This window comes from Mycoplasma sp. AC1221 (assembly GCF_054353815.1).
Genome location: NZ_JBTHHH010000005.1, coordinates 1 through 55,379 on the forward strand (window position 1 = coordinate 1; position 55,379 = coordinate 55,379).

Consider the following 55,379-nt stretch of genomic DNA (forward strand, 5'->3'; position numbering starts at 1 on the left):
CTTTTTTATCAAAAAAATCGCCGGGGTGGTACCACCCCGGCGTCCTACTTTAAACACAAGCAATTGTGTTTTTTTTATTTTGCTTTAATGATTTTTTTGGTATACTACTTTCTATGAAAAAAGGAACACAACAAATTATTATGACATATATTAATAGACGTTGCAATATTATTAACGTTTAATTTTGTCATAATCTGTTGTTGTTAGTTTAACAGATTACGACATAGTAGTAATCTGTGAGCTAAACTATAGAGGAGCTTTTAACAAGAGTAATTAACCTTGCAGGCATGCTAAAAAGTTAATGAAAGGGTATAAAAGCCGAAACCTAACTTATGGCAGTAAGTTAAGTTGGTAGAAAAGCATAAAAGATTTCTACTCTTTGGTTGAACCATTGGTGCTATAGATTTACATTTCTTATTTTAGATAGTATGATATTAAATACTGATTAAAAAGTCTTGTAAATTTATAAGTTACAAGACTTTTTTCATAACAATAGGAGCAATATGAAAGCAAAGCAATTTAAAAATCATAAGGATATTCCGAGTGAATATACCTGAGATTTAGATGATATTCTTAGTGGTAGCAGCATAGAAGAACTAATTTCAGAGTATAAAAAGGTATATAAAAGCAGAATTTTAAATAAAGATAGCAAATATGATAGCATCGAATCTTATTTAGCTGATGTGATGTTATCGGAGCAACAAACCAAATTAGCATTTAAAATTGATAATTATATTTCAAATAATTTAAATACCGATTTAGTTAATGCGAAATTTAAACAATTAGAATCAGAATTTCAATTTTTATCACACACACTCAATACCGAGTTTGGTTCTGAATCAAATCGTTTTTATGCTAATATGGAAAAAATGAAGGTATGAAAAGACGATCCTCGCTTAGCATCGTATCGTCGCAGTATTTGTGATCAAATCCAAGAATATGAGCATAAATTAGATGATAAAGTTGAAGAATACTTAGTTAATTCAGCATTCGGGCAACCAAATCCACATAATATCTTTAGTATTCTTTCAAATAGTGAGTTATATTATGGAACAGTTAAAACTAAAAAAGGTAAGAAAATTAAACTTAATCCCACTATTTATCAAAAACTTCTTAAATCCGATGATGCTAATGTGCGTAAGCAAGCATATTTAAATTATTGAAAAGCATTTACTAACCACAAAGATACATTTGCCGAATTATTATTCCAACATTTCAAAGCATTGACTACTGAAGCAAAATTACGTAAATATGATTCTACTGTAGCAATGCTAACAGCTTCAGATAAGGTATCAAATCAAATCTTGACGAAACTTTTTAAAAAAGTTGCTTTAAGTAAAACAATATTAAAAAAATATAAGCAATGAAGTGATAAGTTCTATTATCTTAAATTTCATAGCAAACGTCAAAAATGAGATTACTCTCGCGATTTAGTTAATGTTAAAACTTCTTATACAGTTTCCGAAATGAATGAACTTGCTAAAGCAGCATTAAAACCTTTTGGAGATGAGTATTATCAGCAAGTTTGCAAAGCAATCGATGAGCGATGAGTTGATTATATGAGCACCGATACCAAACGAGGTGGTGCTTATAGCATCGGTGGAACCTATGGAATTGACAAAAAATACATTTTAATGAACTTCGAAGGGACACTGCGTAGTGTTGAAACACTTGTACATGAGTTAGGACATTCAATGCATTCGTATTTTTCAGATACTCGGCAAAACTTACCTAATTCAATGTATCCCATCTTCTTAGCTGAAATAGCCTCAATATACAATGAATTTATGTTAGCAGATTATATGTTAACTAATTCAAAAAACGACAAATTAAAATTTCAAATTCTCGATTCAATGATCGCAGGATTTGTCGGTACTGTTTTAAAGCAAACCAATTGAGCTAACTACGAATATGATCTTTACCAAGCGATTTCACAAGGGAAAGTATCTGGTAGTTATGATTCAATTAGTAAGCTCTATTATGTAAATAATTTAAAATACACTCTAACTAAGCAACCATATTCAGTTGCTAATACCATCCAATCTATTTATGTCCCACATTATTACTATGGATTTTATGTATATAAATATGCTATAGGACATCTAGTTGCTACCTACTTTTTTAGACAATATAAAAAGTCAGGTAAAGTTGCTTTAGATAACTACATAAACAACTTTTTATCAGCAGGTGGTAGTGATTATCCAATTGAGATTTTAAAAAAAGTGGGTGTAGATTTAATGAATGATAACTTTTATGATGATGGATTGCAATTTCTTTCAGAAATAGTAGACCAATGAATTAATTTAGGTAAGAAAATTTTTAAAGTAGACAAAAAAGGAAAATAATATGAAAAAAAAGAAATTTTTATGATTAGGATTGTCAGCAAGTTCTCTGGTATTACCAGTTGCTGTTGCTTGTGGTGGTGGTTCGACCACATCAGTAGGTAATCAAGAAATAACCCCAGGCAATGAAACCGGTTTACCGAAACCACCTGCAGATGATAAATATAACACAGCTTTTGCATATCCTAGCAAGCAAATTGATACACAAAAATATCAATCGACTGATACTTTATTAGGAATTATTAATCCACCTGCAAAAACAATTAATCTTGATGGGAAAACCTCTTTTTCACAACAAGCATCAAGCGGATTATATACAGTTAAATACGATTCTACCCATTCTGATTCAAGAAATTTTTACGACCTTTCATTTACCACAGGTGGATTAACCGAATCTACATATGATTCAGAAATTCCAAGATTAGTTGAATTAAACTTTTATGGTCGTCCAGAAGTCACAGAAACTAGTGTGCAAGATACAAACACATTAGAAACAATTAAGACTCGCACAATTCATAAACCATCGGTTTCTAGATATTCATTAGAATTAGCAGATGTAGTTATTTTGACAGTGAAACAAGATGATGGAACAACAAAAGATATGGTTTTTGATCAAGATGATGCTCCATTACTACCAAAACCCGATAAACCAGATGGTAGTTATTCATTGAGTTTAGTTGAATTGCAAAGTGATAATCCTAGATCAATTAACTCCGATACATTTAGACATGCTTTAAAGAAAGCAACTAAGATGTCATTTAGAATCCGAAAAAATCAAAAATGAATTAATTCTAAAGGTGAAGTAACAAAATATCCAATTAAAGCAGAAGATTTTTGAATGGGAGTATTACGTACCTATGCTGGACAGGATTCACTATTTCGTTTAAATAATGGAGGAACCGAAGAAATTGAAAAATTAGCACGTGAAAAATATGTTGTAAATGGAGATTTATACTTTAGAGCTCAAGGAAACAGTTGAACTAATAAATACTTATATGAACTTTATAACATTGATGTAAATAAAATTTTAGATAAAACACAATCAGTACATGTTGAAGGAACAGGCGATGACCAACGTGAATTCTTTGTTTTACAAGAATTAGATCCAAAAAAAGAATCTAAATTTGATTTAGCATATGATAAGTTTTTCTTTAACAGTTATGATTTAATTCCTGCTCCATCACAATATATCGAAGAAACTGTGGCAAGTAAACAACTACCAAACTTCTATAAAAGTGGTGATATAAGTGATTCAGATAAAACAGACATCAAAAACAAAATCAACAATTTACAAGATGGTTTAGCTAAAGAATCTGGGATATACTGATATGGAATGTCAATGGATTCAGCTTTATATGCTGGTAAATATTACTATGCTGGTTATGATGGAACCTCTTTGACTGATACCTTTAAGTTAAATACAAACTATTGAAATCAAAAGTTTGTTAATAATCCAAGACGTGTAAAACTTTTTCAAAATACCTACACTACAACTCCGTTAGGAGATGGTTTTGCAAAATTTAATTATGAGCAATTCAAAGCAGGTTTAACAGCAAGTGCAAATTATAGTAATTTAAAGGCATACCACGAAGAAATTTCAGCAAACCCTGTGCAATGAGGTTTAATAGATGTTCAATCTAGAAATACAAGTCATTCAAATAATGGATTTACACCTACATGAATTCCGCAAAATCAACAAGAATCAACAACTGCTTCATTTATGAATGATGCATATACAAAATTAGTTTATGGAGCTTCATTGACTGATATCAAAGCCGGAACTGCAACTAATACATTAAAAGCAGCTACCACAGGTTTAGGAGCAGAATTTATGAATATTCTAACTGCTTCAATCAACTGAGCATATGTTGCACAAGAGTTATTAACACCTAATCTTACAATTCCGTGAATTTCGGGTTTTGCACAAGATGTAACCATCCGTAATAACGACTCAGATACATCATTGCAATATAATACATTACGTCCATATTGAGACCAATTATCAACTGTGTTTGTAGTAGATTCAAAAACAGGACAAAAAGTTAATCTTGGTGAAAAAATCGGAACCGAATTATCACCATCTGAAAATTCGATAGTTGGTAAAACTGCTGATGATCAATTTAGTTCAAGTGCATTAGATATATTGAAAACAAAGATGAAAGAAGTATTGGATGAATTTTATAAACAACATCCTGATCTTGATAAAGTAGAGGATACAAAGAAAGTAAGATTCACAGTTCGTGCTCGATTTACAAATATTAATTCAGTTCATGAAAATGTTTATAAAGGAATGCAAAAAGTTCTTAATAGTTTATATCCTGATCGTTTTGAAGTTAAATTTGAAAAAAATAATAATAGAAAAGACTTTGATGAATTTTTTAATTTTGGATCAACTCCATACACAGTAACTGGTTGAGGATATGATTATAATTTAGTCGGATCAGGTTTTGATGGATATATGTTTCAAGGTAACTTAATTCAATTATTTACTTGAATTAACACTGATGCAGATTATAAAGCTAAACTTCAAGTAAATTATCCAAACCTTGTTAAAGCAGCTGAATACTGAAAGAAATTTATCGAAGATCCTAAAAACAATGTTAAATTCTCAATTCCACTTGAAAAATTAATTAAGTTGGGAAATAAATACACAAACGATATTTCCACTTATTTAAATCAATATCAACTTAAAACAGTTGACGGAAAAGAACAATTAGTTCCTTTAAGCAAAGAAGACGTGGCAAAATACTTACCACCACTTACAATTTCAGCAAACTTCTGATTATGATTAAATACATCAGATGAAACAAAAGATGTATTTAATAAAAAAGCATTATTAAATATGGTTGCTGAATTCCGTAATTTAACAGGAATGAATATGACTATAACAACTGGAACATTAAAAGATTCATTTGTAAAAGGATTGAGCAATCCAAACTTTATTATACCTGCAACACTTGATAATGCTACTAACTATGGTTCATACGAAGTTGCAACCAAATAATATCCAGACAATTAACGCAAGTTAATTGTCTTTGCATTATTAAATAAGGAGATAAATGACTAAGTATATTTTACAACGGATAGGCTTTGCATTATTAACATTGATTATCATCATCTTTGTTGTTTATACACTTACAGCACAGTTTGCTGACAATCCATTTGTACAAACTGCAAATTCAAAAAACGGTGCTGAAGGTCAAGGTCAGGTAGCATTACAGAATATATCTAGAGAAAGTTTTAAAAAAAGTATTGATTATCATTTTCTACCAAGTGATTGACGTGGAAAGTATGACCAATATCAAAATGTTTGAAAAACCTATAAACTTAATCCAATAATTCGTTTTGGTTATTGGGTAAATGATTTATTTACTAATAAAGCGAATCCATTTGGTTTACCATTTGATGATAAATTATTTGCAAGTTTAGGGGTAAATAGCATCCCACAATTATTCTTTTCGCGCTTAAAATACTCAATTATTATCACTTTACCAGCATTTGTTATTAGTGCATTTTTAGGGATATTGTTTGGAATTTTTGCTGGTTATAAACGTGGTACATGAGTTGATGCAGTGGTAAATTTCTTTTCATTAATTTTTATTGCATTACCTTCATTTATAGTAGCACCAATTTTAATTACTATTTTAGCCTCATCTGGTGTTTCACCAACTGTTGCGATACCTGGAACAGCAGAAGCGGCAGCACAGACTCAAAGTCAAGTTGTTATTTCGTGATTACCACCAATTGTGATTATTGTTTTAGGTTCATTATCGGGTTATATCAGTTACACTCGAAATCAAGTTATTACTGTGCTAACATCAAATTATGTTTTAATAGCAAAATCAAAAGGACTAAGTAGAGTTGAAATATTCTTTAAATATGTATTACGTAATATTTCAATTCCACTTGCTGCAATTATCATTCCATCATATATTGGATTGTTAACAGGTGGAATAGTAATCGAAAGATATTGAAAAGTTCCTGGGACATCACAAATTATTGCTAACGCATTTCCGAATGGTGAAATTAATATTATTATGTTTAATACCTTCTTTTTCACATTACTCGGGGTATTTACATCCGTTTTAGTTGATGTTTCATATACCATTTTAGATCCACGCATTAAATATGGAACAAAAGGTTCTAACTTATGAAAACTGTTCTTAGTTACCAGAAAAAGAAACGAAGAATTTGCTAGAATGAAAGCGAAAGGAATATAGATGACTGCAAAAGAATTTAATAAAAAATATAAATTATCTTTTAATGGTATACAAACTCCTTTTGCACTAGCAAATAACCAAAAAACATTTTCTAATATAGCTGGAAAACCAAAAAAATTACTTTTAGAAATTCTCAAAAGATTCTTTAAAAGTTGACCATCCGTATTATTTTTAATTGTCTTTATAATCGTGCTTTTAATTTCGATTATTGTAACTATTAGTTCTAAATATTCAGCAAATGAATCGATTTCAGACACAATTAGTTTAAATTTAATTGCAGATCAACAAGGTAAAACTATTTTTGGGCCTCCTTCAATAAAATCTTTACCAGCTTCGTATCAACCTTATATAACACTAAAAAGCGCTGGTTTTGAACAAGATATTCCGAAATACAAAGCAGCTTTTCACGAAAATTATGGAGGCTTTTTTGATAAGTTTTTAGATATTTCAAAAGATGCAACTGTCGCTTCGGTTTTAAAAACAAGAGAATATACAGTGCAAGGTATTAATGGACCGACAAAGCAATCTGAAATATTAATTGATATGTATCGTTGATACCGAGTATACAGTGCATATTTGATTTTTGATAAATCAAATATTGCACAAAATTTAAATCAAAACGAATATCAAAGTTTATATGATCAAGCACTTGCTTTAAATCCACAAACAAAATTAGATACTTTTTTAGGAACAACCGCAAAAGGTATCGATATTTGAACTCGATCATGAGTTGGAACTTGAAAAGCACTACGTTTAGCATTTATCGTAGCATCAATTCAAACTATTATTGGTGTTATTATAGGAGCATATTTAGGATTCCATGTTGGTTCTAAAATAGATACCATTATGATGCGACTTATTGATATTTTTTCAGCACCACCAACCCTTATTTGATTGTTAATTGCAGTTACCTTATTCGGTACATCTGATTTAGCCTTAGGAATTGCATTGGTTGTAGTAGGGTGAGTTGGATCAGTAGGGGGAACTCGTTTATTTATAATCACTGTTAAAGATTCTGAGTTTATAACTGCATCCAAATCAGTAGGTGCTTCAAAAATTCGTTTGATTTATAAACATGCATTACCAGGAATAATTGGTAAAATTGCTACTAATTATGTAACTCAAATTCCATCAATTATTCTTTCAGTTTCATCACTTGCTTTCTTAGGATTTTTTAGTAGTGACACTGATGTAAACTTAGGAGAAATAATCTTTTCAGCATCATCTGAAGCAGCACAAAACTTTTGATCATTATTACTACCTGCCTTAATTTTACTTTCAATTTCAGTATCATTATACTTTATCGCATTAGGTGTTCATGATGCTCTTGATCCAAAAGTAATCAAAACTAAATAGGAGATTTTATGCAAGAAAAATTATTAGTTGTCAAAGATCTTAAAGTTAGTTTTAAAACCGGTTATAACAAATTCATCAGCATAGTGCGAGGAGTTGATATTACTATCAACTGTGGAGAAATAGTTGGTTTAGTCGGTGAATCAGGATCTGGTAAGTCAGTTACATCAAAAGCATTTTTAAATATTAATGATAATTCAGTTGTTTCTGCTGAAATTATGCAAATTGATGGAATTAGCTTAATTGATTCAAAAAAAGAAAGTTACTGACAAAAGATTCGTGGACACAAAATTGGTTACATCCCACAGGACCCACTTACATCATTAAATCCAACCCGTAAGGTAGGAAAACAACTTTTAGATGCTTTAAATAAAAATCCAGAATGAAAAAGTAAGCCATATAGTGAAAAAAGAAAATACTTAGTAGGTTTACTTGATAAATTTGGAATCCGTAATTGTGAAAGTGTCTTTGATATGTATCCACATACTTTGTCGGGTGGGATGAAGCAAAGAGTTGTAATTACGATGGTGGTGGCATTAAAGCCAAGCATAATAATCGCAGATGAACCAACAACAGCACTTGATCCAACAGTACAAGCATCGGTGTTAGCTTTATTTGATGAAATCCGTACTTCAATGAATATTGCTATTATCTTAATTAGTCATAATATTTCAGTTGTAGCTAAATTTTGTGATTATATTTATGTTATGTATGCTGGAAAAATAGTTGAAAAAGGAAGCAAAAAAGATATTTTTACCGATCCAAAACATCCATATACATGAGCGTTGATTTCTGCGATCCCAGAAAACAAAGAAGATCGCTTATATTCAATTAAAGGAACACCACCTGATATGAATAATTTACCACTTGGCGATGCTTTTGCTCCGAGAAATGATTATGCATTAGAAATTGATTTTATTAAAGAACCTCCATTATTTGAAGTTTCTTCCACCCATGCAGCTGCAACATGACTGCTGCATCCTGATGCACCCAAAGTTTCGTTAAGTCCCGAATTAACATCACGATTAAAAAGTTTTAAAGAGGTATTTAAAGATGAGTAAAATACTTGAAGTTACAAATTTAAAAAAGTTCTTTATTAATAAAAATCATATTAATAAAGCAGTCGACAATGTTAGTTTTGATGTTTCTGAAGGTGAAATCCTTGGTTTAATTGGTGAATCTGGTTCTGGTAAAACAACCGTAGGACGTTCATTGCTTCGTTTATATGATGATTATAACGGTTTTGTTCGAATTAATGGTAAATTAGTATCAGGGAAGCGAATCTCGCGTAAGACAAATCGCTTTATGCGTAAAAATATTCAAATGATTTTCCAAGACCCTATGGCTTCATTAAATGGACAAAATAATATCTTTAGTATTCTAAAAGAACCCTTAGTGGTAAACCGTGTTATAAAAAATAAAATTTCTGATATTAAAAAGGATTGAGAATCGGTTCAATACAACTTTCATTATTCTTTTTTAGAAGAAGCGCTGAAATTAAAATTGGAGAATTTAAAAATAGCAAACTCATTAAACCAACCTTTTTATAATAAATGAAGTGGATATTTTAATAATTTCGACTTAGATGCAGTTGAAGGAAGTTTTGAAGATAAATTTAATGCATATTTTGCATATTTAGAAGAAAAAAGTAAAAATAACTCACTGATTATTGATAGTTTATACAAGAACACTGAAAAATTAATTAGTTTATATGATCAGAAGAAACAGCAATTTCGAAATGAACAAATTGATTTAGATGAGGTTGAACTAAAACAAGCAAGGGCTGAATATAAAAAACAAAAACAACTGCTTTGACACACATATGAGTATTTTGAATCTAAACAAAATACTTTTAATGCTGCTAGCGAACTAAAAAAATCTTTATTTTCTTGAAGAGAAAAGTATTTGGATTCAAAAAACTCATTAAATAACTTTATTTCAGAGTTAAAAAATGAATCAAAATTACTTTTTAATGAAGCATATGGAAGTCCATATATTGATTATTTTGCTTATAAGGTAAAAATATATCATCTAAATAATCATATTAAAAAGATATTTATAAAGCATAAATCTAAACTTAGATACTTAGATTTTGACGAGTTGCAACAGTTAATTAATCATTTGCAAGACAAATCAAGTGAGTTTTTTAAACATCAACTTAATGCCAATCCATTTGATTTTAATAAACTTTCTGAATTTTCAAAAACTATTAAAAATATTGTGGTTTCAAATTTCAACTTTGATTTATCGGATTATTTAAAGCAATCTAAATATATCCAGGATCAATATCGAAGCGATGCTAAAAGTAAGTGAAAAACCTTTGTAAAAAGCTTAAAAACAACCATTAAAGGATTTTTTGTTAAACCAAAAATAAATAAAGATGCTTTTAACCAAGCAAAACAAAGATTGCAACAAACACAAGAAAACTTCGATAAAGAACTTCAAACTTATATGGATTCATATAAATTAAGAGTTTTAGAACTTAAAAAGCAAGTTCAAGAGCAAGAAGATATTAGTAAATCATTTATTGCTATTGATAAAGGATTGATAGGTAAATTCAACCAAATCCATAAACAATTTTTATCATACTTTAAAGCAAATTATATTGATAAAACTAAACAGCAACTTATTAACAAAAAAGATGATTTGCATTTACATAATAAACTTAAAGCAACATTAAAGCAATATAAAGTTGATTATAAAGTTTTTATTTCAAATGTATATGATAAGTTAAATGGAATTAAATCTTTTGAAATTGAAAGTAGGTATTTAAATAAAGACTTAAAAGCTATTTATTTATTTTTAGGTATATCCAATTATGATATTTTCCTGCAAAATAAATTTTATAAAAAAACAATTAATTTCATCACTAAATTTTGACGGATTCATAAGATATCAAGTCTTTTAACACGTAATACAATATACAAAAGTTTAGAAGATGTTGGTTTGTTAAAACAATTTGCCTATCGTTATCCACATGAATTTTCAGGTGGTCAACGTCAAAGAATTGTGATAGCTCGTGCTTTAATCACAGAACCAAAAATCATTGTTGCTGATGAACCAATTGCTTCTTTGGATATCTCGATTCAAGCACAAATTGTTAACTTGCTTAAGGATTTATGTAAACAAAAGAACATTGGAATGATTTTTATTGCACACGATTTATCAATGATTGAATATATTGCAGATCGGGTATTAATAATGCATTTAGGTAAAATTGTTGAATCAGGGCATACTAATGCAATTTATCAAAACCCAATTCATCCATATACAATTAATTTATTTAAAGCAATTCCTAAAATTTCAAATGCAAATGAGAAATTTAAGGATGTAAAATTTGAACTTTCATATATGGATGAGCAAAAATATCCAAATCTACCTAAAAATCAAGATATTAGCGAAAATGAGCAAACTCATTATGTTTATGCAACAGATGAGCAAATCCGAAAATGAAGCAAATAATGTGAGCAAAATTTACTAATTTAATTAAATCACAGTTTAAAAGCAAACGATTTTATTACATTTTATTAGCATACTTTCTTATCTTCTGGCTTATTTTTGCTATTTCAGCAGGAATAAACCATAAAAAAGATGTAAATTGAATTATTAATGCTTTTACTGCTTCTGCCTTAATAACATTAGCATTTGTATTACTTATTTTAGTGTTTAAATGAGGATTTATGGAACGAACATTTGAAAGATTTCGTGAAAATAAGTCTATTTCATCGCGATATAAAGAAGAAAAAAAGATGTTAAGAATGACTCATGCTGAAAAAGTTGCATACTTAGAGCAAAAAAAACAAAAACAGCAACCCAAAATCAAAAAATCTAATTTTCCGTTTTATTTTAACTTAATAATTTATTTTATTGCAAGTTTAATAGTTGTAATCATCGCTTATGTATAAAACACACTCAGTTGTGTTTTTATTTTTAAAAAAATGCAAAAACATATTAAAAAAATGATTTTTTTACACTTTTTATTATTATTTTGTTTATAATATATGTATATATTTAAAAATAAAGGAGAAATATGAAACACTATGATGTCGTAGTATTAGGTGCTGGACCTGGTGGGTACGCTTTGGCTGGTATTCTATCAAGCAACGGGCTTAAAGTAGCCTTAGTTGAAAAAGAAGATTTAGGTGGAACCTGTGTTAACAAAGGTTGCATCTCTACTAAAACTTTAATTAAGTCAGCAAAAGTTTTAGACACAATCCAAAATTCTGAAAAATATGGAGTTTTCAACAAATACCTTGGATATAGTTTCCAAGTAATGCAAAACCGTCGTAAAGCAAATAAAGAGCTTTTGAACGGTGCTATTAGCAACTTTTTAGCAGGCGCTCATGTTGATGTATTCAAAGGAATGGGTACTGTTGTAGATGAACACAGTTTAACAGTTAATGAAGAAACATTACACTTTGATAAATTAGTTGTAGCAACTGGTTCATCAAATCGTGCATTAAGCATCGAAGGTGCCATGGAAGCATATGAATCAGGATACTTAATCGATTCTGAACAAGCAATGAAATTAGATGCTGCACCAAAAACACTAGTAATTATTGGAGCAGGACCTATTGCATTAGAATTTGCTTATTTTTATAGCACATTAGGAACTAAAGTTACTATTTTATGTAACACTAAATTCTTAGCACATCTTGATCCACACGCTGCTAAGGCGGCTCGTGCTACCTTAGAAGCAAAAGGTGTTATAATTGTTGATGAAATGAACTTAGAATCAGTTTCTAATGGATTTGTAAGTTATCAATGAAAAGAGCAAAAACACTCATTGGCTTCACAAAAAACATTAGTAGCAATTGGTAGAGTAGCAAACCTATCTGGTCTAGATGCACTTAAATTAAAATTGAATGCTCGTGGATTTGTTGAAGTAAACGAATCGATGAAAACTAGTTTAGATCATGTTTATGCTTTAGGTGATGTAACTGGATTATTTATGCTTTCTACTGTTGCTTACAAAACAGCAGATGTGATTGCTAAAGATATTTTAGGATTACAACCTGAAAAATTAAACTTAAACAATGTTCCATGAGCAATTTATTTAAACCCTGAATTAGCCGGTGTTGGTAAAACAGCCGCTCAATTAGAAAAAGAGGGTGTTGAATTTAATGAAGTAATGGTTCCTGGTATGGCATTACCAAGAATGCATGCTGATGGTTTAGCAAATGAATTAGTTTTCGTTAAATTCTTTGTTTCTAAATCAACCGGAGAAATTCTAGGAAGTTTTATGTTCTTAGAAGGCGGACACATTTTAATCAACCAAGTTGCATTCGCAATGCAACAAAAAGTTACCTTTAAACAACTACAAGAATCTATTTACACACACCCAACTATTGCTGAAGCACTTTATTATTCATCACGTACTGTGGCTTTAAAGAAAAATGCTTAAGTTCAAGCAACAAGTTCTTAAACATCGTGACGTAATAGAGAAATGTTATATTGTAATTAACATAGTAGTGTTGGTATATGTTTCACTTTATAATTTTGATTATAAAGTGTGAGCATGACAAAACCCGAACCGTTCGGTTGCAATTATCAATGTTTTAGTTTCATTTTCTGGTATCTTTGGTATTTTAGCTAATTATTTCTTTTCAAAGCATTATAAAATCGCTTATTTGCTAAGCTTGATAAATATTATCTTCTTTATCTGCTTTGCTTTCTATAACTATTTAATTATCGATGGGTTAATTAATTTATTCATATATATACCAATTTTAATTTTTAACTTCCATAAAACATATATTCGTAAAAAGATTGTCTTTGAATACTTTGTTTCGGGTGTTCATACATGAACTTTTTTTGGAATGATTTTTATTATTTTATCAATTGCTTTTTACTTCTTAAATCCACAAGTTACTTATTTATACAACATCACTTTTGGATTCGATCCTGTGCAAAATGCTTTTGGGACCTTTTATAAATATAAACTTGATGGAAACATACTATTATCAATGATTAATTCACTTTCAGTTGTAGCATTGATGATGCTTTCATTAGGTTTTCGAGAAAACTGATATGTATGAATTGTTAAAAACATCATTTCATTCGTCTTCTTTGGTGGAGTTGGTTTCTTTAGCATCGTTGTAATTTTATTAAATGCAGTGTATATGAATATGTCATTATTCTACTTTTATGTAACTTCAAGAAAACAAGAAGTTAGAGTTAAACTACAAACAGAAGCAAATTCGGTTCTCTCAGCACATATGGCTGCTTCGTTAAAAGAAAACGGATATGTAATCTATGATAAAATTGAAGTTGCTAATAAGCTCTCATATGCAGATGCTAAAAAGTTATTAAAAGAATCAATTTATCAATTTAAACCTACCTATGGAAATATGAAGAATATTATTTTATGAGATATGAAGTCCTTACTTCATACCATCGAATCGCGCATTGTGTTGGATAGTAAAATATCTAAGTTAAAATGAGCATTTAGAAAGAAAATTTATCAACTTTCAATTCTCCTTAGACCAAAAATGGATTATACAACTAACATTGAAAAATTACCACATTTATTAACTTCTTTTGATCACAGTTATACATATAACTAGGATTTTATAAAACACATAAAAATTTTATGTGTTTTATTTTTTTGATAAATATAGCAAAAAATAAGCAAATAGTTTATAATTAAAATATGAATATAGCAAAATTAATCAGAAATGTTCCCGACTTTCCAAAACCAGGGATAATGTTTAAAGATATATCACCTTTATTAGCAGACGGAGAGGCTTTAAATTATACAATTTCAAAGATTGCTGATGAGTGCAAAGATGTTGATATCATTGTAGGCCCAGATGCGCGAGGATTCTTATTCGGTACACCCGCTGCTGCTTTTTTAAAAAAACCATTCATAATGGTTCGTAAGCCTAATAAACTACCAGGTGAAGTTATTGCGATGAAATATGATTTGGAATATGGAAGCAATAGTTTAGAATTACAAAAAGGGTTTGTTAAACAAGGCCAAACAGCTGCAATTGTAGATGATGTGCTTGCAACTGGTGGGACTACCAAAGCAATTATTAAGTTACTTGAATCACAAGGAGTTGAAGTTAAAAAAGTAATTGTTTTATTAGAATTACAAGAATTGCATGGAAGAAAATTATTAGGTGAACATACCGAAGTAGTTTCATTAATTAAGGTATAAAAATCACAAATTAGGCATCTAATTTGTGATATTTTTTTTAACTTAACACAAAAGTTTGTGAGTATTCTTTATTGTCGTCATCAATATGGTATTTAAATGTTAATGTGTTTGTATTAGGATCTCAAGTTGAATCGGTGAATTTTTTAACATCTGATTTTTTTGATGTAATTCTATTTGCATATGACGCATCTGCAAAAGCAAATAATTTATTTTCATTTTGCCGTCCCATACCTGATATACCAACATATTCATTTCCTTTGGTTCCGTATTTTTGTAAACCAGGAAATTTTTGATTTTGACTTTTATTTTTCTTTGGCTTCGTTTTCTTTTCGAGTGTTTTTTTTATTTGTTCTTTGACTTTTTCTTTTGTAACACCATCATATAATTTTAATGGAGCAGTTTTAATAGTGTCTTCACTTTGTTTTGGACTTTCTTCTTCATTTTCATTGTCAACATTTTTTGATTCATTACCATCTACAACTTTTGTATTATCAGATGTTTCTTCACTAGTTAGATTATTTTTTGGTGTATTTTCAGTTTTTAATTTTTGTTGTTCTTGCGGGTTTTCGGTTCCGTTAAATGGAGTTCCTGTTTGTGTTGAATCACTTGGTTGGTTTTGTTCATGTTGCTGTTCGTGATTTTCGTTTGGATTAGGTTGGTTATTTTGGCTTGCTACAACTCTAGGTTGTGATTCAGAAGATTTTAATGTAGGTTCTTCTGAATGGGTATCTTTCTGATTATTTTCTTTTGTTGGTGTTTTTGCACTTTGATCATTTGTATTATCATTAGATGTTGGTTCTGAGTTTTCTGGTTGATTTTTAGAAGTTTCACTTGATGTTGTTTGTGCATTTGCATTAGGTTTTTCAGCTTTTAATGCTGCTGGAGCAGGAGGTGTTTCATGGACTGTTTCACCTGAACCAGATTGTATATTTTGTTCATTGTTATTTTTTTGTCCAGAATCAGAATTACCTGTGGGTTGAGTAGAGTTTTTTGGTGAATCACTTTCTGTTTTTGGATTTGTTGTATCCGATGAATTAGGTTTTCCTTGTGAAGTTTTTGTAGAATCTGTGGTTTTTGTTTCATTGTCAGTTTTAGAATTTTCATCATTAGGTGATTCTTCTCTTGAAGAATCTTGATGTTCCGTATTTTGTTGGTTTGTCCCAGTAGAACTAACCCTTTCTTCATTTCTACTTGTTGAGTTTGTTTTTTGATTACCCTTATCAGATGGAGTATTATTTGTTTGTGATGTATTAGGATTTTTTGGATCTTGTTCTTGTGTTGTTATATTAAGTTTGATTTTTTGCTCGTATGTTTTATTTTCACCATCAACTATATATCTAAATGTTAATGTTTTGTCTTCTTCATTTCAAATTGAACTCTCAAATACATTATTGTTATGTTTATTACGTCCCTTCTTTCTAGTTTTCTTAGTTTCAGAGGTTTGTGTTTTTGGGATATCTTTTAATTTTAGTGGATCAAGTCCATCTTTTGTTTTAAAGAGTTTATTATCATCACTTGTACCACCAGTTGCTATTCCAAAAAAGTAAGTGCTATTTTCTGATTTTCCAGCTTTAGTCTCTTTATATCTTTGTAACCCAGGGAATACATTTTTCTTTGTTGACAATCTTTCTTTAATCTTATTATAAATTTTTTCATCTGTAACATTAGGTAATTTTTCTAATGCATTTTCATATGAAAGAGGTTCAGTATTTTCAGATTTGTTTGTTTTTTTGTCTTCATCTGTTTCAGATGTAATTGGAGTTTTTGGAGGGGTACTACTTCTCGCTCCAGATGTTGGTTTTTGTTCAGAACTTTGAGTTTCTTGTTTTGTTTTATCTAAATCAGGTTTTGGAGCAGATGTTCCATTTTTGTTAGTAGGTTGACCATTATCTTTTGTAGAAGGTTCTGTTATATTATTTAATTTAATAATTTGTGTGTATTCTGTTTTGCCACCAATTACCATATATTTAAATGTAATTGTCTTAGTAGCAGGATCTCAGGTTGAATTTAGAAATTTGCGATTATCTTTGGTTTCAGGATTACCATCTGATGTAAGTTTAGTAATATCCAATCCATCTCTAACATCAAATAATTGATTATCAGTTCCGTTTCCTCCACCAGCTATCCCTATAAAATCAGGATCTTTATATCTTTGTAATCCTTTAAAAGGTTTTTTTAATATCTTATCATAAATCATTTGATCACTTATATTTGGTTTTTTAACTAAAGCATTTGAATAATCTATGTTTGTTTCTGTTTGGTTATTCGGATTTTGTTCGGATGTTTTTTCAACTATATTTGTTAAAGTTATGGTTTGTGAATATTGCATTGTATAACCAATTACCATATATTTAAATGTAATAGTTTTAGTTTTAGGATCTCATGTAGATTTATCGAACACTCTATTGCTTTTAGTTTCCTCTTTTCCATCTGATGTAAGTTTACTAATATCCAATCCATCTCTAACTGAAAATAATTGGTTATCAGTTGCATTACCTCCACCAGCTATCCCTATAAAATCAGGATCTTTATATTTTTGTAATCCTTTAAAAGGTTTTTCTAATATTTTATTATAAATTACTTGATCACTTATATTTGGTTTTTTAACTAAAGCATTTGAATAATCTACTTTATCAGGTTTATTTTTTTCATCACTTGGATTAGGATTGTTTTTGATAGGTAGATTTTGAGATTGTGGGTTATTAGGTTTAGGTTTTTCAATAGGATGTGTTGGTGTAGTTTTTGTAACCTGCATTTTTGGAGAATTTAAATCAACTGGTTTTGCTTCTTCTTTTATTTTTGGTGAGCAGCTTACAGCAATAACAATAGGAGTTATAGTTAAAGATGCAATTGATAAGAATAATTTTGATAACTTGTGCTTTTTCATAATTTCCCTTAAATTCCTTATAGAAATATTTTATAATTTATATGTATATAATTAATTATATATATAAAAAGTATGTAATTTTATATAAAATAAATATTTTCATAATTTCCATAAAAAGATATCGTTATTTAACGATTATAGAGTAATAATATCTCATATTGCTTTCTTATATCATATGTTATAAATATAAGAATATATATATAAAAGTATTTCCACATTTTACAAGATAGAAATTAATAAAAATATTTATGTATTAAAATTATAAAAAATCTATAAAAATATTTTGTTTTTTGTTGTTTTTCGCTATAATAATTTAGCAATTTATAGGCACTATAGCCAAATGGCCAAGGCATGGGTCTGCAAAACCTTGAGTGCGGGTTCGAATCCCGTTAGTGCCTCCATAATTAAATGCGCCCGTAGCTCAACTGGACAGAGTGTTAGGTTACGGCCCTAAAGGTTGCGGGTTCGACTCCTGCCGGGCGCGCCATATATTTAATACCATATAAGCCCCGTTTTGGGGTATTTTAATACACTTTTATATAAATTTGGATGCATTGTTGGTATTAGTTTGTAATATATTCAAAACAAAAAAAGTAAACCAGTTTTGATAAAAACATGAAATGAATTTCATATTTTTTCTAAAAAATTCAACAACTTATATAGATAAGAGTATAATACTATCAAATAGTTATTTAAAATAAAGGAGAAATTATTATGAAAATGAAAGCAATTACATTTAATAAAGAAGGAAAAGTACAGTTAGTTGACTTTGACAAACCTAGAGTTATTAAACCTACCGATGCAGTTGTTCGGATTTTGAAAACTACTATTTGTGGAACAGATTTACACATTTTAGGTGGAGATGTTCCTGAAACACAACCTGGTAAAATCTTAGGACACGAAGGAATTGGTATAGTTGAGGAAGCAGGTTCAGCAGTATCTAACTTTAAAGTAGGTGATAAAGTTATTGTTTCATGTATTACATCATGTAATAAATGCTACTACTGTAAACGTGGTCTTCCCGCACACTGTGAAACAGGTGGATGAATTTTAGGACATAATATTAATGGAACACAAGCAGAATTTGTACACATTCCACATGCTGATGGTTCATTATATCATGCACCTAAAACAGTATCTGATGATGCTTTAGTAATGTTATCTGACATCTTCCCTACCTCATTTGAAATCGGGGTACAAAGTTCTCATATTAAACCAGGAGATACTGTTGCAATTATTGGAGCAGGACCAATTGGTTTAGCTGCTTTACTGACAGCACAATTTTACTCACCATCAAAGATTATTATGGTTGATTTATCAGAATCAAGACTAGAATTTGCAAAAAAATTCGGTGCAACACATACTATTAAATCAGGTAATTTAGAAGAAATTAAAGCAAAAGTTTCGGAAATTACTAATGGACGTGGAGTAAATGTGGCAATGGAATGTGTTGGTTATCCAGCAACATTTGATGTAGCACAAAATATAGTTGCTATCGGTGGACACATAGCTAATGTTGGAGTACATGGTAAACCAGTAAGTTTTGAATTGCAAAAACTATGAATTAAGAACATTACTTTTTCAACAGGTTTAGTAAATGCAACAACTACACAAATGCTTTTAGATGTCTTAGAATCTGGAAAAATTGATGCAAGCAAAATGGTAACACACCACTTTAAGCTTTCAGAAATGGAAACTGCATATAACATCTTTAAGCATGCCGGAGACAATAGAGCACTCAAAGTTATTATTGAAAATGATTTAACTAAATAACAAAATCCAAGGATTATCCTTGGATTTTGTTTCTAGTCCTAAAAAGAAAAAAAAGTATAAGTGAGAACTTATACTTTTATTTTGTTTATTTTTTTAGTTTGTTTAATTGATGTACTGCATTACGTGCAGCTTCTCATAATACTTCTGAGAAAGTTGGATGTGGGTGTATAGCAGAAGCTATTTCATAGATAGTTGATTCTAAATCCATAGCTAAAACAACCTCTGAGATTAAGTCTGTTGCTGTTCCACCAATAATGTGACATCCAAGAATTTCACCAAATTCTTTTCCAATAATAAATTTAGCAAAACCTTTTTCTTCGTGTGCTGCTAATGCTTTACCAATGAATGTGAATTGGTGTTTAGCTACTATAAAATCTTTACCTTGCTCTTTTGCTTGTTCTTCAGTTAATCCGACAGTTGCAATTTCTGGATGGGTGTAAACGCAAGCAGGAACGGTTTTTGAAGAGTATTTAACTTCTTTTTTAAGAATGTTAGATACAGCAACAATTGCATGTCTGTAAGCAACATGTGCTAACATTGATTGACCTACAACATCACCGATACCATAAACACCATCAACATTGGTTTTACAGAATTCATCTACTAAAAGTTGCTTACGATCTCCAAGTTTGATTCCGACTTCTTCTAAACCAAGTGATTCTGGAACTCTACCAACAGAAACTAAAACTAATTCTGATTCAATTGATTCTTCCTTACCATTTACAGTATAGAAAATTTTGTTGTTTTCAAATTTTGTTGTATTTGCATTAGCAATAACTGTAACACCTGCTTCTTTTAAATCAGCAGTAACTTGTTTGATAATATCTTTATCAAGCATTGCTAAAACAGTTGGAAGGTTTTGTAAAATAGTTACTTTTGTTCCAGCAGCAGAAAATACTTGGGCAAATTCAACCCCGATTACACCTCCACCAACGATAGTTAATGATTGTGGTTTGTTTTTAAGGTTAATTGCTTCCTTTGAAGTAATTAACTTACCTGATTTATAACCTTCTTCAAATCCAGGAAGTGGTATTTTACGATCAGATGAACCGGTTGCAATGATAATATTTTTCCCACGGTAAACTTTTGAATCAACTTCAACTTCATGGGCTCCAACAAATTTTGCTGTTCCAAGGATAGTTTTAACCTTGTTCATACGCATTAGAGCTTGTACACCATTAGTAAGTTGTTTTACCACACCGGCTTTTCTGGCATGCATTTTTTCTCAGTTTACACTAACATCAATTATTCCATCAATTCCAAAATCGTGTGCATGTTTAATATTTGATAAAACTTCAGTAGTTTTTAATAATGCTTTTGTAGGGATACATCCAACATTTAAGCAGACTCCACCTCAAAATTCTTTTTCGATGATTAAAGTTTTTAATCCAGCACCACCTGCTTCTTCAGCGGCTAAATATCCACCAGGCCCAGAACCAATAACAATTAAGTCAAATTCTTCTTCAACTTTACCTGTATATGCTTTTCCTGTGTTCTTTGCCTCAACTGCAGGTGCAGCAGATGTTGAGGCAGGTGCAACTGGTGCAGGTTTGGTAGCGGTTGCTGGTCTTTTGAATGAAGAAAGGTCAAAAAGTTGATTTGAAACCTTAACTTCACCTACAACTGAAGCTCCCCCACCTTCTTCAGCAGGTTCTTCTTTAGTTGGTGCAGGTGGTGCAGGAGCAGCGACAGGGGCTGCTTCTTCAACATCTCCACTTCCATCATCGATATAATATATTTCTTGGCCAACATGGATAACATCCCCGACAGCCATTAAAACCTTCACAATTTTACCAGTTGCAGGTGAAGGGATATCTGAAGTAACTTTATCGGTTTCAACAGAAAAAAGCGAATCACCTTCTTTTACTTCATCACCTTCTTTTTTGTAAATTTCAGCAACTGTTCCCTCATGTAATCCTTCTCCTATATCAGCAAATTTAAATTTATGCATACTATAAAACTCCTAAAATTTCTGGTTTTTCAAGTAATTCTTTAACTCTAGCAGCGAATCTACCGGCAGCAGCACCATCAATTCATCTGTGGTCTGCAGCGACGGTAAAGTTCATTACTTTACCAGGTACAATTTGTCCATTTTTAACAACTGGTTTATCGAGAATAGCTCCGACACCAGCGATTGATATTTCAGGCCAGTTAATAACAGGTGTTCCAAATAAAGCACCTACTGAACCATAGTTAGTAATGGTAAATGATCCACCAGACATTTCATTAGGTTTAATTTTTTTATCTCTAGCAGCAAGTGCTAAACGGATAATTTCTTTACCTAAATCCACGATTGTAAGGTTTTGGGCATCTTTTACTACAGGAACCATTAACCCAGCTGCTGTATCAACAGCAATTCCTAAATTAATAGTTGTAGGATAAACGATTTCGTTAGCTGCTTCATCATATTTAGCAGCAAAAATAGGGAATTCTTTTAAAGCAGTAATAATTGCTTTTGCAATGTAAGGTAAGAATGTTAATTTTACCCCAGTAGCTTTTTGCACATCCTCTACGATTGATTTTCTTAAATCTCAAAGACGAGTTACATCGATTTCATTTACTAATGAAAAGTATGCAACAGATGCTTGTGAAGTTTTCATTGCACGAGCAATAGCATTACGGATTGGAGTAATTTTTTCTCTTCTTCCGTCTAAGGTAACTGGTGCAGGTTTGCTCACTACATCAACATGTGCTGCAGGAGCAGCAGAAGTAGCAGCAGGTGCAGTGGTAGCAGGGGCAGCAGGTTTTGCAGCAGGTGCTGCAGCAAATGCACGAACATCTGCTTCAGTAACTCTACCTTGTGGCCCTGTTCCAGTTACTAAATTAATATCAATTCCCAATTTGTTCGCTATAGCACGAGCAATAGGAGTTGCGATTTTTCTTTCCATAAATTTCCTTTCTAGTAGTTAATTATAACCTAAAAAGTAACAACCTCTTTAATTTTAGCAACAATTTTATCACTATCAATTGCGTGATATTTTTCTCCACGTGCTAAAGGAACTGTGATGTCGTATCCGGTTAAACGTGCTAAAGGAGCTTGTAAGTATTCAAATGCTCTTTCGTTTACTCTAGCAATAATTTCTGCTGAAACTGAAAATGATCTAACGGCTTCATGAACCACAAGTAATCTTCCGGTTTTCTTAACTGAATTTACAATAGTTTCAGTGTCAATTGGTTTAATAGTTCTTAAGTCAATTAATTCTACACTGATTTCTGGATTAGATGCTTGAAGTTTTTTAAGTGCTTCAAGTGATTCGTGAACTTGTGCTCCGTATGTTACAAGAGTTAAGTCGTTTCCTTCAACTAAAACATTTGCTTTTCCAATTGGAACTTCATAAATTTCAGCTGGAATTTCTTGTTTAAATGAACGGTAAATTTTCTTTGGTTCTAAAAATACAACTGGATCTGGGTCATTTATAGCTGCTATCATTAATCCTTTTGTATCATAAGGAGTTGATGGCATAACAACTTTTAATCCAGGAATGTGTGAATAAAGTGCTTCAATCGCTTCTGAGTGGTGTTCGAGAGCTCTAACTCCACCTGCCATAGGCATTCTTAATACCATTGGAACTGTTACTCTTCCACGAGTTCTGTTTCTATATCTAGCTGCATGCACAAAAAGTTGTTGAAATGCAGGGAAAGAGAATCCTTGGAATTGAATTTCAACAATAGGTTTTAGTCCATAAATTGCTGCTCCAACTCCAACACCACACATTGATGCTTCAGCAATAGGTGAATCTCAAGCTCTGGTAAGCCCGTATTTCTTTTGTAATCCTTCGGTTGCTCTGAAAACTCCACCTTCATACCCTGCATCTTGTCCTCAAAGAACAACTGTTGGATCTTTTTCCATCATTAAATCAATAGCATTAGTTAAAGCACCAATGTTATTTAATGTAACTGTTTTATCCATTATTTACTCTCCTTTAAGTTTGCATAGTAAGCTAAAGCCTCTTGTTTTTGTTCTTCTAATTCAGGTGTAAGTGTGTGATAGGTGTAGTCAAATACTTCGTTGATGTCTACATCTAATTCTTCTAATGATTCGTTGTATGCTTTCTTAACTTCTTCCATTGCAGATTCTCACATTTGATCTCTTTCTGCTTCGGTTAAGTATTTTTTATCGTATAGATATTTTTCAATACGGTGCATAGGTTCTCATTTTTCGTGTTCTTTTTCTTCTTCAGCAGTACGATATACTCTAGGGTTATCTGATGTAGTATGCGGTCCTTGTCTTCAAGTAATGAATTCTACTAAAACAGGTCCATTTCCTTCACGAGCAAATTCAACTGCTTCTTTCATTACTACATAAGAAGCTAGTAAGTCATTTCCGTCAACACGAACTCCCGGCATTCCGGCAGCAGCAGCTTTAGCAGCAACTGTTTCTGAACCAGTTTCAAATTTTTCAGGTGTTGAAATACTTCATTGGTTATTGTTTACGCAGAAAACTGATGGTCATTTTCAAATTGAAGAAATATTAATTGCTTCATAGAATTCACCTTCAGCTGTCCCCCCGTTTCCAACAAAAGAAACTGATACAGTTTTTTTACCTAGTTGTTTTGCTGCATAAGCAATTCCTGCAGCATGTGAACATTGTGTTGCGATAGGAACATTAACAGGAAGTAAATTAATTCCTTCTGGAACTACACTTCCACGTTCATTTCCGTTTCAGTATAATAATTGATTTTTAATAGGCATTCCCATATAAAGCATAGTTGCATTTGAACGGAATGCTGGAACAAATCAGTCGTCTTTAGTTAACACCATAGCAGATGCTACTTGTAATGCTTCTTCACCAAAGTTAGGTGCAAAAGTAAGCATTCTCCCTTGTCTTTGAAGTTGTGTCATATATTCATCTTGTCTTCTTGAAAGAACCATAAATCTATATGCTTTTAACAATTCTTCTTTTGATAATTTAGGGTCGTGTTTTTTACCTTCGGCTGTTAAATTTCCATCAATGTCTAAAAAACGAACAATTTCTTCTTTTTTAGACATTACTAATCCAGGTTTTACAAATTTAAAAGTCATAACATCCTTTCTGATTTAATGTTTGATTTAAAGGAAAATTTCCTTATTTTTTGTTGTAATTTAGATTTAAAGCATTTAAAATGGTTTGGATTACAAAGTTAAATGGTTTGTTAAAGTGTGGCAAGAAGTAAAAGTCCATTAATGCAATTTGTGGTAAGGTTAATCTTTCTTGAATTGCTAATGATAGCATATAAATTACCTCGGTGTGGTTTGCTTCTTTACCTACTGAACCAATTTGTGCTCCTAAAAGTCTAAGTGTGTTTTTGTCATATGTAATTTTCATTCATACTTTATAGTGTTTACGCATAAATTCAGGACGATCATTGTCTTCAAAGTATTCTACAGCATAAGAATCTTTGAATTTTGGATGTCTAGATGCTGCTACTTCTGAAAGTCCTGTTGATGAATAGTTGAAATCGAACACACTAATAGCGTTAGTTCCTGAGTATCCAGGAAATGGAATAGTTTCGTTTCCTGCTAAGTGGAAAGCAGCAACAATACCAGTTTTAACAGCATTTGTTGCTAAAGCGATGTTTACATATTCATCTGAAACATTGCTAATCATTGAAGCTGCATCACCGATAGCATAAACATCTTGATCTGATAATGATCTTTGGAATTTGTCAACTTTAATTGCACCATTAGGTAGTTTGTCAACACCTTGAATTAATTCGGTTTTTGGTCTAAATCCGATAGCTAAGATTACTAAATCAGCATCGTATGTTCCTTTGTCTGTAACAACAGCAGAAACACATTTTCCGTCTTTAGTTGTAAATCTTTGAACTTTTTCATTAAGTTGTAATTGAATTCCGTTTTTTACCATAGCTGCTTCAACTTTGTCAGTAAATTCTTTGTCAAAGTAGTTTGGTATAATGCGGTCTTGCATATCAATTAAGGTAACATGTTTTCCATATTTATGGAATGCTTCGACAATTTCCACACCAATGTATCCAGCACCAATAACAACAACATTTCTCACATCTTTTGATTCTGCCTTAGCCTTAATTTCTTTTGCATGTGCAAAGATTTTAGAAACTAAAATGTTGTCTAAGTGAATGTTTTCAAAAGGTGGAATAATTGGTCAAGTTCCTCCAGCATATACAAGTTTGTCATAGTAGTCTTTAAAAACTTGTCCAGTTCTTAAGTCTTTAACTACAACATATTTTTCTTCACGATTTACTTCTATAACATCATGAGCGTCTTTGATGTCTACTCCAAGTGATTTAAGTTGTTCAATACTTGAGTAGAATAATCCATCTGGATTAGAAAATTCCCCACCAACTCATAGAGCAATACCACATCCTAAAAAAGAAATGTCAGTATTTTTGTCATATGCCACTAAATGTGAGTCTGGAGCAATTTTCTTCATTGTTCTTAAAAATGAAGTCCCAGCATGGTTTGCTCCTATTGATATAATTTTCATTAAATAACCTCCGTTTTATTTAATATGAATAATTATAAACTTTTTTATTCTTTATCAGAATAACAAAAAGCATTCATATTATTTATAAGATTGTAATGCAGTAATTAAAACTGTATTATAAACATCTTCTGTGGTTGATCCTCTTGATAGATCGTTTACAGGTTCAGCAATCCCTGTAATAACTGGTCCAATTGCACCGAATCCCCCAAAACGTTGTGCAATCTTATATCCGATGTTACCTGCATCTAAATTAGGGAACACAAAAACATTTGTAACTCCTGTATATGCAGGTTTTTTGTATTTTGCTTGTCTTACTTTTTCATCAAATGCTGCATCAAATTGGATTTCTCCTATTGCCTTAGTATCTGAAAGTTCATTAAATTTTGCTGTTGCTTCAGCAGATAATTTTGACTCATCGCTAACTGCTGAACCATCTGTTGAAAAAGACAAGAAAGCTACTTTTGGATCAAAACCAAGGCTTTTAGCAAATTCGGTGGCATTTAATCCGATTTCTGCTAATTGATCTGCATTAGGTTTGATGTTGACTGAAATATCTGAAAATAGGTATTTTTGATCATCTTTATGCATAATCATAGCAGATGAAATAGTTTTGATGTTTTTCTTAGGTCCGATTACTTTAAAAGCAGCACGTAAAATATCAGCTGTTGTGTAATTTAATCCACCAACAACTCCATCAACTTCTTTGTTTTTAAGCATCATTATTGCATAAAAAGGTGCTTGTTCAAGGTTTTTAACTGATGCTTCTAAAGTTTCCTTTCCTTTTCTTAATTCAAAATATTGCTTTGCATATTCTGATTTTTTCTCATCTGAGATAACTTCCTGCTTGATATTAGGTGTAAGTGAGCAGTTGTGTTGTGAAACTAATAACACAATATTTACTAAATCACTTTCAGCAACTTTAGCTGCTGCCTTAATCGATCTTTGATCTTCACCATCAATAAGCAAAATAGTCTTCTTACTCTTTAATTGAGTATTTTTTTGATAAATTGTATTTTCTAATTGTTTTTGGAAATTCATCCTTCTCCTTAAATATTAAATACGATTATATTATAATATATTCTAAATAAAAATCCTTAATATAGCAGTATTTTTGCAAAATCTGCTTTAAATATGAAAATGTATGCAATAAATTTGCTCAATTTGTCATTAAAAGTTTATTTTATAATCAAAAACACTGCTTTTTATTAACTTTTTCATTTGTATTTATATAGTGATATAATTAAAAAATGAAGAAGCAATTTCAAACAGTAACAAGCAAAGAATTAAATTTATCTTTTGATTTTGAGATTCTAAATCATCAAAATCGTATTTTGGATATAAAAATTAATGGATTACTTCGTAATTTAAAGTATTCTGATGAATATTTTGACTGATTCATCGAAGATTTATTATTTTTGCTTGATAAAAATCGATACCAAAAACGCTGAGATTATGGACAAATCAATATTTTTGGTGTTACAAATTTAAATCTTAAGGAAAATGAAACAAAATTTGTTAAACTTTTTAAAAGTATAACAAATTTTGATTTAGTAAATAAGGAGTAAAAAATGAAAATATATGTATGTAAGGAAACTACACCATTTTACACACTTCCTCTTGAAGAAATAATGGCTAAAGATGAAGATAATCATGAAGATATTATTTATCTTTATCAACATGCTAATGATGTGATTATTGGACGTAATCAAAATGCATATAAGGAAGTTAAATTCGATGTTTTAGAGCGTGATAAAATAGGTTTATATCGTCGTTTATCAGGTGGTGGAGCTGTTTATCATGACCTTGGTAATTTAAATTTCTCATTTATTACTAATGATAAAACAGAGCATAGTTATCAAAAGTTTTTAGAACCGGTTCTTAATTTCTTAAAATCACTTGGTTTAGATGCACAATTTAAAGGAAGAAATGATTTAGTAGTAAATGGTGCAAAATTTTCAGGTAATGCACAATTTATTTATAAAAATAAAATTGTACATCACGGAACTATATTATTTAATGTTGATTTAACAAGACTTTCAACTGTTTTAAATCCAAGTAAATTGAAAATGGAATCAAAAGGAATAAATAGTGCAAGACAAAGAGTGACAAACATTTTAGATGAATTACCAGTAAAAATGAGTATTGAAGAATTTAAAAATAAATTCATTGAATATTTGATGCATAAATATGATGCAAAATTGCTTGATATACCTGAAAAATATACTACCTTAGTTCCACAATTGCGCAAAATTAGATCATCAAATGAGTGAGTTTTAGATAAGAATCCGGAATTTTCCTTTTATAGCGAAAAGAAAACAAATGGTGGAATTTTACAAATAAGTGCTAATGTAAAAGAAAACAAGATAGTTGAAATTAAATTTGAAGGTGATTTTCTTACCTTACTTGGAACCGAAAGCATCGAAAGTGCATTAGTTGGGCTTGATTTTGAGAAAAATAAAATATTAGAATTTTTAAAATCAGTACCTAATTTAGATAACTATTTTGGAAGCATTAGTCCACAAGAAATAGTTGATATTATGTTTGGTGAATAATGGAAAGTAAATATATAGAGATTTTAAACGAAAGAATACATTATATAGAAGAAAACACCGGTAAACCAAAAGTTTTATTTTTACACGGATTTAATTCCTCTGCTGCTTTTGCAAACCAAGTTTACTTACAGAAAAATCGTAATTATGATGTAGTTGCTATCGATTTTCCCGGTTGTGGTTTAAGTAGTGCTAAAGAAGCAATAACAATTGAGTTATATCAGCAGGTTGCATTGGAATTTGTAAAGCAATATAATTATGATTTTAAACTTGTTATTGGGCATTCACTTGGAGGAGCAAGTGCTTTGTATTTATTAAATAATAATTTAGTTAAAAAAGCACTACTAGCAGCACCGATAAATTATGAAATTTTGGATAATAAATTAGGTGAAAGTGTTGAAGCAGCAATCAAAAGAATGAAAAGTTGACTCATACCTGAAAATTATGATTCAGCTTATGAAAGTTCAGATAATTTGATTTATAATGATAAACTGGATTATCGTAAAAACTTATCAAAAGTTGCTACGATGTTTTTGAAATTAATGGATAGAAAGCGACCTATGTTTTTAAATATGGTTACATCACAGATTTTAAATCCCAATTACCTAAAAACAAGCATTAAAAGTTTATATCAAGCAAATAATGACTATGAATTTATTACTGGTATTAATGATAAATTTGTTCCTTACTTTACTATAAAAAATATTGCAAATAAGATGCAAAAAAATGTAACACTTTTGCAAAATTGTGGACATGCCTTATTTTTTGAGCAACCTGAAGCAATAAATAAAAAAATTAATCAACTTGTTGAGTATTTATATATAAAAGGTTAATAACCTTTTATTTTCTTATTCTGGAGTCTTATGTTATATATTGATTTTGGTAATACATTAATTAAAATTGGTTATTTTTTGAATTCAAACTTAATAATTGAAAAATTAGAGGTGAAATTATTAAGTTTTGATTCATTGAAAGAAAAAATTGTTCAAATAAAAAACAAAATAAATATTAAAAGTATTATTATTTCTTCTGTTAAACCAGAAAAAAATATCATTTTATCGCAAGTATTTGATTTTTTAAAAATAAAATATAAATTTATTTCATATTTGGATTTCAATGAAAATGATTTAACATTCAATAAAAAAATAGCAAAAGAAGAAGTGGGAAATGATATATTACTGGCTGCATATTATATTGGGCATAAATATGAAAGTGGTTATGTAGTTTCATTAGGGACAGCATTAGTTTTAAGTAAAACTGAAAATAAAAAAATAATCGGTGTTAGCATAATGCCCGGGATAAAAAAAGGGTTAAATGCTCTTTTTGATAATACTTCATTAGTTAAACAAATCAAATTAAATAAAGATATAAAAAATATCGGTTATAATACTTCTGATGCAGTTTCATCAGGAGTTCAATTTAGAATTTTATCTTTGATTATGTATTTAAATTATATAAATAAGCAAAATTATAAAATAATTTTCACTGGAGGAGATTTAAGTTACTTTAATAAAGAAATTTTTAATAATATTGAAGAGGAAATTGTTGTAAAATCTTTAATTTTATTTACTAATAATAAACTCAAAGAAAGTATATAAGAAAGGAAAATATGAAGAGAAAATTATCTCTATTAACATTTGTTTCATTGCTAACATCTGCACTTGCAATTTCATGTGGGACAACTAACCAACAAAAGCAACCACAAAAATATAAAATACTTGTTTCTGGTGTTGAAAATAAAGCAAATAAGTATATTTTAACATTAAAAGCATATGAAATTCCAATTTCGCCAGATATAACAACTGATAAAATACAAATACAAATAAGTGGTTTAACTGAAAAATTGACAGCAATAAGTTTTGATAAAAATTCAAGGGAAATTAAATTTAATGTAACTAATTTAGACTTTGATAAAGATTATAAGATTGAAAAATTAATTGTAGATACCAATCAAATAAGTACTAATTTGGTTTTTAAAAAACAAAGACCAAAACAAGAACCGAACCCAATTCCACAACCATCAAAACCAGATAAACCAAAAGAACCCGTGACCCCCCCACCTTTACCACCGGATTTTCATATTCCTACACAAGACTATAGTAAAAATAATCAATATCCAGATTTTGTTAAGCAATATAAGGTAGTAGATAGAAAACAGTTATATAATGAAATTTTTGATCGCAGTTTTGCTATAAAATTCGGTGTTGGTAATAAGACAGGTGATCACAGTAATGATTTTCGTTCAACAGATAGCGGGACAGCATGATTACTTGATTATCATAAACAAGACGATAATAAATATAAACTTTTCTTAGCAACTAATTTACATGTTGCAGCTGATTTATCAAATACATTAGATGAAAATGTTGCTAAAAAACTTAATTATATTGATCCGAGAAATATTAAAGCTCGTTCAATCTCAATAGGTAAAGCAGCAAAAAAAACTGATTTTACAATCAAAGAAAATAACTATAATTATCAAGCAGATAGCGCAAATACTGTTAAATGATTCGCATCAGCAGATGAATTTTTGGATGCAAATAAGTCTGATTCAGCCGCATCAGAAACTACAAAAGCAGTAGGTATATCATCTCCAAAGTTAATTTTTGCAGGTTTTGATTTTATTGATCACAAATATATTCAACCATTTCAAGATAATTTAAAGAAATTAGCACAAGAACGACTAAAAAATTATACTACTGATGCTGATCCCGATGATGAAAGCGATGAAGGTCATATTTTAAAGCAACAATTAAAAGATGAGAATTTTTATCCATTTTATACAGATTTTGCTGTTTTTGAAATAGATATTGATATGTCTAAGTTAAATACTCAAGCACAGCAAATGTTTAAATTGGCTATAGCAGGTGTTGATTCTTATTTAGCTAGACTAAATGCAACAAATCAATTACCTAATCAAGATAAAAAAACTTCTGTATATATGCAAACTGTTGATTATATGAGTGCATTTAATGAAAAAAACCAAAACAGTTTAACTAATTCAAAAGAAGTATATATAGGTGGCTATCCACAAGCTGATGCATCAGGAACAGCAGCATGAAGTATTAATAATCCAACTGAAAGAAATTCAACTTCTTTAAAATGAAATTCACGAAGTAAATCAAATGAAAAAACTTTTGCATTACCTACAAATAGCGCAGAAGAAAAGATTAATAGTGGTAATTATACACCTTATACTTCAGCACAAGGAAGATTGCTAGGTAATTATTATGGTTATAATTATTCAATTTGATTTTCATCATTATATTATGGAGCATCTGGTTCGCTTGTGTATAATGAATTTGGACAAATGATAGGTATATATGATGCAGTTGCTTCAGATGTTCAAAAGAATGACTTTTCTAAGGTAGCTGGATTTGCACCGTTCTTTCTATCACATGATTTTGGTAAATTAAAAGCATATAATTTAATTGATGGGAGTGATAAGAAGAAATACCCGGCACAAACAGCTTCGTATCGTCAAAATTTATTATTAATTTATCCAAACGGTTTTGATAATTCACAAACACCGTTTAAGACAGCATTATTTCCAAATGGTTTTAAATAAATAAATCGTTTAGCACTATATAGCAGCGCTAAACGATATTTTTATTAATTTTAGGATATTTATTCACCTTAATATGTTTTGTTTTTGGGATGTTTATAACTAAGGTATATTCACCTTTTATTTTTTCAATATTTTGAAACTTGGTTATTAACACAGAAGGTTTATCGAAAAATCATTGTTCATAAATTTTTGTAAGTTCCTTAGCTAAACATATATTGACATTATCATTAAAAACATCATAAATATCTTTGATGGTTTGAAGTAGTTTATGTGGTGATATAAAGAAAATATATGTTCCTTCAGATAAATTAGTAAGTTGATTCTTTCGCTGCTGACTTTTATCTTTGATAAAACCTAAAAAAGTAAAATTATTAGAAAATCCGGAACCAACAAACGCTGTTGTTACTGCAGAAACACCAGGAATTATTTCAATATCATATCCGTTATTTCTTGCAAGATTAATAATACTAAAACCAGGGTCAGAAACAACAGGCATCCCAGCATCGGAAACCAATCCGACATTTTTTTGTGCTTGCAGAAAGTTTAAAATAATTTTAGCAGTAGCATTTTCGTTAAAAGCATTATTAGTAATCAATGTTTTTTTGGTTATACTAAAATGTTCTAATAGTTTGGTAGTTACTCTGGTATCTTCACAAGCAATTATATCTACTTTATTTAAAGTTTCAACAGCGCGAAACGTTATATCCTTAAGATTACCTATTGGAGTTCCTATTATATATAACTTACTCATATAACCTTCTAAGTTTAATTAATAAAGCAACTTTTTGCATCTCAAAATTACTGTTATAATCTGATAAATTTTTGTTAAATTCAAGCATTAATTTATTAGCAGAATTAACTTGTCGAATATTTTGTGTTTTTCTATTTATTAATCTATATATTTTGTCCAATTCTTTATATTTATAATTTAATAAATTACTGGTTTGAAATAGGTATTTTAATGCATTAAAGAAAAAAATATTTTCTTTTTTTAGATTTTCATTTAAAAAATCTAAAAATAAATTAAGTGTATATTTTGAATTATTTTGTAATAGTTGTTCAAAATAAGTTATTAATTGTTTCAAAATTACTATATGCTGCTCGTTTTCGCTAAAATTTTGGTATCAATTTTCCTTATTTGGTTTTTTTAAAAAAGGGATAAGATTAATAATTTGAGATCGTGAAATAATTGTTGGTAAAACCTTATTTATCTTGCTGGTGGTAGCAAAAATAATTGTATTATCATTTGGTTCTTCAATAAATTTTAAAAAACTATTTATTGTAATATGTGTAGTATGATCGATATCTTTAATTATTATAATGGTTTTTTGATTATTATTTTGTTGAAATTGTGCTTGATAAATTACTGCTTGAACATCATCTTTTTTAATTATATCTTTGCTTCCATCGATTAAATAAATATTATTTGTAAGTTTGCTTAAATCTGTGTCTGGTGCAAATTTAGTATTATTAATCATGTTAATAAGCTGCAATAAAAAATTATCAACATTATCTGAATTAGTTTTAAAAAGGTATAAATGTGACAATTTATTTTTTTTATTTAACTTATCGAATTTAGTTAGTATTTGGTACATTTTTATTATTTATATAACTTAAAAATTTAGGATTTTGATGGAGTTTATCAACAACTTCTTTGCATACTACATCAGCATTTTCAGAACCATCAACAATAATAAATCTTGAAGGATTTTCGGAAATAAGTTTTTGATAACCTAAATAAACATCTTGATGGAACTGCATTTTTTCATTATCGAGACGATCTTGAACTAAACGATTTTTATCACGGCGTTCCTTGCTTTTTTCAGGTGTGATATCAAAGAAAATAGTCAAATCAGGTATTGCATTATCAATAATTAAATTTGTTAGTTGTTTAACAAAATCATATCCTAACTTACGTGCGAACCCCTGATAAGCATAGAAACTATCAATATAGCGATCACAAAGCACTAACTCACCTTTTTCTAATGCAGGTCAAATAACTTTCTCAAGATGAATCCTGCGACTAGTTGAATATAGCATCGCTTCTGCAACAGGGGATAAATCACTATTTTTATCAAGAATAATATCTCTAATCCGTTCTGCTTCAGGGATGTTATGTCCACCTGGTTCGCGTGTTGAAATAAAAGGTAAGTTTGGATATTTTTCTTTGAAATATTGAATAAGTAGGTTTAAAATAGTGGTCTTTCCACTTCCGTCTAATCCTTCGAATGTAATAAACATAAATGTCCTCTATTCATTTTGACGATTTTTTATTGAGAATTTTAAGGTAGTTTCGTCGATATAATCAACTGAAGCACCTAATGGTATTCCAATTGCTATTTGTGAAACATTTAAACCTTTTTCTTTTAATGATTGTTTAAGTATGTTAGTTACAATTTCACCTTTTAAAGTAGGAGAAAGTGCTAAAATAATTTCATCAAAGGTTTGCGCATAGTCTAAAAATTTTTTTATCTCTGTAATGCTTTGATTGTATTGTATTTCATTTTCGATTTTTTTATCAAAAACAAAGTATTTACCGAAGTATATACCTGATTTTTCTATCTTGTTTAAAATAGCAAGACTTTCAATAACTAAAAGAGTGTTTTTGCGATCGAAGTCTGTGCATATTTTGCATTCTTGATTTTCTGTTAATATACTAGTGCAATTTGGACAAAATTTAGTTTTTTCCTTAATTTTTTTAATTTCATTTGCGAGTAAATTAACACTACTTTGATCATTTTCAAAAATCCAGTAGATAAATTTTTCAACTGTTTTTTTACTAAATCCTGGTATTTTACTTAGTTTTTGAGAAAGATTTATTATATCATCTGAATCAAACATAGTAATTAAAAAGGAAGTCCACCAGGCATTTCTTTTGGTGCTATTTTATCTTGTTCTTCATTGATTTTGTCAACTAAAGCATTAATTGTAACGATTAATAAATCTTCAAGCAGTTCCTTGTCATCTGGATCTATTAAAACTGGATCAATATCAATACTTTTTATTTGAATATCACCGGTAGCCACAATTTTAATCCCTTGTTTTTCTACCTCAAATTCTTGTTTTGAAAATGCATCTTGTTTGATTTGCATCTCTTTTTGTAATTGTTTTACTCTTTTAATAAAATCTGCATTCATAATTTGCCTTTCTATGATTTTCAAGTTTTTTTATAGATATATTTCGAAGCTTCAATTTGATCTTCGCGATCGTTCGGAATAACATTAATAAGTTTTTTAGGTTGATGTATAGGATTTTTGAGTTTATAATTACCTCTACGATATTCAGTGACAAGTTTTTTAATATTTTCACGATCATTAGAATTTACAAAATATAATCATTTATATCCATCACCATAAACATAATCTATAAACTTCTGAAAATCTACTTTATATTTATTTTTATTTAATAATTCAATCATTTTATCATCATTACACTGAAAAATAATTGCATTTTTTGTTGCTACTAAAATATCAATTACTCTAAATCATTCAAAAAAACGATTTAAATCTACTCGATTATTAGTAAATTCAGCATCTTGTTTTAGTTTGTTATAAACATCTTTTGTGCTGCGATTGTTACGATCTTGTTGGATTCATAAAACTAAATTCAGCATACTTTCCATTTCGTCTTCACCTTCTCATTGATATTTGATCGGTTGATGATTATGTGGGATATTAATCTCAATTGTATTGTTAAATAATTGTTCTGATGTATCAATATCAGTAAGTATATTACTTTCTAAATCTTCTTTGTTTCCGTTATGTTCGTTAGATGAAAGAATAAATTCATTAGTCTTTAGTAATAATTCTTTTGTATGCTGCATTGTTTCATCTACATCAGTGTAGTTGATATCTGCATTTGTCTTAGGTTCAACTTCAAGATTATTAAACTTGGATTTTAAGAAATCATCACCTGTGAATAATTCATTTAGTTTATTTTCTTCTAAAATAGGGGACTCAGTTACCTGTTCTTTATATGGTTGATTAATAAAATTTATTTCATCATTTTTTTCAGGTATTTTCTTTCCTTGATTTTGAGTGTGATTTGCTTTAATTTTAGGTGAATTATCCAAATCAACTATATTAATAAATCCTGTTTCAATTAGTTTAAAAGGTTCTTCGCTTTTTGTTATTTTAGTTAAAATATCATAAATATTCTTTGATATTTTAACTGCTAAATCATTATTTAAAGGAAGTTTATAAAAATCATCTTGATTAATATGATGCAATATTTGCACATCGTAAGTTTTAGAAAAAATAATTCATTCCTTTAAAACTTCTAAAATTGATATTAGAAAATGTTTTGGATCAATTCCATCTTCTTGCATTTGCTGAATCAATTTTAAAAGATTAATTATATCGTTGTTTTTTAAATAAATAATTAAATCAATAATTTTTTGCAAAGACATCAAACCAAAATTGTTTACCACATCTTCTAATAAGATTTTATTATCATTAAATGAACTAGCTTGTTCAGCAAGTGAAAGTGCATCACGCATCCCCCCAGAAGCAAGAGAAGCAAGTGCTTTAAGAGCATTTTCTTCGAATTTAATATCTTCTTTTATCAAAATACTTTTAAGTTGCTTGACGATTTGTTGTTCGTTAATTCGCTTAAAATTAAATCTTTGAACCCTAGATAAAATTGTTAAAGGAATTTTTTGTGGATCAGTAGTTGCAAGGATGAATATCACATGTTTTGGAGGTTCTTCAAGTGTCTTAAGCAAAGCATTAAAGGCACTTTTAGTTAGCATATGCACTTCATCGATAATGTATACCTTAAAGTGCCCATTGATAGGAACCTGTTCAACTTTTTCTTTTAAATCACGAATTTCTTCAACTCCATTGTTTGAAGCAGCATCCATTTCAATAATGTCAAAATTATCATTATAGTTTGATAAACAACTTTCGCAAGCCTGAGTCAAATCGTGTGTATGCATACAATTTAGTACATTAGCAAATATTTTAGCAACTGACGTTTTACCAGTTCCTTTTGGGCCACTAAATAAGTAAGCATGATGTATTTTGTGAGTTTTAAGTATGTTTTTTAATGTCTCAATAATATGTTCTTGACCTATAACATCAGCAAAAGTTTTAGGTCGATATTTTCGATAAAGTGCCTTATGTTCCATTATCCTCCTTTGCTTTTATTTTGTATTTTATAAATTATAAATTAAATTTATTAAGTTTATAAAAAACTATAAAAATAACAAGAAAAAATAATTTATATTGTTTTCATAAATTGCTATAAATCCTTGATAAGTAAGTAAAAAAGTTTAAAAAAACCCGTTTGGGTTAAATTATTGTGCTTGTGCTAATCTTTCTTTTCTTCTTAAATCTCTTGCATATTCTTTAGAAAGTTTTTTAGCTCTTTTTTCTGCGATCATTTTGTTTTTAAGTCTAACTTCTTTACGCATAAATTTCCTTTTTATTATATATTAAGTTTATTTTAAAACAAGTTCTTTAATTTTACCAAAAAAAGAAGTAAAAACAAATCATTTTTAATTTATTAATTTACTATTTTGATTTCACTTGTAAAAACAAATCATCTAGTTGTTGAGTTTCAACTGATGAAGGCGCATTAGTGAAAACATCTTGATTCTTAGAATTCTTAGGAAATGCAATTGTATCGCGTATTGTGTTTAAATTAGCTAAAATCATAACGATTCGATCGATACCGAGTCCGATTCCACAATGTGGTGGAACTCCGTAATCTAAAGCCTTTAAAAAGAAACCAAATTTACTTTCTTGTGCCTGCTTATCTAAACCGATTAAATCAAACATTTTTTCTTGCACATCTTTATCATAAATACGTGCAGAACCCGAACCTAATTCATAACCATTTAATACTAAATCATAACTTTTAGCTTTTATATCAGATTTATCCATTGCATCGATTTGCGATAAATCGTGATCAAATTGTGTGAAAGGATGGTGTGCAGCTGCTCATTTGTTGTTTTCTACATCATATTCAAACATTGGAAATTTAGTAATTCATTTAAAATTAAATTCATCTCTAGCTCAATTAAATCAGGTGTTTAGTTCTACCCGCAACGCACCAAGTGCTTGTGAAGCATTTTCAAAGGTATTAGCAACAATTAAATATGTTCCATCAGCATAATTAAACTCTTTTAAGAGTTGTTCAACTGAATCGCCTGCTTTTGAAGCAAAATTACTTGCTGTAACTATTTTTTGCTCTACCACCAAGTAAAATAAAGCATTTGCCTTATTTTTCTTTGCGATCTCTTCTAATGTTTTAAGTTGTTTTTTGTTTAGTATTTCATTTATTTTCAAGAGTCTTTTTGCAGGAGCATTTTTGATGATATCAAAATTAGAATTATTACAAAAACTATTAATATCAACTATTTTTTGCTCATATCGAAAATCCGGCTTATCACTACCATAATTTCTGATGCAATCATCATAACTGACACGATCGAATGGTATTTTAATATCAACATTCATAACTTTCTTCATTAAATATTGGAACATTTCTTCAACTATCCTTTGAAAAATTTCAACATCCAAAAAAGATGTTTCTATATCTAACTGGGTAAATTCTGGTTGTCGATCTTTTCTTGAATCTTCATCACGAAAACATCTAGCAATTTGAAAATATCTTTCAAAACCCGAAATCATTAACAGTTGTTTAAATAGCTGTGGTGATTGTGGCAGTGCATAAAAAGAATTTAAATCACGTGTGGGAACTAAAAAATCGCGTGCCCCTTCAGGGGTTGCTTTAGATAGAATAGGTGTTTCAATTTCTAAAAATTCGTTATTTTGCAAATATTCTCGCATCGCAAAAATCACTTTATTTCTTAAAGCGATTGTTTTTTGCATTATTGGTCTCCGTAAATCTAAAAACCTATGTTTGAGGCGAATTTCTTCTTTGACATCGATATCATCTCGGATTTGAAATGGTAATTCTTTTGCAGTTGATAAAACTTTATATTCTGAAACCACTACTTCTATTTGCCCTGTTGGTATTTGAAGATTTGGATCTTTACGTTTAACAACTTGTCCTGTAATTTCTAAAACACTTTCTTTTGCAAAGTTAATTGCTTGATTAAAAACCAGTTGAGTAATACCGTATTTATCACGTAAATCAACAAAATTTAATTCACCAAAACGACGTTTATTTGCAACTCAACCATATAAAGTTACTTGCTGTCCTATATTGTGGATATTTAACTCATTATTTTTAATTGTCTTATTCATACTATACTTCACTTTCATATTGAGCAATAAAATCACTCACTACTTCGGGTTCAAAAACATCTGCATCATTGATAAATTTAAGTAAATCAATAACACCATCACTATTTAAATAAAATTGCATTTTATCACCTGTTATAAGATTTTTGATATAAAAAGAGTTATGAGGTAGTAATTTGTCATCTGTAATTAAAAAAACTGCATTTAATTTTTTTGCTTTTTCATATATTTTTTTGGATTTCATTAGATGAAAATCCATATGATAAAAATTAGTTAATCCATTTAAATCGTAGTGAGCTAAATGAAAAAGTTTTTCTAGATTTTCGTTGCTTACTGATGCAGCAAAATAAATATCGACTTTTTGATTTTGCATTTGTTGTAACGGTTCTGTATTTTTAATAATATTTTCTCGAATTAATTCAATGCAACGATCTATTCCAAATCCGAAACCAACACTTGATACATCTGGACCACCTAATTCAGCGACTAAATTTGAATAACGACCACCACCGATTAATGTGTCCTGAGAACCTGCTTTATCGGATTTTACTGTTATTTCAAAAACAAATTCATCATAGTAATCTAGTCCTCTTACAAGTCCAGGTGCAATATGATATTCAATCTCATAAAAATCTAGCATACCTTTAATTTCTTCAAAATATAACTTCGATTCTTTACTTAGATAATCTTGAATATTTGGAGCTTTATGCATAAAAGGTAGTTTAGAATCGACTTTGTCATCTAAAATTCTAAGAACTTTTTTATCTTTAAGACGCTGCTGCGAAATCTGGCTTAATTGAGATTGGTATTTTGTTAAAAATTCAGTTAAGGCATTTTCATAATTTGCTCTAGTTTGTTTATCTCCAATTGAGTTAATTTTAAGCACATATTTTATATCTAATGCTTCTAAAATATCAATAGCAACTTGCACAATTAAGAAGTCTTTTAAATATGATTTAGGACCAACAAATTCAATCCCTGCTTGATAAAACTGTCGATAGCGTCCTTTTTGTGGTTGTTCGTAGCGAAACATTGGCATATTGTATGCGAATTTTTCATTTACTAATGTATATCACTTATTTTCAATAAAAGCACGCACAAAAGATGCGGTTCCTTCAGGACGTAAACACAATGAACGATTTGATTTATCTAAAAATTCATACATTTCTTTTTTAGCAATTTCTGATTCATTAACAGAACGTTTGAATAATTCAGAAGTTTCAAGTATCGGTGTTTCAATCATTTTAAAACCATAATTTGCACATATATCTGAAAATACCAAGTTTACTAAGTCTTTAATTTGATATTCTACAATATCATAATCCTTTGTTCCTTTTACTTTAGAAATCATATTTCTCCTTTATTATATTTTACTTTAATTTTGTTTATTAAGATATTTCTTTACATATTTAATGATTATGTTGTTTAGATGCGAACCTTTAAATTTATTTAAATAATATTCAATTTGTGTGTATTCAAAATTATGTTCTTGCTTAAATATCAAACTTTCTCGATTAAAATCATAATATATGCAGATACTGAAAACCTGTTGCTTTTTATTTTGGATTTCAAGGTTAAAAAATTCATAACTATAGGTGTTATATGCATTTAGTTGTTCTATTTTAGATATTCGATAATTTCTTGATATGGATTGATTTACTTCAAAAAATGTAGCAAGATTAGTTGTTTTAAAAAAAGGTATTTTGATTTTTTTAACTATATATATAGTATTTATAAAATAATTACGCATCTTCAAGTATTTATAATCAAGTAAATTATTGTTATTTTTATAAGAAAGCAACATCTGACAAATATTGATAATGAACTGTAAATTACTAAATTCTAATGCTTGATTATTATTTGCACCAAAATGTTCTAAAATATTAGCAAATAAAACATTTTTAGTATCAGATTTTTCAGCAAATTCATAAGGAATATTGAAGTTATTTAATAAATTAATGATATTTTTACTAACACTATGTGTTATTATAACCTTATTTTGCTGAAGTTTATTTTCATTCTTTCACTGTAAAAAGAAATAGTTAATATAAAAATAAATTAATTCTTCGTTATTTATTTTTATATATCTGTCATTAATATTGAAAAAAAAATTATAACGGTTTTTTTTATCAGAAGTAATTAGAAAATCAGTTTTAGATTTTTGATAGGAAAAAAGGTTTCATTTAAAAAAAATTCAAAATAAATTTTTACTTCGTTCTTGGATTCTTAGATTTGAAGCTTCTTTTACATTAAAACCTAGCGAATTTAGCAAACTCTGTAAGATATTGTTATCAGCAGGATTGTTTATAGCAATTTTAATATTTAAATTATTGCGATCAATTTGATTTTCAAGGAAAAGATGTTTTTGATTTTCAAGTTTTAATTTGTAAAAAGATAAAAATTTATCTATTTTTAAGATAAACAAATTATAAAAATTATGCAATATAATTTGTTTATCAAATTCAAAAACATTATTTAACAGTTGCTTTTGTTCGTTTACAGAAATTAAAAATAAATCATGATAAATTTTAATGTAGTAATTATTATTAAATGGATTTTTATATAAATAAATATAATAATCAACATCAATACCTAATGTTGTGTTTATAATAATAAATTCATTTATAACATTAGTATTATATTCGAGTAGCTTTATGCTTTTATGTGAAAAAGATCGCTTAAATAACTCATATATTTTTGCATCAATACCTTCAGAGTGTCCTAACAAAAGAGTTTTATTGCGCTTTTTAATATTTATCAACAAACTCTTGGTAATTGCTATTAGTGTATATATGTTAAAACAATGCATTGAAAAAGGATTATCACAGTTAAATTCGATACCTAAATTAGTTGCTTTTACTTTATATTCAGGATTAGAATTAGCAAGCCTTATATGATTGAAAAAATCAGGAAGTGAAATTATTTCAATTCCTTCGTTATAATAAAAAGAATGTCAATTTTTGATTTTCTGCTCACTAAATTTCATCTTTGATATTATATATTTTTATCATAAATTTATTCATATTTCATTTGCTCAAAATTTTTAAATTTGTTTTTATATCTTTATATTTTTTAAATATAATTATCATATGAAAAGATTGGGAATAATAGTAGATTCTTTTTCTGGTTTATCAGTTGCACAAGCAGATGAACTAGGTTATAAATTTTTACCTTTACAAGTAGAAATCGATGGAGAAAGTTTTGAAGATGGATATGTATCAAATCTAGAAATACTAAAAAAGATATCGGTTACATCTAAAATTAAAACTTCATTACCAAAAATAGACAAGATGACTCGAATCATTCAAGATGCAGCAAAAAACTATGATGATGTGATTTATTTAGGTATCTCACAGCATTTGTCTAACACTTTTATGCAAGCTCGTAGTATTTCAATGGAACTGTCAAATGTGCATATAATGGAAAATCACTTGTTTGGTAATCAAATTGTTCGAACAGTTGCACATCTTAAAAAAATGTATGAAAACGGTGCGAGCATTAACCAACTTTTTGAAACATTAAATAATATTAATGAAACATCAAGAACATTTATTGTTCCTTATCGTTTAGAATATTTAATTAATGGTGGTAGGTTGTCTGGTATTAAAAAATTTCTTTTATCTAAATTAAAAGTATACCCTGTATTAAGCTATAACGAAGAAGGTAAAGTTAAATCAGTGGCAACAAAATGAAACTTTAAAAATGCTACTGCTAAGGCATTTGATTTAGTTAATGAGTTTATAGATAGTTTAAAAAACATAGATAAAAATGCTAAATATTATGTAGATTTAATTTCAGGTGTTAATGATGAAGTTAATCAAGCAATTACATCTGATCAATTTATTAAGGCAAGCACACAAATAACAACTCCATTACCTATTGCAGCACATACTGGTCCAGAAGCATTTGCAGTATCTGTGATGGTAGAATTAGAAAAAAATGAGTAAAAAACAAACAAATATAAATACAGACACCAAAGATAAAATAGATCTTCAATATACTACATTAGTAAATTCAATTATTAAAGAAAATACATTACCTAAAGAAGCAATAAAAAAATATCGTAGAAATACTTGAATATATGTAATTTCAATTATTTCAATTTTGCTTTTAATCGTAATTGTAGGAATAATTATTTGACAAATTATAGTGCATGTAAAATAGCAGAAATTATGCTATTTTTATTATAGATAATTTTGGTTTATTAGTAGTATTTAGATATAAATCTTTTAGATATTCATAAAACTCAATTGTATTATCGTTTGAGATATTTTGGTTAATACTTACATTTTCATTTTCATCAAGATATTTTATATTCATTCATAATTGAAGCTAATTATATTGTGTATCAACAATAAGTTATCATAAATATTAGAAGTATGCTTTGATATATTAATTTTCAATTATAATTATGTTTATACACATAATTATTTTGTATTAAAAATGATATTCAATATAATAAGAATTATTGAAAAGAGAAGAAAAATAATAATTATGAAAATAGCTGAAAAAACATGAACAAAAAATTATAAAATATAATCAAATAATTTAAATTACAATCAAATTATGATAAAATAAATACTAGTGGTCGCGTAGCTCAGATGGACAGAGCACGAGCCTTCTAAGCTTGTGGTCAGAGGTTCGAATCCTCTCGTGATCGCCATTTTTTTATACGACATTATAAAAATTCTTGTGTATTTTAATAAAAATCTAAGTTATATCCTATAAAAAAGGTAAGTTGTATATATAATAGCATCTTATCAGAAAATTTAAAAATTTTTTTTGAAAAACCCGCAAAATAAAGTGAACAAAAGTAATCTTTTGTTCTTTTGCTTTATACTTTGCAGGTTTTTCAATGCCAAATTGAAGTTTAACCAATATTTCTAAATCCGTTTGTTGTTCTAAGACTTCTGTCAATATTTCAGTTATCAAAAATATGTGCTAAAAGCAATGATAAACTTTCCGTATTAGGAAATGAAACCTTTCTTTTTAAAATCAATTTCATATTCGAGTTTAAGGATTCAATTGGATTTGTTGTATAAATAGATTTACGCTTTTCAGGTGGAAAATCAAAAAATGTTAATAAATTTTGCATTTGCAAAAGATATGAGACTTCTTTTTTGTAACCTTTTATGGTTCATTTTGATACAAAGTTTTCTAGTTCTTTTTGTGCTTCAGTTTTATTACTTCGTTTGGCAATTAACATAAAATCATTAGAAATTTCTTTACGATCTGAAACCCTTACTTTAGACACAATATTTCTTTGAATGTGTACAAGACATCTTTGAGTCTTAGATTTTGGAAAAATTTCATTTACAACATTTTCTAAACCAGGTAAGCCGTCAAAGACAAAAATTTCAACTTCTTCTACACCTTGTTCCTTAATTTTTAGTAATAATTCTCTAAAAATTCCTTTGTTTTCATTTGGACAAATTTCAAAGTTTAGCACTTGCTTATAGCCATTTTCGTCAATTCCCATAACGATATTTATAGCTTCTTTTGCATAACTTCCTCGTTTGATGGAAAAATAAGAAGAATCAAGAAAAATTGCTTGAAATTTCTTTGGTAGCTTTCTATTTTGGAATTCATCTACCTTTTCCTTTGTAGTAGTAAAGATATTAGAAATTGTTTGTCTTGACATTTTTATGTCTGTAGAATTCTCAATGAAATCAGTGATTTCTTTATAAGAACCACCTAGTTTGCAAAAAGACATTATCATCTGAGTAAGATCATCGCTTCTCCGACTATATCTGGTAAATAATTTACTTTTAATTCTTCCTGCTCTATCTCTTGGAACATTTAGCAATGCTTTTCCAATCGGTGTATCTAGTGCTCTTGTATAATAACCATTCCGTGTATTTTTTTTTCATATTTAGAATTTTCAAATTCAAATTTTAAGTTCTCATCAAACTCTTCTTTTAAGATTGCATTCATTATATTAGTAATGATATCTCTTGAAAATTCTGCTACGAATTTAAACCCATTTTCTTTTATTTCATTAATCTTTTCTGAAATTAACAAATTTTTTGATATAATATCTGTTATGTGTTCTCCTTTGTTTTATTTCACTTACAATTTTAAAGGAGTTTCACTCTTTTTTTAATATTTTTTTAAAAAATCTTTTTTTGTGAAGATAACTCAGTTATGAATACACAACTTTTTTTAAGGTCCCTTTTATACTTTTTATATAGAGCAAAATAAAACCATCATAATTGATGGTTTTTTAATTACTCAGTTGCATTAAGCGCTAGTTGAACTAATGTTTTAACCATTGCACCAGTTGGTTTTCCACCTTGTTCTGCTGTCCCAGCAACATCTAAATGAATATATTCAATCCCTTCGGTAAATTCTTTTAAAAACATTGCTGCTGAACAACTTCCACCACCTGCACCAGATAAGTCAGTGTTTTTAAGGTCAGCTACAACTGAATTTTTAATTTCCTTAGCAAATGCTTCATCAAGAGGCATTCTTCATACTAGTTCATGTTGAGATTCTGCCGCATCCTTTAAATCATCTCATGCTTTATCAGTTGTTGCTCAAACTCCGGTATAGGTACTTCCGAGCGAAACAAGGATTGCTCCAGTTAAAGTTGCAACATCCACAAGTCTTGTTGCTTTCAGATTTCTAACTGCATATGTTAACCCATCTGCCATTACTAATCTTCCCTCGGCATCGGTATTATTAATTTCAACAGTTTTTCCATTCATACTGGTTCATACCGAATCAGGTAATGATGCATCACCATTTACTCGGTTATCTGTAATACACATTACAGCAGCAACATTGGTTTTAGGTTTTAATTGAGCGATTGCTTTCAATGCACTTGCTACAAATACAGAACCAGACATATCAAATTTCATTCCAAGCATTGAACGACTTGGCTTTAGTGAATATCCACCTGAATCAAAGGTAATTCCTTTTCCTACATAAACTGTTTTGGCTTTTGAATCTGGATTCCCGTTATATTCAATCACAACAACTCTAGGTTCATACATACTTCCACGATTAACAGAAAGAAGTAATCCCATTCCAAGTTCTTGGATTTGTGCTTTGTTTAATACTGTTACTTTTAAATTGTCATATTTAGTTAAATCTTCAACAACAGTTTTAGCTAAATATTCAGAGTTACAAATGTTAGGTGGTATAATTTGTAAGTTTCTTGCGTAATTAACTGCATCTGCTAAAACATTTGCGCTATAAAGTTTGTGTTCATATCTTTGTGGCTCTGTTGTTGATAAAAAACTTACTGCAAATTTTTCTGGTTTTTTAGAAGTTTTTGCATTGTAAATATCTGCATTTACATATTTATATGCATTTGTAAACGCATCTACAACACAAGGGATACAAACCTTTCCACGAACAAATGAATCGAGATCAATTTGTAAGTTGCGAACTTGTGATGCGAATAATCCCTTAGCGAATTTTGAGACTACATTATAGTCATATTTTTCTTCTGTTCCAAAATAAACTAATGCTTCATTGCTGTCAAAGTATTCAGTTACAACCGATTCTTTTTCAACTAAGGTTTTTGGATAACCGTCACCTTTAAAAACAGCTTTTAAAAGCATTGATGAATTTCTTGTATTTTCTACTTTTACCATTTATTTCCTTTCTGGTTTTGATTATATCAAAATATTTATTTTACACTTATAAATTGTATTTGTTTGTTGATATAGTTGTTTTTTTGTGTAAGTTTGTCTTCACTGTAAGGAAATAAAAAAAAGAAAAAATTAATAAATTATCTTTATTTATGAAATTAATTTCATAAATAAAGATAAAAACTTATATATTTTAGGAACATAATTTACAAATTTTATCTAACTTTTCTCCCTTATATACAGTTGAAAAAGAAATTTATTACTTTTACAGCACTACAAAATAAAAATTTATTTTTTTCATTTTGTAAATTTTTTAAATATGCTTTATCAAGAATTTAATAATTTATGGAAAAAATACGCAATTTTTTCCGTATTTAGATATTTTTAAACTAAAATAAATATATTTTACAAGAATAAATGAAAAAATGTTTTATGATAAAAATACATTTCATAATATTAAAAGGAGAATAAATGAAAAAATTCGCAAGAACAGTTTTAGGTGATATTGATCCTAAAGAATTAGGTGTTGTGGATTGCCATGATCATTTAATTAAAAATTATGGTCCTGAAGCACACGAACATCCAGACTTTGTTATGCTCTCAGTCGATGCAGCATTAAAAGAAATGGATGAATACATTGCAAAGGGTGGTAAAAGTATGGTTACTATGGACCCACCCAATGTAGGTAGAGATGTTCATAAGATGCTAGAAATAGCGAATGCTTTAAAAAACAAAGCTCATATTATTATGGCTACTGGTTTTCATAAAGCAGCATTTTATGATAAGGGAGCTTCATGATTAGCTTTAGCACCAATTGATGATATCGTTGAAATGGTTAAAGCAGAAATTGAAGTTGGTATGGATGAATACAACTACAGTGGACCAGTTGTAAAAAGATCTAATGCAAAGGCAGGAATTATTAAAGCAGGTACAGGATATGCTGCTATTGATAGACTTGAACTTAAATCATTAGAGGTTGCGGCTCGTTCAAGTATCGAGACCGGAGCTCCAATTTTAGTACATACACAATTAGGAACTATGGCATATGAAGCCGCACAACATTTAATTGATTTTGGAGCAAATCCAAGAAAAATTCAATTATCACATTTAAATAAAAATCCTGACAGACTTTACTATGAGAAAATTATTTCAGAACTTGGGGTAACTTTATGTTTTGATGGACCTGATAGAGTTAAATATTACACAGATTTAACATTAGCAGAAAACATCAAATATTTAGTTGACAAGGGGTATCAAAAACACATTACACTTGCATTAGATGCTGGTAGAGTGTTATATCAAAGACACTATGGTGCCGAAAGAGGTAAAGAAACTTTTGGTCTCGGATACTTATTCGATAGATTTATTCCGCTTCTTAAACAAGTTGGAGTTAGCGAAGAAGCAATTCAAGATATGTTAGTAAACAACCCAGCAGAAATCTTGGCTTTTGATGAACCAAGAAAATACGATGTTACTAAAGTAAATCCTAGAGTCTTAGAATTAAAAAAACTATTAAAAGTAAAATAACCTTATTTAAGGACAAATATGATTAAAAAAATTGACTCTAAGAAAAGGAAAGGATTAATCATTGGGTGATCAATATTTGCTTTAATCAATGTTTTCATTATTTTAGTATCAATGTTGGTTAAATCAGCACAACCAAATGATCCAAAGGTGTTACCATGAACACCAAAAGCTGCTGGTGATGCCTTCCTTTTCATGTTTAACAAAGTTTATATGGATAACTTCTTTAAGCAACCTGCATTGTTATTAGGTTCGCTTACATTTGTAGGTTATCTAACCATCGGAAGAGGTTTTCGTGAATCAGTAATCGGATTTTTAAAAACCGTTATTGGATTTATCTTATTACAAATTGGTTCAGGAACCTTAGTTTCCTTAGCTAAACCCGTATTTGAAGGAGTTAAAAATATAGGTCAAGGTGCAGGAATCGTACCATTAGATCCGTATTTTGCATTAGCAAGTTCAAATACATTCTTTGAAAAAGCTTTCTTAGGAAATAATTATGTTTCATTAATCTCATTTGCATTCATCCTTGGATTTGCTGTAAATATTGTTATGGTAGCATTAAAAAGATGAACAAACACAAATAGTTTAATGATAACAGGACATGTTATGATTCAACAATCAGCTGTTGTTACAACCATTTTATACATTATCTTATTCCAAGATATGCGTATCTTTACAGGTGCTTTATCGGCAGGTGAACAAGCAGGAATTATAATTATGTCAGGTATTTTCTTAGGAATTTACTGAGCAGTTGGTTCTGCATCAACTGTAAAAGGAACAAATGCTGTAACACAAAATGCAGGTTTTGCAGTTGGACACCAACAAATGCTTGCAATCGCTACAACATATAAATTAGGTAGATTTTTTGGTAAAAAAGAAGATTCAGCTGAAAACAAAAAACTTCCTTCATACCTTAAAATCTTTGAAGATAACATTTTCACACAAACAATTATTATCTTGCTATTATTCTTAGTATTATTTATTGTATTGTTATCTGTTAATCCGTTTAGTGTTATCGCTCCAGATCACATTAAATTTACCTCAAATTATGCAATATGAAACAATTCATTTGGTGGTGCTAACTTTGGATTAAATATCCTTGGTGGAGCATTGAAAATAGTTGCATCATTAGTTGCAATTATTACTGGTGTTAGAATGTTCATTACAGAACTACAACAATCATTCCATGGAATTAGCGAAAAAATAATTCCTGGTGCAGTTGTAGCTGTCGATGTAGCTGCAGTTTATGGATTTTCAATCAACTCTGTTACATTTGGATTTATTTCAGGGGTAATTGGGCAATTTATCGCAGTAGCAATTATTGGTGGCTTATCAGCAATTCCGAACCAAAAATTCTTTAATATTGCAATACCATTATTTATCACCTTATTCTTTAACTCGGGATCATTGGGTGTATATGCAAATGCATCAGGTGGATGAAGAGCCGCATTACTTCTTCCTGGAATCTTTGGTTTCTTGGAAATTGTAATTATTTCGATTGCGACAAGAGCAATTGATAATTCATACCAATCAATTATTACACAACACTCACAATTTGCTGATGGTATAGATAAAAGTGGTTTTGTTTCACCTGTTGCAAATGGTTATATTGGTATGGCAGACTGAAACTTATTCTTTGGTTTATTAATGTGAATTTCTTCATATAATTTCATCCTTGCCTGAATTTTAGTTATATTAGCAATAATTGGATTATTGGCATTAGGACAAATTGTAGATAATGGATCACAAACCAAAAAAACATTTTTACAAAAAATACTTAAGTTACAACCAAAATTAGTTAACAGCTAATTTACTAAGATTAGCCTTGTGCTAATCTTTTTTCAAAAAAACATCTTTTTATCTATGATATAGGTAAAAAACATATTATTATATTATTTAGGAGATACTTATGGAAACACTTAAAATTATCGCAGCATGTGGTAATGGAATGGGAACTAGCATGATAATTAAACTTAAAGTTCAAAAAATTATGAAAGAACTTGGAGTAAGCGCAACTGTTGATGCTTTATCAATGGGCCAATCAACAGGAATGACAAATTCTGTAGATATTATTATTTCATCAAAACATCTTTCAGAAATGTTTAATCACAACCAACGTGCAAAAATTGTTGGTGTTACAAATTTGATGGATGAAAACGAAATTAGAGAAGCTCTTAAAAAAGCACTAGGTTTATAATTATGGAAAAAATTAATTTATTAGAAATACTTAAAAAATATCAAACAGTTAATGTAGGTTTACATGCAAAAGACTGAAAAGAAGCAGTTTATTTATCAATTAAACCTTTAATTGATAAAAAGCTTGTTGAACCAAGATACTACGATGCTGTGATTGAAAGTACCTTAAAATATGGACCATATTATATTATTGCAAACCATCTTGCAATCCCTCATGCCCAAAGCGAAGCTGGAGTTTTACAAAATTCATTTTCATTAGTAACTTTAAAACAACCAGTTTACTTTGAAAATGACGAGCGTCCAGTTTCATTATTAGTTGCTTTAGCAGCAACATCAGCTGATGTTCATACATCAGAAGCATTACCACAAATTGTTAGAATTTTTGAACAAGATTCAAATATTGAAGCAATTATGAATGCAAAAAGTAATCAAGAAGTCATCGATATTATTAGCAAAATAGATGCACAAGCATAAAGGAAAATATGGCATTACCACTACTACAAATCGCATTAGATAACTTAACAATTAAAGAAGCAATCGAGTCAGCATCAAAAGCTGCAAAATACATAGATGTAATCGAAGTTGGAACTATTTTATTAGCTTCCGAAGGAAAAAAAGCTATTTCAGAAATCAAAAAAGCATTCCCAGATAAAATTATTGTCGCTGATGGAAAAATTGCTGATGCAGGAAGAGTATTTGCAAAAATGTTCTTCGAATTAGGCGCAGACTTTACAACTGCAATATGTGCTGCTGAAAATGCAACAATGGCTGATTTAGTTAAATATTCACAAACTTTCGATACTAAAAAAGAAATACAAGTTGAAATGACTACTAACTTCAGATGGGATCAAGTTGAGGCATGACAAGCATCAGGTGTTCCACAAATAGTCTGACACCGTGCCCGTGATGCTCAAGCCGCTGGAGTTAAATGAGGTCAAAAAGACATTGATACAGTCGCAAAACTTGCTAATATGGGGTTTAAAGTAACTGTTACAGGGGGTGTAACAGTTGAAGATATTAAACTCTTTAAAGGTATTCCAGTATACATTTTCATTGCTGGAAGATCGATTCGCGATGCTGAAGATCCACAGCAAGCAGCAAAGGAATTCAAAGATGAATTTAAAAAATACTGAAACTAAAACCCGTTTTTTAGGTATTTATGAAAAAGCAATCAATAATAAATTTGATTGAAGTCAAAAAATCGATATTGCCAAGGCAGCAGGATTTGATTTTATTGAATTCAGTGTCGATGAATCAGATTTTCGTCTTGAAAGATTAGATTGAAATAATACACAAATCAATGAATTAAGAAAACTTTTGATAGAAAAAGATTTTTACTTTAATTCAATGTGTTTGTCAGCACACCGTAAATTTCCTTTCGGATCACATGATTTAAAAATTCGTGAACATGCCTTGCTGATAATGGAAAAAGCATTAATTTTGGCTAAAAAACTTGGTATTCGAACTATTCAATTAGCTGCCTACGATGTTTATTATGAAGATTCGGATGAACAAACCAAGCAATGATTTATCGCAGGGATGAAAAAGGTTGCTAAACTTGCATCAAAATATTCTGTAACAGTTGCTTTTGAAACAATGGATACACCATTTGCAGGAACTATTTCAAAATGTTTAGCATTCTTAAAACAAATCGATGCACCTAATTTTTATATATATCCTGATTTAGGAAACTTAAATCAATTTACCAAAGATATAGAAAATGAAATCTTTTTGGGTGCAGATAAAATCGTTGGTTTTCATTTTAAAGACACCTTACCTAATAAATTCAAAGAAGTTCCATGAGGACAAGGAAGTGTTGATTTTGTACATTCATTAAAGCAGTTAACTAAAAACGACTTAAATGTTCCGATTTTAATTGAAATGTGATCAAAAAACCACCCAGATGAAACTGCTATAGAAAACATTGAATTGCTAAAACAAGCAAAAGCATTTTATCAAATGCAATGAAAGGAAGCAAATGGTGAATAAAGCCGAAATTCAAAAACTTAAACAAGAAGTTTATCAAGCTAATATGTTATTATATCAATATAAGCTCGCAATTCATACCTGAGGAAATGTTTCGGGAATAACAGAAGATCGCAAATATATGGTAATCAAGCCATCGGGTGTTTCATATGAAACTATGAGTGCCGATGATATGGTAGTGGTTGATATGGATAATAATGTAATAGATTCTAAACTTAATCCATCATCAGATACTCCTACTCATACTTTATTATATAAAGCAAATAAGAATATCAAAGGTATCGTTCACACCCATTCACCTTATGCTGTTGGTTTTGCACAAGCAGGTAAGGAAATTAAGTGTTTTGGAACTACTCATGCTGATAATTTTTATGGTTCCGTTCCTTGCACCCGAGAACTAACAGATGATGAAATAAATGGTGCATATGAGCATAATACAGGGTTAGTTATCATCGAACATTTCACTAAAAACAACATAAGTTTTGAATCTACTAGTGCGACCTTGGTTAAAGAGCATGGTCCATTTGTTTGATCGATTAAAAATCCAAAAGATGCAGTTAATTTAGCACTTACCTTGGAAGAAGTTGCTAAAATGGCATTACACACTTTAATTTTAGTTCCCGATAAAGGTCCTGCAAATCAGACTTTACAAAACAAGCATCACTTTCGCAAACATGGACCAAATGCATATTATGGACAAATTAAAAAATAGTGATTTTGAGTATTTGTTTTTTGATTTAGATGGAACCTTACTTGATTCACACAAAAATATTACACCACAATCATATCAAGGCATCCAGAGAATGCGAAGTCTTGGTAAAAAATACTCAGTTATCACAGGAAGACCACATTATTTAGCTAAAGAAGAGTTTTTTAATTTAGATTGCGATTATCCTGCAATTTGCTGCAATGGTTCACTTATTTACGATTTTCAAAATGATCAAATTGTTTATAAAAATCCTATAAATAAAGCATCTGCTAAGGCAGTTTTTGAAGCATTGATAGCATCAGGTGTAGTATTTTTGGTGTATACATGTAATCAAATTTATGGTTTTCATAAAAATGCAAGCAAACCAAGTTGATTTGCTTGATTAGAAGACACAATTGCTAAACGCAAAAAAGAAAATCAATTTGCATTCGACTATTATGATTTAAATCATCAAAATTCAAACTTTAACACAGATGAACATGATATTTTAAAGTTCTTAGTTATCAAGCGTGATAGTACAGCTGAAAATACTGATATTTCAGCGATGAAAATTTCAAAGATTGACAATGTATATATTATCAACTCGCAAGTACATGTTTATGATATTATGCCAATCAATAATTCTAAAGGAAAAAGTTTGCAGATTTTAGCAGATAAATATAACATCGATTTAAATAAAACATTGGTATTTGGTGATGAAGATAATGATGTTTCGATGTTTGAAGTTGCTAAATATTCAGTTGCAATGGGTCAAGCACGAGATGATGTTAAATCAAAAGCAACATTTATCACAAATTCACATGATGAACAAGGGATAGCAAACTTTTTAAATATGTTGGAATAAGAATGAAAGTTAAATATATAAAAATTAATCATATGGAAAACGGATACTGAGTTGTTCCTCCAATATGAAAAGTTTTGACACCAAAATCACGTAATTTTGTTATCAAACATGCTAAATCTTTAGAGGATATTATTAAATATAATCAATGAGAAAACACTAATATTATTTTTTCATTTAATTCTGATAAGGATTTTTATTTGTTTAATAAGCTAATGCGAATTCGTGGTTTTGACTTTCAATTACACCGCAATAAAGTTGAAAAGATGGATGAACAAGATTATATAGACTATCAAATCATTGAAAATCTTATCATTCGTTTTAACATAAAGACAATAAAAAATTTATATTATGGAAGAACTTTCTTTTTTACCAAGCAATACTTTGAAGACTTTTATCAAAAGAATGTTAAAGGTTTAAAAATATTATATGTTCAATGAACCAGATGAGGTTTTGAGGTTCTTTCAAATGTATAAGATATGCTTAGTGCAATTAATTTGTGCTAAGCATATTTTATTGATGCTTGCAGAATAAAGCAGTAGTTATAGCAGTCCAGGTTCTAGATTCAAGCTAGGTAACGAAAAGAACTAAGAAGCAAGATACAAAAAACACCCTCTCGGGTGTTTTAACCAATTTTCTTGTTCTTTAAATCTTCACGGAACTGTGCTTGTATATTGTATACCCTAAAGTTTCCTTGCTTGTTTTTTATATATTTTTCAAATTCTGGAGAGTCTATTTTTTTGATATGTTCGTAGATTTTACCCAATCTACCATTTTCGCTTCATCTAGATTCTTCTAGATCTCATAATTCATCAAAGATGCGTTCAATTTTATTATCTTTTGATATATGATAAGTATCCTTGAATGCTTGTTTTTTGTCTCTAATTTCTTTGCTTTTAATTGAATTAGCAAGACCTTCTGTTCCTTGCAGTTTAATTATCTCTGTATTAAGAAGTCTAAACATGGACACTTTTGTGGTACTAAAAATGTGTTTTGTTAAAAATTGAATTCT

The 55,379-nt window shown here is 29.4% G+C and carries 48 protein-coding genes, 3 tRNA genes and 1 riboswitch; of the genes, 30 read left to right on the forward strand and 21 right to left on the reverse strand.

Annotated elements, in window-relative coordinates; genetic code table 4:
• The first annotated feature begins 241 nt into the window (after positions 1-241).
• Positions 242-408, forward strand: a riboswitch (Lysine riboswitch).
• Between the two features lie 95 nt (positions 409-503).
• The 10 genes from pepF (at position 504) to ACXYRK_RS01245 (ending at position 15,077) form a co-directional block, all read left to right on the forward strand.
• Entirely contained in the window at positions 504-2,345 is a 1,842-nt protein-coding gene (gene pepF, locus ACXYRK_RS01200; protein WP_458617668.1) for an oligoendopeptidase F, read from the forward strand.
• Position 2,346: 1 nt separating this feature from the next.
• A complete protein-coding gene (locus ACXYRK_RS01205) occupies positions 2,347-5,346 on the forward strand; it encodes an OppA family ABC transporter substrate-binding lipoprotein (protein ID WP_458617670.1) in 3,000 nt (999 codons plus the stop codon).
• 55 nt (positions 5,347-5,401) lie between these two features.
• Positions 5,402-6,562: an ABC transporter permease gene (locus ACXYRK_RS01210; protein WP_458617672.1), complete on the forward strand. Its 1,161-nt coding sequence runs from the start codon at positions 5,402-5,404 to the stop codon at positions 6,560-6,562.
• Positions 6,563-7,918, forward strand: coding sequence for an ABC transporter permease (locus tag ACXYRK_RS01215; RefSeq protein WP_458617674.1), 1,356 nt, complete (start codon positions 6,563-6,565; stop codon positions 7,916-7,918).
• An 8-nt stretch (positions 7,919-7,926) separates the two neighbouring features.
• Complete coding sequence (locus ACXYRK_RS01220; RefSeq protein ID WP_458617675.1) at positions 7,927-8,976, forward strand: ABC transporter ATP-binding protein; 1,050 nt, start codon at positions 7,927-7,929, stop codon at positions 8,974-8,976.
• Positions 8,969-11,377, forward strand: a complete 2,409-nt coding sequence (locus ACXYRK_RS01225) for an ATP-binding cassette domain-containing protein (RefSeq protein ID WP_458617678.1) — start codon at positions 8,969-8,971, stop codon at positions 11,375-11,377. Before ACXYRK_RS01220 ends, ACXYRK_RS01225 begins: the two co-directional genes overlap by 8 nt.
• Complete coding sequence (locus ACXYRK_RS01230) at positions 11,365-11,820, forward strand: hypothetical protein (RefSeq protein WP_458607650.1); 456 nt, start codon at positions 11,365-11,367, stop codon at positions 11,818-11,820. The genes ACXYRK_RS01225 and ACXYRK_RS01230 overlap by 13 nt, the downstream gene beginning before the upstream one ends.
• A gap of 125 nt (positions 11,821-11,945) precedes the next feature.
• Positions 11,946-13,319, forward strand: coding sequence for a dihydrolipoyl dehydrogenase (locus tag ACXYRK_RS01235; RefSeq protein WP_458617680.1), 1,374 nt, complete (start codon positions 11,946-11,948; stop codon positions 13,317-13,319).
• Positions 13,312-14,481, forward strand: coding sequence for a nicotinamide mononucleotide transporter (locus ACXYRK_RS01240; protein ID WP_435130212.1), 1,170 nt, complete (start codon positions 13,312-13,314; stop codon positions 14,479-14,481). The genes ACXYRK_RS01235 and ACXYRK_RS01240 overlap by 8 nt, the downstream gene beginning before the upstream one ends.
• An 86-nt stretch (positions 14,482-14,567) precedes the next feature.
• Entirely contained in the window at positions 14,568-15,077 is a 510-nt protein-coding gene (locus ACXYRK_RS01245) for an adenine phosphoribosyltransferase (protein ID WP_458617682.1), read from the forward strand.
• Positions 15,078-15,114: 37 nt separating this feature from the next.
• Here ACXYRK_RS01245 and ACXYRK_RS01250 read toward each other — a convergent pair whose 3' ends face one another.
• Entirely contained in the window at positions 15,115-17,964 is a 2,850-nt protein-coding gene (locus ACXYRK_RS01250; protein WP_458617684.1) for an amidase domain-containing protein, read from the reverse strand.
• A 326-nt stretch (positions 17,965-18,290) separates the two neighbouring features.
• On the opposite strand from ACXYRK_RS01250, the gene ACXYRK_RS01255 reads away from it, so the two are divergent.
• From ACXYRK_RS01255 to ACXYRK_RS01265, 3 genes are all read left to right on the forward strand, one after another.
• A tRNA-Cys gene (locus ACXYRK_RS01255) sits at positions 18,291-18,365 on the forward strand.
• A 9-nt stretch (positions 18,366-18,374) separates the two neighbouring features.
• Positions 18,375-18,451, forward strand: a tRNA-Arg gene (locus tag ACXYRK_RS01260).
• Between the two features lie 227 nt (positions 18,452-18,678).
• Positions 18,679-19,737 carry a zinc-dependent alcohol dehydrogenase family protein gene (locus ACXYRK_RS01265; protein WP_458617685.1) on the forward strand — a complete coding sequence of 353 codons (1,059 nt, stop codon included), beginning with the start codon at positions 18,679-18,681 and terminating at the stop codon, positions 19,735-19,737.
• 85 nt (positions 19,738-19,822) lie between these two features.
• On the opposite strand, the gene lpdA is transcribed toward ACXYRK_RS01265, so the two are convergent.
• The 6 genes from lpdA to ACXYRK_RS01295 form a co-directional block, all read right to left on the reverse strand.
• A complete protein-coding gene (gene lpdA / locus ACXYRK_RS01270) occupies positions 19,823-21,688 on the reverse strand; it encodes a dihydrolipoyl dehydrogenase (protein WP_435130227.1) in 1,866 nt (621 codons plus the stop codon).
• 1 nt (position 21,689) lies between these two features.
• Entirely contained in the window at positions 21,690-22,625 is a 936-nt protein-coding gene (locus ACXYRK_RS01275) for a 2-oxo acid dehydrogenase subunit E2 (RefSeq protein WP_458617687.1), read from the reverse strand.
• A gap of 29 nt (positions 22,626-22,654) precedes the next feature.
• Complete coding sequence (locus ACXYRK_RS01280) at positions 22,655-23,647, reverse strand: alpha-ketoacid dehydrogenase subunit beta (protein WP_458617688.1); 993 nt, start codon at positions 23,645-23,647, stop codon at positions 22,655-22,657.
• Positions 23,647-24,759 carry a pyruvate dehydrogenase (acetyl-transferring) E1 component subunit alpha gene (gene pdhA, locus ACXYRK_RS01285; protein WP_458617690.1) on the reverse strand — a complete coding sequence of 371 codons (1,113 nt, stop codon included), beginning with the start codon at positions 24,757-24,759 and terminating at the stop codon, positions 23,647-23,649. Before pdhA ends, ACXYRK_RS01280 begins: the two co-directional genes overlap by 1 nt.
• A 43-nt stretch (positions 24,760-24,802) precedes the next feature.
• Positions 24,803-26,182, reverse strand: coding sequence for an FAD-dependent oxidoreductase (locus tag ACXYRK_RS01290; RefSeq protein ID WP_458597251.1), 1,380 nt, complete (start codon positions 26,180-26,182; stop codon positions 24,803-24,805).
• A 78-nt stretch (positions 26,183-26,260) separates the two neighbouring features.
• Complete coding sequence (locus tag ACXYRK_RS01295) at positions 26,261-27,220, reverse strand: phosphate acetyltransferase (RefSeq protein ID WP_458617692.1); 960 nt, start codon at positions 27,218-27,220, stop codon at positions 26,261-26,263.
• A gap of 209 nt (positions 27,221-27,429) precedes the next feature.
• On the opposite strand from ACXYRK_RS01295, the gene ACXYRK_RS01300 reads away from it, so the two are divergent.
• The 5 genes from ACXYRK_RS01300 to ACXYRK_RS01320 are packed head-to-tail and all read left to right on the forward strand — an operon-like array spanning position 27,430 to position 32,299.
• Positions 27,430-27,747, forward strand: coding sequence for a hypothetical protein (locus ACXYRK_RS01300; protein WP_435130242.1), 318 nt, complete (start codon positions 27,430-27,432; stop codon positions 27,745-27,747).
• Between the two features lie 3 nt (positions 27,748-27,750).
• The gene (locus ACXYRK_RS01305) at positions 27,751-28,734 is read left to right on the forward strand and encodes a lipoate--protein ligase (RefSeq protein WP_458617694.1); all 984 of its coding nucleotides are present in this window, start codon (positions 27,751-27,753) and stop codon (positions 28,732-28,734) included.
• Positions 28,734-29,564 carry an alpha/beta fold hydrolase gene (locus tag ACXYRK_RS01310; RefSeq protein ID WP_458617696.1) on the forward strand — a complete coding sequence of 277 codons (831 nt, stop codon included), beginning with the start codon at positions 28,734-28,736 and terminating at the stop codon, positions 29,562-29,564. The genes ACXYRK_RS01305 and ACXYRK_RS01310 overlap by 1 nt, the downstream gene beginning before the upstream one ends.
• A gap of 30 nt (positions 29,565-29,594) precedes the next feature.
• A complete protein-coding gene (locus tag ACXYRK_RS01315; protein ID WP_458617699.1) occupies positions 29,595-30,329 on the forward strand; it encodes a type III pantothenate kinase in 735 nt (244 codons plus the stop codon).
• Between the two features lie 11 nt (positions 30,330-30,340).
• Positions 30,341-32,299 (forward strand): MIP family Ig-specific serine endopeptidase, encoded by a 1,959-nt coding sequence (locus ACXYRK_RS01320; protein WP_458617701.1) that lies wholly within the window; start codon positions 30,341-30,343, stop codon positions 32,297-32,299.
• 28 nt (positions 32,300-32,327) lie between these two features.
• On the opposite strand, the gene rsmI is transcribed toward ACXYRK_RS01320, so the two are convergent.
• The 9 genes from rsmI to ACXYRK_RS01365 all read right to left on the reverse strand — a co-directional run bounded on the left by rsmI (position 32,328) and on the right by ACXYRK_RS01365 (position 42,496).
• The gene (gene rsmI, locus ACXYRK_RS01325) at positions 32,328-33,050 is read right to left on the reverse strand and encodes a 16S rRNA (cytidine(1402)-2'-O)-methyltransferase (RefSeq protein WP_458607579.1); all 723 of its coding nucleotides are present in this window, start codon (positions 33,048-33,050) and stop codon (positions 32,328-32,330) included.
• Complete coding sequence (locus ACXYRK_RS01330; RefSeq protein ID WP_458607580.1) at positions 33,043-33,894, reverse strand: hypothetical protein; 852 nt, start codon at positions 33,892-33,894, stop codon at positions 33,043-33,045. The genes rsmI and ACXYRK_RS01330 overlap by 8 nt, the downstream gene beginning before the upstream one ends.
• On the reverse strand, positions 33,875-34,540 hold the full coding sequence (gene tmk, locus ACXYRK_RS01335) for a dTMP kinase (RefSeq protein ID WP_458607581.1): 666 nt from the start codon (positions 34,538-34,540) through the stop codon (positions 33,875-33,877). Before tmk ends, ACXYRK_RS01330 begins: the two co-directional genes overlap by 20 nt.
• A gap of 9 nt (positions 34,541-34,549) precedes the next feature.
• Positions 34,550-35,140, reverse strand: coding sequence for a toprim domain-containing protein (locus ACXYRK_RS01340; RefSeq protein WP_458597260.1), 591 nt, complete (start codon positions 35,138-35,140; stop codon positions 34,550-34,552).
• 5 nt (positions 35,141-35,145) lie between these two features.
• On the reverse strand, positions 35,146-35,436 hold the full coding sequence (locus ACXYRK_RS01345; RefSeq protein ID WP_435130268.1) for a YbaB/EbfC family nucleoid-associated protein: 291 nt from the start codon (positions 35,434-35,436) through the stop codon (positions 35,146-35,148).
• Positions 35,437-35,447: 11 nt separating this feature from the next.
• A complete protein-coding gene (gene dnaX, locus ACXYRK_RS01350; RefSeq protein ID WP_458617703.1) occupies positions 35,448-37,427 on the reverse strand; it encodes a DNA polymerase III subunit gamma/tau in 1,980 nt (659 codons plus the stop codon).
• A gap of 385 nt (positions 37,428-37,812) precedes the next feature.
• Positions 37,813-39,513, reverse strand: coding sequence for an aspartate--tRNA ligase (gene aspS / locus ACXYRK_RS01355; RefSeq protein WP_458617705.1), 1,701 nt, complete (start codon positions 39,511-39,513; stop codon positions 37,813-37,815).
• A gap of 1 nt (position 39,514) precedes the next feature.
• Positions 39,515-40,861 (reverse strand): histidine--tRNA ligase, encoded by a 1,347-nt coding sequence (gene hisS, locus ACXYRK_RS01360; RefSeq protein WP_458617707.1) that lies wholly within the window; start codon positions 40,859-40,861, stop codon positions 39,515-39,517.
• Between the two features lie 24 nt (positions 40,862-40,885).
• Positions 40,886-42,496, reverse strand: a complete 1,611-nt coding sequence (locus ACXYRK_RS01365; RefSeq protein ID WP_458617709.1) for an MAG5620 family putative phospho-sugar mutase — start codon at positions 42,494-42,496, stop codon at positions 40,886-40,888.
• Between the two features lie 103 nt (positions 42,497-42,599).
• On the opposite strand from ACXYRK_RS01365, the gene ACXYRK_RS01370 reads away from it, so the two are divergent.
• A complete protein-coding gene (locus ACXYRK_RS01370; RefSeq protein WP_458597265.1) occupies positions 42,600-43,457 on the forward strand; it encodes a DegV family protein in 858 nt (285 codons plus the stop codon).
• Positions 43,450-43,674 (forward strand): hypothetical protein, encoded by a 225-nt coding sequence (locus ACXYRK_RS01375; protein ID WP_435130285.1) that lies wholly within the window; start codon positions 43,450-43,452, stop codon positions 43,672-43,674. Before ACXYRK_RS01370 ends, ACXYRK_RS01375 begins: the two co-directional genes overlap by 8 nt.
• Before the next feature lie 6 nt (positions 43,675-43,680).
• Here the strand turns inward: ACXYRK_RS01375 and ACXYRK_RS01380 are convergent, their stop codons facing one another.
• Positions 43,681-43,830, reverse strand: coding sequence for a hypothetical protein (locus ACXYRK_RS01380; protein ID WP_458597266.1), 150 nt, complete (start codon positions 43,828-43,830; stop codon positions 43,681-43,683).
• A 266-nt stretch (positions 43,831-44,096) separates the two neighbouring features.
• On the opposite strand from ACXYRK_RS01380, the gene ACXYRK_RS01385 reads away from it, so the two are divergent.
• Positions 44,097-44,173: transfer RNA gene (locus ACXYRK_RS01385), tRNA-Arg, on the forward strand.
• 207 nt (positions 44,174-44,380) lie between these two features.
• On the opposite strand, the gene ACXYRK_RS01390 is transcribed toward ACXYRK_RS01385, so the two are convergent.
• The 3 genes from ACXYRK_RS01390 to ACXYRK_RS01400 all read right to left on the reverse strand — a co-directional run bounded on the left by ACXYRK_RS01390 (position 44,381) and on the right by ACXYRK_RS01400 (position 47,111).
• Positions 44,381-45,316 carry an IS256 family transposase gene (locus ACXYRK_RS01390; protein ID WP_458617711.1) on the reverse strand — a complete coding sequence of 312 codons (936 nt, stop codon included), beginning with the start codon at positions 45,314-45,316 and terminating at the stop codon, positions 44,381-44,383.
• A 20-nt stretch (positions 45,317-45,336) separates the two neighbouring features.
• Positions 45,337-45,531 carry a hypothetical protein gene (locus ACXYRK_RS01395; protein WP_458617713.1) on the reverse strand — a complete coding sequence of 65 codons (195 nt, stop codon included), beginning with the start codon at positions 45,529-45,531 and terminating at the stop codon, positions 45,337-45,339.
• Between the two features lie 206 nt (positions 45,532-45,737).
• Complete coding sequence (locus tag ACXYRK_RS01400) at positions 45,738-47,111, reverse strand: M17 family metallopeptidase (protein ID WP_458617715.1); 1,374 nt, start codon at positions 47,109-47,111, stop codon at positions 45,738-45,740.
• 468 nt (positions 47,112-47,579) lie between these two features.
• Here ACXYRK_RS01400 and ACXYRK_RS01405 point away from each other — a divergent pair, with 468 nt between their 5' ends.
• The 9 genes from ACXYRK_RS01405 to ACXYRK_RS01445 all read left to right on the forward strand — a co-directional run bounded on the left by ACXYRK_RS01405 (position 47,580) and on the right by ACXYRK_RS01445 (position 54,843).
• Complete coding sequence (locus ACXYRK_RS01405) at positions 47,580-48,635, forward strand: phospho-furanose lactonase (protein ID WP_458607588.1); 1,056 nt, start codon at positions 47,580-47,582, stop codon at positions 48,633-48,635.
• An 18-nt stretch (positions 48,636-48,653) separates the two neighbouring features.
• Positions 48,654-50,444 (forward strand): PTS ascorbate transporter subunit IIC, encoded by a 1,791-nt coding sequence (locus tag ACXYRK_RS01410; protein WP_458597269.1) that lies wholly within the window; start codon positions 48,654-48,656, stop codon positions 50,442-50,444.
• A 100-nt stretch (positions 50,445-50,544) separates the two neighbouring features.
• The gene (locus ACXYRK_RS01415; RefSeq protein WP_458597270.1) at positions 50,545-50,832 is read left to right on the forward strand and encodes a PTS sugar transporter subunit IIB; all 288 of its coding nucleotides are present in this window, start codon (positions 50,545-50,547) and stop codon (positions 50,830-50,832) included.
• Positions 50,833-50,834: 2 nt separating this feature from the next.
• Entirely contained in the window at positions 50,835-51,305 is a 471-nt protein-coding gene (locus ACXYRK_RS01420) for a PTS sugar transporter subunit IIA (RefSeq protein ID WP_458597271.1), read from the forward strand.
• An 8-nt stretch (positions 51,306-51,313) separates the two neighbouring features.
• Complete coding sequence (locus ACXYRK_RS01425) at positions 51,314-51,970, forward strand: 3-keto-L-gulonate-6-phosphate decarboxylase UlaD (protein WP_458614190.1); 657 nt, start codon at positions 51,314-51,316, stop codon at positions 51,968-51,970.
• A complete protein-coding gene (locus ACXYRK_RS01430; RefSeq protein ID WP_458597273.1) occupies positions 51,945-52,820 on the forward strand; it encodes an L-ribulose-5-phosphate 3-epimerase in 876 nt (291 codons plus the stop codon). Before ACXYRK_RS01425 ends, ACXYRK_RS01430 begins: the two co-directional genes overlap by 26 nt.
• Positions 52,810-53,529 carry an L-ribulose-5-phosphate 4-epimerase gene (locus ACXYRK_RS01435; RefSeq protein ID WP_458597274.1) on the forward strand — a complete coding sequence of 240 codons (720 nt, stop codon included), beginning with the start codon at positions 52,810-52,812 and terminating at the stop codon, positions 53,527-53,529. Before ACXYRK_RS01430 ends, ACXYRK_RS01435 begins: the two co-directional genes overlap by 11 nt.
• The gene (locus tag ACXYRK_RS01440; protein WP_458597275.1) at positions 53,510-54,370 is read left to right on the forward strand and encodes an HAD family hydrolase; all 861 of its coding nucleotides are present in this window, start codon (positions 53,510-53,512) and stop codon (positions 54,368-54,370) included. Before ACXYRK_RS01435 ends, ACXYRK_RS01440 begins: the two co-directional genes overlap by 20 nt.
• Positions 54,371-54,372: 2 nt before the next feature.
• Complete coding sequence (locus ACXYRK_RS01445; RefSeq protein ID WP_458614189.1) at positions 54,373-54,843, forward strand: MPN499 family protein; 471 nt, start codon at positions 54,373-54,375, stop codon at positions 54,841-54,843.
• 149 nt (positions 54,844-54,992) lie between these two features.
• Here ACXYRK_RS01445 and ACXYRK_RS01450 read toward each other — a convergent pair.
• On the reverse strand, positions 54,993-55,379 hold a 387-nt coding region (locus tag ACXYRK_RS01450; protein WP_458617717.1), incomplete at its 5' end, for a hypothetical protein.